The organism is Microvirga solisilvae (assembly GCF_022808595.1).
GTDB lineage: Bacteria > Pseudomonadota > Alphaproteobacteria > Rhizobiales > Beijerinckiaceae > Microvirga > Microvirga solisilvae.
Genome location: NZ_JAKUCN010000010.1, coordinates 1 through 57,671 on the forward strand (window position 1 = coordinate 1; position 57,671 = coordinate 57,671).

Annotated in this window: 47 protein-coding genes and 1 pseudogene; 32 read left to right on the forward strand and 16 right to left on the reverse strand. The window is 62.2% G+C overall.

All coding sequences use genetic code 11. The features are described from left to right. The 3 genes and pseudogenes from MJ639_RS16530 to MJ639_RS16540 form a co-directional block, all read left to right on the forward strand. Nucleotides 1-248: pseudogene (locus tag MJ639_RS16530) on the forward strand (histidine kinase); the annotation flags it as partial. A 149-nt stretch (nt 249-397) separates the two neighbouring features. Further along, nucleotides 398-1,798 carry a PAS domain-containing protein gene (locus tag MJ639_RS16535; protein WP_243375164.1) on the forward strand — a complete coding sequence of 467 codons (1,401 nt, stop codon included), beginning with the start codon at nt 398-400 and terminating at the stop codon, nt 1,796-1,798. 9 nt (nt 1,799-1,807) lie between these two features. Then, on the forward strand, nt 1,808-2,362 hold the full coding sequence (locus tag MJ639_RS16540; protein WP_243375166.1) for a hydrolase: 555 nt from the start codon (nt 1,808-1,810) through the stop codon (nt 2,360-2,362). Here the strand turns inward: MJ639_RS16540 and MJ639_RS16545 are convergent. Then, complete coding sequence (locus tag MJ639_RS16545) at nt 2,355-3,368, reverse strand: hypothetical protein (RefSeq protein WP_243375171.1); 1,014 nt, start codon at nt 3,366-3,368, stop codon at nt 2,355-2,357. The two genes, MJ639_RS16540 and MJ639_RS16545, sit on opposite strands and share 8 nt — an antisense overlap. A gap of 176 nt (nt 3,369-3,544) precedes the next feature. Here MJ639_RS16545 and MJ639_RS16550 point away from each other — a divergent pair, with 176 nt between their 5' ends. Next, nucleotides 3,545-4,144, forward strand: coding sequence for a superoxide dismutase (locus MJ639_RS16550; protein WP_243375173.1), 600 nt, complete (start codon nt 3,545-3,547; stop codon nt 4,142-4,144). Between the two features lie 46 nt (nt 4,145-4,190). Here MJ639_RS16550 and MJ639_RS16555 read toward each other — a convergent pair whose 3' ends face one another. Continuing rightward, nucleotides 4,191-5,045 carry a ChbG/HpnK family deacetylase gene (locus tag MJ639_RS16555; protein WP_243375176.1) on the reverse strand — a complete coding sequence of 285 codons (855 nt, stop codon included), beginning with the start codon at nt 5,043-5,045 and terminating at the stop codon, nt 4,191-4,193. A 194-nt stretch (nt 5,046-5,239) separates the two neighbouring features. On the opposite strand from MJ639_RS16555, the gene MJ639_RS16560 reads away from it, so the two are divergent. Together MJ639_RS16560 and murJ are read left to right on the forward strand one after the other, a co-directional pair. After that, nucleotides 5,240-6,226 (forward strand): glycosyltransferase family 2 protein, encoded by a 987-nt coding sequence (locus MJ639_RS16560; RefSeq protein ID WP_243375179.1) that lies wholly within the window; start codon nt 5,240-5,242, stop codon nt 6,224-6,226. 5 nt (nt 6,227-6,231) lie between these two features. After that, nucleotides 6,232-7,758 (forward strand): murein biosynthesis integral membrane protein MurJ, encoded by a 1,527-nt coding sequence (gene murJ, locus MJ639_RS16565; RefSeq protein ID WP_243375183.1) that lies wholly within the window; start codon nt 6,232-6,234, stop codon nt 7,756-7,758. Between the two features lie 3 nt (nt 7,759-7,761). Here the strand turns inward: murJ and MJ639_RS16570 are convergent, their stop codons facing one another. After that, complete coding sequence (locus MJ639_RS16570) at nt 7,762-8,481, reverse strand: DUF1194 domain-containing protein (protein ID WP_243375185.1); 720 nt, start codon at nt 8,479-8,481, stop codon at nt 7,762-7,764. An 88-nt stretch (nt 8,482-8,569) separates the two neighbouring features. Further along, nucleotides 8,570-9,445, reverse strand: coding sequence for a branched-chain amino acid aminotransferase (locus MJ639_RS16575; RefSeq protein WP_243375188.1), 876 nt, complete (start codon nt 9,443-9,445; stop codon nt 8,570-8,572). A 156-nt stretch (nt 9,446-9,601) separates the two neighbouring features. Between MJ639_RS16575 and MJ639_RS16580 the strand changes: the two genes are divergently transcribed. Further along, complete coding sequence (locus MJ639_RS16580; RefSeq protein WP_243375190.1) at nt 9,602-10,276, forward strand: haloacid dehalogenase type II; 675 nt, start codon at nt 9,602-9,604, stop codon at nt 10,274-10,276. Between the two features lie 157 nt (nt 10,277-10,433). Here MJ639_RS16580 and MJ639_RS16585 read toward each other — a convergent pair whose 3' ends face one another. The 3 genes from MJ639_RS16585 to MJ639_RS16595 form a co-directional block, all read right to left on the reverse strand. Further along, nucleotides 10,434-10,787 carry an endonuclease domain-containing protein gene (locus MJ639_RS16585; RefSeq protein ID WP_243375193.1) on the reverse strand — a complete coding sequence of 118 codons (354 nt, stop codon included), beginning with the start codon at nt 10,785-10,787 and terminating at the stop codon, nt 10,434-10,436. 38 nt (nt 10,788-10,825) lie between these two features. Then, nucleotides 10,826-12,208, reverse strand: a complete 1,383-nt coding sequence (locus tag MJ639_RS16590; RefSeq protein ID WP_243375195.1) for a dipeptidase — start codon at nt 12,206-12,208, stop codon at nt 10,826-10,828. 164 nt (nt 12,209-12,372) lie between these two features. Then, nucleotides 12,373-14,394 (reverse strand): PQQ-dependent sugar dehydrogenase, encoded by a 2,022-nt coding sequence (locus MJ639_RS16595; protein WP_243375198.1) that lies wholly within the window; start codon nt 14,392-14,394, stop codon nt 12,373-12,375. Nucleotides 14,395-14,766: 372 nt separating this feature from the next. Between MJ639_RS16595 and MJ639_RS16600 the strand changes: the two genes are divergently transcribed. Next, on the forward strand, nt 14,767-15,402 hold the full coding sequence (locus MJ639_RS16600; protein ID WP_243375201.1) for a LysE family translocator: 636 nt from the start codon (nt 14,767-14,769) through the stop codon (nt 15,400-15,402). A 27-nt stretch (nt 15,403-15,429) separates the two neighbouring features. Here MJ639_RS16600 and MJ639_RS16605 read toward each other — a convergent pair whose 3' ends face one another. Next, nucleotides 15,430-16,971: a helicase HerA-like domain-containing protein gene (locus tag MJ639_RS16605; RefSeq protein ID WP_243375202.1), complete on the reverse strand. Its 1,542-nt coding sequence runs from the start codon at nt 16,969-16,971 to the stop codon at nt 15,430-15,432. A 189-nt stretch (nt 16,972-17,160) separates the two neighbouring features. Here MJ639_RS16605 and MJ639_RS16610 point away from each other — a divergent pair, with 189 nt between their 5' ends. From MJ639_RS16610 to scpA, 5 genes are all read left to right on the forward strand, one after another. Then, complete coding sequence (locus MJ639_RS16610) at nt 17,161-17,544, forward strand: DUF2267 domain-containing protein (protein ID WP_243375206.1); 384 nt, start codon at nt 17,161-17,163, stop codon at nt 17,542-17,544. A 214-nt stretch (nt 17,545-17,758) separates the two neighbouring features. Continuing rightward, nucleotides 17,759-19,618 (forward strand): methylmalonyl-CoA mutase subunit beta, encoded by a 1,860-nt coding sequence (locus MJ639_RS16615; RefSeq protein WP_243375208.1) that lies wholly within the window; start codon nt 17,759-17,761, stop codon nt 19,616-19,618. A 219-nt stretch (nt 19,619-19,837) separates the two neighbouring features. Further along, entirely contained in the window at nt 19,838-20,206 is a 369-nt protein-coding gene (locus MJ639_RS16620; protein ID WP_243375211.1) for a hypothetical protein, read from the forward strand. A gap of 83 nt (nt 20,207-20,289) precedes the next feature. Further along, nucleotides 20,290-20,844, forward strand: coding sequence for a hypothetical protein (locus MJ639_RS16625; RefSeq protein ID WP_243375213.1), 555 nt, complete (start codon nt 20,290-20,292; stop codon nt 20,842-20,844). A gap of 80 nt (nt 20,845-20,924) precedes the next feature. Further along, on the forward strand, nt 20,925-23,093 hold the full coding sequence (gene scpA, locus MJ639_RS16630) for a methylmalonyl-CoA mutase (protein ID WP_243375215.1): 2,169 nt from the start codon (nt 20,925-20,927) through the stop codon (nt 23,091-23,093). Nucleotides 23,094-23,099: 6 nt separating this feature from the next. Here scpA and MJ639_RS16635 read toward each other — a convergent pair whose 3' ends face one another. Together MJ639_RS16635 and MJ639_RS16640 are read right to left on the reverse strand one after the other, a co-directional pair. Further along, the gene (locus tag MJ639_RS16635) at nt 23,100-24,689 is read right to left on the reverse strand and encodes an adenylate/guanylate cyclase domain-containing protein (protein ID WP_243375218.1); all 1,590 of its coding nucleotides are present in this window, start codon (nt 24,687-24,689) and stop codon (nt 23,100-23,102) included. 154 nt (nt 24,690-24,843) lie between these two features. Further along, on the reverse strand, nt 24,844-25,821 hold the full coding sequence (locus MJ639_RS16640) for an alpha/beta hydrolase (protein WP_243375219.1): 978 nt from the start codon (nt 25,819-25,821) through the stop codon (nt 24,844-24,846). 143 nt (nt 25,822-25,964) lie between these two features. Here MJ639_RS16640 and MJ639_RS16645 point away from each other — a divergent pair, with 143 nt between their 5' ends. The 3 genes from MJ639_RS16645 (at nt 25,965) to MJ639_RS16655 (ending at nt 29,981) form a co-directional block, all read left to right on the forward strand. Then, nucleotides 25,965-26,753 (forward strand): DUF3750 domain-containing protein, encoded by a 789-nt coding sequence (locus tag MJ639_RS16645; RefSeq protein WP_423790814.1) that lies wholly within the window; start codon nt 25,965-25,967, stop codon nt 26,751-26,753. 32 nt (nt 26,754-26,785) lie between these two features. After that, nucleotides 26,786-27,772: a methylmalonyl Co-A mutase-associated GTPase MeaB gene (gene meaB / locus MJ639_RS16650; protein ID WP_243375220.1), complete on the forward strand. Its 987-nt coding sequence runs from the start codon at nt 26,786-26,788 to the stop codon at nt 27,770-27,772. A 139-nt stretch (nt 27,773-27,911) separates the two neighbouring features. After that, nucleotides 27,912-29,981, forward strand: a complete 2,070-nt coding sequence (locus MJ639_RS16655; RefSeq protein WP_243375222.1) for a calcium-binding protein — start codon at nt 27,912-27,914, stop codon at nt 29,979-29,981. Between the two features lie 79 nt (nt 29,982-30,060). Here MJ639_RS16655 and MJ639_RS16660 read toward each other — a convergent pair whose 3' ends face one another. Beyond that, the gene (locus MJ639_RS16660; protein WP_243375223.1) at nt 30,061-31,068 is read right to left on the reverse strand and encodes an asparaginase; all 1,008 of its coding nucleotides are present in this window, start codon (nt 31,066-31,068) and stop codon (nt 30,061-30,063) included. A 158-nt stretch (nt 31,069-31,226) separates the two neighbouring features. Between MJ639_RS16660 and MJ639_RS16665 the strand changes: the two genes are divergently transcribed. The 3 genes from MJ639_RS16665 (at nt 31,227) to MJ639_RS16675 (ending at nt 33,212) form a co-directional block, all read left to right on the forward strand. After that, the gene (locus MJ639_RS16665) at nt 31,227-32,531 is read left to right on the forward strand and encodes a UDP-glucose dehydrogenase family protein (protein WP_243375225.1); all 1,305 of its coding nucleotides are present in this window, start codon (nt 31,227-31,229) and stop codon (nt 32,529-32,531) included. A gap of 94 nt (nt 32,532-32,625) precedes the next feature. Next, nucleotides 32,626-32,862, forward strand: coding sequence for an Lrp/AsnC ligand binding domain-containing protein (locus MJ639_RS16670; RefSeq protein ID WP_047189580.1), 237 nt, complete (start codon nt 32,626-32,628; stop codon nt 32,860-32,862). 29 nt (nt 32,863-32,891) lie between these two features. After that, the gene (locus MJ639_RS16675; protein WP_243375227.1) at nt 32,892-33,212 is read left to right on the forward strand and encodes a hypothetical protein; all 321 of its coding nucleotides are present in this window, start codon (nt 32,892-32,894) and stop codon (nt 33,210-33,212) included. A 43-nt stretch (nt 33,213-33,255) separates the two neighbouring features. Here MJ639_RS16675 and MJ639_RS16680 read toward each other — a convergent pair whose 3' ends face one another. From MJ639_RS16680 to MJ639_RS16690, 3 genes are all read right to left on the reverse strand, one after another. Continuing rightward, on the reverse strand, nt 33,256-34,344 hold the full coding sequence (locus tag MJ639_RS16680; RefSeq protein ID WP_243375230.1) for a transglycosylase SLT domain-containing protein: 1,089 nt from the start codon (nt 34,342-34,344) through the stop codon (nt 33,256-33,258). Between the two features lie 176 nt (nt 34,345-34,520). Then, a complete protein-coding gene (locus tag MJ639_RS16685; RefSeq protein ID WP_243375233.1) occupies nt 34,521-34,964 on the reverse strand; it encodes a Crp/Fnr family transcriptional regulator in 444 nt (147 codons plus the stop codon). Beyond that, nucleotides 34,961-37,555, reverse strand: a complete 2,595-nt coding sequence (locus MJ639_RS16690) for an ABC transporter ATP-binding protein (protein ID WP_243375236.1) — start codon at nt 37,553-37,555, stop codon at nt 34,961-34,963. Before MJ639_RS16690 ends, MJ639_RS16685 begins: the two co-directional genes overlap by 4 nt. A 267-nt stretch (nt 37,556-37,822) precedes the next feature. Here MJ639_RS16690 and MJ639_RS16695 point away from each other — a divergent pair, with 267 nt between their 5' ends. Genes MJ639_RS16695 through MJ639_RS16735 form a run of 9 tightly spaced genes read left to right on the forward strand, consistent with a single transcriptional unit; the run spans nt 37,823 to nt 49,799 of the window. Further along, nucleotides 37,823-39,100, forward strand: coding sequence for a glycosyltransferase family protein (locus tag MJ639_RS16695; protein WP_423790815.1), 1,278 nt, complete (start codon nt 37,823-37,825; stop codon nt 39,098-39,100). Between the two features lie 9 nt (nt 39,101-39,109). Then, on the forward strand, nt 39,110-40,381 hold the full coding sequence (locus MJ639_RS16700; protein WP_243375238.1) for a glycosyltransferase: 1,272 nt from the start codon (nt 39,110-39,112) through the stop codon (nt 40,379-40,381). Beyond that, nucleotides 40,378-41,520 carry a glycosyltransferase family 4 protein gene (locus MJ639_RS16705; RefSeq protein ID WP_243375242.1) on the forward strand — a complete coding sequence of 381 codons (1,143 nt, stop codon included), beginning with the start codon at nt 40,378-40,380 and terminating at the stop codon, nt 41,518-41,520. The genes MJ639_RS16700 and MJ639_RS16705 overlap by 4 nt, the downstream gene beginning before the upstream one ends. After that, the gene (locus MJ639_RS16710; RefSeq protein ID WP_243375245.1) at nt 41,502-43,439 is read left to right on the forward strand and encodes a glycosyltransferase; all 1,938 of its coding nucleotides are present in this window, start codon (nt 41,502-41,504) and stop codon (nt 43,437-43,439) included. Before MJ639_RS16705 ends, MJ639_RS16710 begins: the two co-directional genes overlap by 19 nt. Before the next feature lie 22 nt (nt 43,440-43,461). Next, complete coding sequence (locus MJ639_RS16715) at nt 43,462-45,327, forward strand: ABC transporter ATP-binding protein (RefSeq protein WP_243375248.1); 1,866 nt, start codon at nt 43,462-43,464, stop codon at nt 45,325-45,327. 14 nt (nt 45,328-45,341) lie between these two features. Continuing rightward, nucleotides 45,342-47,225 carry an ABC transporter substrate-binding protein gene (locus tag MJ639_RS16720; protein ID WP_243375251.1) on the forward strand — a complete coding sequence of 628 codons (1,884 nt, stop codon included), beginning with the start codon at nt 45,342-45,344 and terminating at the stop codon, nt 47,223-47,225. Continuing rightward, nucleotides 47,222-48,241, forward strand: a complete 1,020-nt coding sequence (locus tag MJ639_RS16725) for an ABC transporter permease (protein ID WP_243375254.1) — start codon at nt 47,222-47,224, stop codon at nt 48,239-48,241. Before MJ639_RS16720 ends, MJ639_RS16725 begins: the two co-directional genes overlap by 4 nt. Next, the gene (locus MJ639_RS16730) at nt 48,238-49,398 is read left to right on the forward strand and encodes an ABC transporter permease (protein ID WP_243375256.1); all 1,161 of its coding nucleotides are present in this window, start codon (nt 48,238-48,240) and stop codon (nt 49,396-49,398) included. Before MJ639_RS16725 ends, MJ639_RS16730 begins: the two co-directional genes overlap by 4 nt. An 11-nt stretch (nt 49,399-49,409) precedes the next feature. Continuing rightward, a complete protein-coding gene (locus tag MJ639_RS16735; RefSeq protein ID WP_243375259.1) occupies nt 49,410-49,799 on the forward strand; it encodes a VOC family protein in 390 nt (129 codons plus the stop codon). A gap of 75 nt (nt 49,800-49,874) precedes the next feature. On the opposite strand, the gene MJ639_RS16740 is transcribed toward MJ639_RS16735, so the two are convergent. After that, nucleotides 49,875-51,365, reverse strand: coding sequence for a DEAD/DEAH box helicase (locus tag MJ639_RS16740; protein ID WP_243375263.1), 1,491 nt, complete (start codon nt 51,363-51,365; stop codon nt 49,875-49,877). A gap of 828 nt (nt 51,366-52,193) precedes the next feature. Between MJ639_RS16740 and MJ639_RS16745 the strand changes: the two genes are divergently transcribed. From MJ639_RS16745 to glpK, 4 genes are read left to right on the forward strand one after another with little or no spacing between them, the layout of a single operon-like run. After that, on the forward strand, nt 52,194-52,829 hold the full coding sequence (locus tag MJ639_RS16745) for an HAD family hydrolase (RefSeq protein ID WP_243375265.1): 636 nt from the start codon (nt 52,194-52,196) through the stop codon (nt 52,827-52,829). A 20-nt stretch (nt 52,830-52,849) separates the two neighbouring features. Continuing rightward, complete coding sequence (locus tag MJ639_RS16750) at nt 52,850-54,082, forward strand: MFS transporter (protein ID WP_243375267.1); 1,233 nt, start codon at nt 52,850-52,852, stop codon at nt 54,080-54,082. 54 nt (nt 54,083-54,136) lie between these two features. After that, nucleotides 54,137-55,657 carry a glycerol-3-phosphate dehydrogenase gene (locus MJ639_RS16755; RefSeq protein ID WP_243375269.1) on the forward strand — a complete coding sequence of 507 codons (1,521 nt, stop codon included), beginning with the start codon at nt 54,137-54,139 and terminating at the stop codon, nt 55,655-55,657. 18 nt (nt 55,658-55,675) lie between these two features. Next, nucleotides 55,676-57,172: a glycerol kinase GlpK gene (gene glpK / locus MJ639_RS16760; RefSeq protein WP_243375272.1), complete on the forward strand. Its 1,497-nt coding sequence runs from the start codon at nt 55,676-55,678 to the stop codon at nt 57,170-57,172. Nucleotides 57,173-57,213: 41 nt separating this feature from the next. On the opposite strand, the gene MJ639_RS16765 is transcribed toward glpK, so the two are convergent. Beyond that, complete coding sequence (locus MJ639_RS16765) at nt 57,214-57,636, reverse strand: HIT family protein (protein WP_243375275.1); 423 nt, start codon at nt 57,634-57,636, stop codon at nt 57,214-57,216. Nucleotides 57,637-57,671 lie beyond the last annotated feature (35 nt).

Consider the following 57,671-nt stretch of genomic DNA (forward strand, 5'->3'; position numbering starts at 1 on the left):
AGGTGGAGGTGCGCTGGCACATTGCGCCGGGCGGGGAGCAGCCGATGCTGCATTTTTCCTGGATGGAGCATGGCGGTCCGCGGGTGACGGCGCCGGCGCGGCAGGGCTTTGGTTCGCGGCTGCTGCAGCGGGTTCTGACCACGCAGCTCCAGGCCCAGGTGAACATGGAGTTCCAGGAGCATGGGCTGCATTTCTCGATGCTCATGCCGCTCCAGGGCAGCCCGCCCCTCTTCAATCCTGACAAATAAGGCCGCCTTCCCTTGAGGACCAATAGTATTGGCTCATGCTCGAAGAGAGTTCACCTTGAGACGGCAAGCTATCTTCCCAAAAAGATACAAGGTGACGGGAGATCGGAAATACCTTAGGGATCAGCAATGCATCCTTAAGAGCACTAACAATGACGAATGCAGCTGGGGCAACTACTCTGCGAGGCAGCGATCTTTCGCAACCTGCGGATGATAATCTTATTTCCGACACGGCGCTTTTCTTGAGCAACGGCAAGCTCCGGATGGCGCTGGACATTGGTAGGCTTGGAGCATGGGAGCAGGATCTCACGACCGGTGAGATCATCGGCAACGAAGCCTTCAAAGCCATGTTCGGCTTGTCGCTGGATACCTCCCTGACCAGGGATACGCTCAAGGGCATGATCCACCCGAACGATGTCGAGCGTGTGGAGCAGGCGATTGCTTTTTCTCTGCGCACGAAAACGGACTTCCAGGTGGAGCATCGTGTGCTCCGCGCCGACGGGCGCATCGGCAGCGTGCACGTCAGAGGCTGCGCCCTTTATGACAGGAGCAACAAGCCTGTTCGGCTTCTGGGGGTCACTCAGGACATCGCCGAACGTGAGAAAGCAAAAGAGGAATCCAGACGGGTGCAGCACCGACAGGAATTCCTGTCGAGGTTGAACGAGCAGATCGGGAGTCTGGATGATCCCTACGCGATCATGGAAGCATCGGCGCGCAGCCTTGCCCAATTCCTGAAGATCGACAACGCCGGCTATGGCGAGATTTTCGAAGACAGGGACTTGGTCGTAGTAGAACGGGAATGGTCCAAAGGCCTCTTCAGCAATGATGGGCGGATCGAGAGAATAAGTGAGATCGGCGAGCCGGTGTTCGGGCCTTTGCGACAGGGGCAGGCCATTTTCACAGAGGACGTGCTCAACGATCCGTGGGTCCGCGACGACCCCGAAAAGGTGGCTCTATATAAGAGTGCCAATGTGAGAACCATTCTCACCGCACCCCTCCTCAAGAACGGTAAGCTCGTCTCGGTCTATTACGTGAGTTCAGGCCAAGTTCGGCCCTGGCCTGTCGATGATATCTCGCTGGTTCAGGATGTTGCGGATCGCACATGGATGGCTGTCGAGAAAGCGCGCGCCCAGATCCGTGCCCGCGAAGCGGAAGAGCGTTTGCAAAAGGCGACGAATTCCTTCCCCGCCATCATCTGGACCATCGATGCCGATCTGCGCCTGACCTATGTGAGCGAAGGCTGGAATACGTTTCTCGGTCGCCCACTGGATCAGGCATCCATGTCCGAATGGAAGGCCCTTGTGCATCCGGACGATCTGACCGATGCTCTGAAGATTGAGGCGTTCCATCGGCAGCGCCGCTCCAGCATCACGGCTGAAATCCGCTGCCGTTCGAACGATGGCACTTATCGCTGGCATCTGGTGCGGGCCGTTCCTCATATCGATGAGCACGGTGCATTCAAGGGGTGGCATGGCACGACCCTCGACATTCACGACTACAAGCTGGCGAAGGAAGATGACGGCCGAGTCTTGGGCCTCCGTCAGACGGGATGAGGAAACATCATGCTCCTGAGCGCAAAGCGATCGCACCTGCTTGTCGTTGATATCCAAGCCAGGCTCACGCCGGCCATTCACGACGGCGATAATGTGCTCAGGAACGTGAAGATTCTTCTGCAGGCGGCGTCTCGCCTTGGCGTGCCCGTGACGGTCACGGAGCAATATCCCAACGGTCTTGGACCGACGGTCGAAGCCGTGACGGAGCTTCTCCCCTCCGACGCACTCGTTCTTCCGAAGACGAGCTTCTCCGCTGCCGGCGACGCGGCAACCGCGGAACGTGTTGCGTCGCTACGCGGCGAAGGCCGCGATCAGCTCGTAATCTGTGGCGCCGAGGCGCATGTCTGCGTGCTTCAGAGCGCGCTCGGATTCAGGAATCAAGGACTCGAGGTGGCCGTGGTCGCTGATGCGGTCTCAAGCCGCTCGCCTCACAGCGTGAGCGCGGCATGTGCCCGCCTGCTCCATGCAGGCTGCCACTGGGTCACGACGGAGATGACGGTATTCGAATGGATGGAGAGGGCAGCGACGGACGATTTCCGGGCCCTCTCTCCCCTGCTCAAGTAGCGGATGTTCCGCCCTCGCCACCCGAGGCGATGAAGGCCTTGAGTTCGTCGAGGGACTTGAAGTGGAAGAGGCCTCCGGGGGTCTGCGCCTCGATGGAGCCGTCCGAGAACATCACATAGGTGTTGTCGCCCGAATTGTAGGTGCCGATGACGGTTGCGCCAGCGCCAGGGCGCTGCTCTTCCGCAATGCTCTCCTCGCGTGCCGGCTCTTCGGGAGCAACGGATTCCAATTCGGCAGCGGCCAACTCGGGCTCAGGCCCGCGCACGGGCTCAAGTTCCGGCTCAGGCTCCGGCTCGATGATCGGTGCGGGTTCGGGCAGCGGCGCAAGAATATCGTCGCGGTCGAGATTGTCCCGGCGCTCTTCTTCTACATCGTCCAGCCTGGGCTCGTCGGCGAAAAGAGAGTTCTCCGGCTCCGAACCGCGAGATTCCACGTACGTTTCCCGCAGACGCTCCGCGAGCAGGAAGTCGGGAACCTTGCTCTCGATGTCGTCCTCTTCATCCTCGCGGTGCTCTGGTTCGTCGGAAGCAGCCCTCGGCGGGAACGGCAGGAAGGGATCGCTGATCCTCGGCATCTCGGGCTCGTCGCCCGGCTCGAGGCTTTCATCGGCAGGCTCGCGCCGCTCGATATCGACGAGGGACGGCATGTCGACGGGCTTGTCCTGCGTCTTTTGCTGGGCCTTATCCTCGCCGCGGCCGAACATACGACCGCCGAGCAGACCGCCTGCGAGAGCCGCCATGGACAGACCAGTCGAGGATTGGGGAGCCTCCTCTCGAACCTCTTCATCGAAGCCGAATTGAAGGCGCGCCAGTTCGGCCTGAATCCCTGAAAGCTTCGACACCGCCGCCGTGATCCCGAGCAGGACCGCGCCGCAGGCCGCGCTGAAGCTTCCTGCGAGCACCATGGTCCAGCCACGTTCTATCAGAACGATGTCCCAGCCAAAGAATGCAGCCAGTAATCCACCTAAGATCATCGCAGAAGCGAGGGCCAAAAGGGCGATGATCATGCCGTCTCCATCATACGCAAACCAAGATTTTCAAAGGCAAAGCTATGCTTCTATAGGCCAAAGGCAACCTCATGGAAAGATTGGGCAGAAAAAAGTCCGCCCCCGGGCCGTTGCTCTTGAGCCGGGGGAGCTTTAACTAACGCATCACAGGTCGCTCAAAATCCAAGGAGACGCCGATGTCATTCACCCTGCCCGAACTGCCCTACGCCTATGATGCCCTCCAGCCCTACATGTCGAAGGAAACCTTGGAGTTTCATCACGACAAGCATCATGCGGCCTACGTGAATACCGGCAACAACCTGCTGAAAGGCACGGAATTCGAAGGCAAGAGCGTCGAGGAGGTCGTGAAGGGCTCCTACGGCAAGAACCAGGCTCTCTTCAACAATGCCGGACAGCATTACAATCACATCCACTTCTGGATGTGGATGAAGCCCAATGGCGGCGGCGCGCTTCCCGGCAAGCTCGAGAAGAAGATCGTCGAGGACATCGGCTCCGTCGACAAGTTCAAGGAAGACTTCATCCAGGCCGGTGTCGGCCAGTTCGGCTCCGGCTGGGCCTGGCTCGCCGTGAAGGACGGCAAGCTCACGATCATGAAGACGCCGAACGGCGAGAACCCGCTGGTTCACGGTGCACAGCCGATCCTCGGCTGCGACGTGTGGGAGCATTCCTACTACATCGACTACCGCAACCGCCGTCCCGATTACCTCAAGGCCTTCCTCGAAAACCTGGTGAACTGGGAGCACGTGGAAGAGATGTTCGAAGCCGCCACGAAGTAAGCCGGCTTTCGACATTAAGTGACACGGGCCTCTTCGGAGGCCCGTTTTATTTTGCCTGGGCGAGACCTGGAACGAGCCTGATCCCCCGCTCCTCCAGCATCGCCGCGAACGCATCAGACTTCAGATAGTCCAGCTCCGCCACACGGCTCTCGACAGCGGGGTCAAGGCTCCGCAACTCGTCGTCCACATAGCCGGGATGGCACATGACGAGGGGTGCGGATCCCAGGTGCGAGAAGGCCACGTCGAAGATGCGACCCGCAGACACCGAGAGGTCGAAGGGAGCAAAGCCCGAAAAGCCCTTGTTCACGGCAAAGCCCGCAGCCTGCGCCTCGCGGGCGAAGCCCCGCGCGAAACCCTTGACGAGCAAGGCCTTCCCTCGCCCGATGGGACGGCGCAGGATGGAGAACACGCTCTCGGCAGGGTCCCGCAGCCACAGGCGTCCCGCATAGCCTCTCTCCCGCAGCACCTGGAACAAGGCGGCTCTGACCGCCGGCAGCACATGTACATGCTGATGGCCGTCGATGAAGGATGGCGCCTCGCCGAAAGCGCCCTCGAAGGCGTCGAGCTGGCGGGCGATCTCGCCCGCGATCTCGGCCTGATCCAGCCGCCCCTTGAGGGACATACCCAGGAGCGCCTCCAGGAGCGGGAATTGTCCCGCCGGGGCGAGCCTTGCCATCGCGCCCAAGGGCGATCCTGTCGTGAGATTGAGATGCAGGCCGATGCTTATCCGCCCTTTCAGGGGCGTCAGAGCGGCCGCATTCCTTTGCCAGCCGGGCATATTGGTCATGGCGCCCGTGGCCGACAGGCGACCCATTTCCGCCAGCTCTACGATGCCTCGGCTCACGCTATCGCTAAGGCCGTAATCGTCGGCGCAAAGAATGACGTTGCGGGAGGCTAGCATGGATTTTCCCTAAATCGGCTTTGCCGCACCCTAAGGCATGATCCCGAAAAGTGGGAACCGGTTTTCGGATGAGATCATGCGGCAATAGGAGGCCGGCCCAACACGCCACATTCTAACGTGAAATTGAACTTAGGCCCTTGAGGAAAGGCGCAAACTCGGCTCTTGATGCGACCGAACATCAGGGGTTTCAAGCCGTGGCGTCGCCAAAGATCAGCGTCATCATTCCCGTCCACAACGAGAGCGCCAATATCGGGCCGCTCTGCGAGCGCCTGTTCCCGGTGCTGGAGAAGATCGGCCTGAGCTGGGAAGTGGTGTTCGTGGATGATGGAAGTCGAGACAACACGCTCGATGTCATTCGCGCCACGGCTCAACGCGAGGCGCGGGTCGGCGCGGTTTCCTTCAGCCGCAACTTCGGCAAGGAGATCGCCATCGCAGCTGGCCTCGATCATGCGCGGGGCGATGCGGTAGTGATCATGGATGCGGACCTGCAGCATCCGCCCGAGATGATCGAAGCCTTCGTGGAGCGCTGGCAGGCGGGCTACGATATGGTCTACGGCCAGCGCACCGACCGCTCGGACGAGACTCGCACCAAGCGCGGTTTCGCGCATCTGTTCTACCGCCTCTTCGCGCGCTTCGGCGAAATCAGCCTGCCCGAAGGCGCGGGCGATTTTCGTCTCATAGACCGCAAAGGTGTCGAAGTGCTGCGCACGCTCGGCGAAAAGGCGCGCTTCTCGAAAGGGCTTTATGCCTGGATCGGCTTCAAGGGCACGGGCGTGCCCTTCGTGGTGGAGGAGCGCCAGTTCGGTACGTCGAAATGGAGCTTCAGAAAGCTCTTCCGTTTCGCCTTCGATGGCATTGCAGCTTTTTCCACGGTCCCCTTAAGGATCTGGACCTATCTCGGTTTCCTGATCTCGTTCCTCTCGATTGCGACCGCAATCTACTTCATGATCAGAACGATTCTGTTCGGCACCGACCTGCCCGGCTTCCCGAGCCTCATCGTGTCGATCATGTTCTTCTCCGGCATCCAGCTCATGTCGCTCGGCATCATCGGTGAATATGTGGGACGCATCTTCGCGGAGGTGAAGCGCAGGCCGCTCTATGTGGTGGCGGAACGCATCGGCGGTGCGGCAGAAGTCTCGTCCCACCTCGTTCCCGATAACTACATGCTGCGTCAGGCCTAAGACCGATGTTCAAGAAGATCCTTTCCGTCGGCGGCTGGACGCTTGTTTCGCGTCTTACAGGCTTCATCCGCGATGTGGTGATCGCTGCCGTGATGGGCGTCGGCCCGATTGCAGACGCCTTCTTCGTCGCCTTCCGCATCCCGAACCATTTCCGCGCCATCTTCGGTGAGGGGGCCTTCAACAACGCTTTCCTACCTACCTATGCTCAGGTGCTCGAAGCCGATGGAGAGAAGGCCGCAAAATCCTTTGCGAGCCGCATCACCACGCTGATGCTGATCGTGCAGATCGCACTTCTGATCGGCGCGTTCTTCGCCATGCCGGGCGTCGTGCGGCTGCTGGCTCCCGGCTTCGCGGACGATCCGGCGAAATTCGATCTCGCGGTCTCGCTGACGCGGATCACATTTCCCTATCTCCTCTTGATCACCATCGTCACGATCTACTCGGCGGTCCTGAACGCGCACGACAAGTTCTGGGCCGCAGCAGCCGCGCCCGTTCTTCTGAACGTGTCGATGATCGCAGCGCTTGCGGTGACGTTCCTGTTTCCCAATGCAGGCTACGCGGCAGCCTGGGGCGTCACCGCCGCAGGCATTTTCGAATTGCTGCTGGTCTGGTCGTCGGCGCGCAGCCTGAATGCGTCTCCCAGCCTCGAGAAGCCGCGCAGCGACATGGCCATGAAGCGCTTCTTCAAGGCTCTCGGCCCTGCCATCATCGGCTCCGCCGGTGTTCAGCTCGCGATCTTCGCGGACACGATCATCGCCTCCTTCCTACCCACGGGCGCGGTTTCCTCGCTCTATTACGCAGACCGTCTCTATCAACTCCCCCTAGGCGTGATCGGCATTGCAGCAGGCACCGTGCTGCTGCCGGAAATGAGCCGCCGCATCGCCGCGGGCGACGAGGCGGGTGCCTATGCCGCGCAGAACCGAACCGTAGGTCTGACGCTCGCTCTCGCCGCGCCTTTCTTCGTGGCGTTTCTGGCGATGCCGGACCTGATCATGACCGCGCTCTTCCAGCGCGGCGCCTTCGATGCACAGGCCGCGCAGCGCGCAGGCGCGGTTCTCGCTGCTTACGGTCTGGGCCTTCCTGCAGCGGTTCTCATCCGTTCCGCGGTTTCGAGCTTCTATGCGCGCTCCGACACCACGACGCCGCTCATTGCCTCCCTCACGGCGGTCGGCGTGAACATCGTTGTGAAGCTCCTGCTGATGGACACTTACGGCGTCGTCGGTCTTGCTCTCGGCACGGCCATCGGCGTGTGGGTGAACCTGATCCTGCTCTTCGTGCTCGCCTATCGGCGCGGATGGACGGCACTGAGCCGCTCGCTCGGCAAGACCTGCCTCGCCATCGCGGCAGCAAGCATCCTGTTGGCTGCTTTCGCGTTGTTCGCCCCAACGCCTCTGGCGCAATGGATCGCCCTCCTCCCGATCTGGCGGAGCGAAATCCTGCTGGGTGTGCTCGGAGTTCTGGGCGCAGCGATTTATGGCGGCGCGCTGCTCATCGGCATGAAGGCCATCAGCGTCAGGCTCGCGCGGCGCTGACCTCTAGCGCGCCGCGTGGCGCGTCGCGCCTCCGGTGCCTGCGATCTCCGTCAGAAGCTTGCGCCGTGCGGCGACCGCAAAGGGCTGCGTCTCGTCAGCGATCTCCACGAACGAGCCCGGACCGCCGATCACGTTCTGCGAATAATAATCCTCGAGCGGCATGCCGCCCGGACCGCCGGGCCTTCCGCTGCCGGGGCGGCGGATCGCGAGCGCGTTGATCGTAAAACCCTTCGCCAGGGCATCCGCGCGTGCGCTCTCGATGGAGCGTCCACCCATATTCGGCCCGTCGCCCGACACATCGATCACCTTACGCGTGCCGTCATGCGTATTCTGCTCCACGAGCCGCACGGAGAAATCGATGGCGTTGGAGATGGAGTTGTAACCGCTCGCCCCGCGCGGGGCGCTCATGAGCTTGTCGGCGAAAATCTTCGCGCTCGCCTCGTCACGGATCACGTGCCAATCGACGATGAGTACTTGCGAGCTAGGTCCACCCCATTCCATATAGGCCACCGCGATGGCCCCCACGGCACCATCCTTGATCCCGTTCAGCACTTCAGCGCTCATCATCGCATCGGCCCAGCCCTTGCGCTGCAGACGAAGCTCGTCGTTGTCGATGGAGCCCGAACCGTCGGCGGCGAAGACGAGTTCGAGATCGACGCTTTCCGCGTGGGCGGAAGCCGTCAGCAGGCCGAGGGTGAAGAGGCTGTTCAGGATCAGGCGCATCGGGGGCTCCGCAAAGGACACCATGCGCATCTAGGGCAGCAAAAAACCGGGACCTCTCGGCCCCGGTTCACAAGTCCTTGAAAGAGCCTTACGCCGCCTTGGTGACGGGCTGCGAATGGGCATAGGCCCAGTAGAGCTCGCGGGCGCGGCGATAGAACGGGCCGGGCTGGAGATCGCGACTGTCGATGCGCAGCACCGGCATCACCTTGGAATAATTGCCCGAGATGAAAATCTCGTCGGCGGCCGCGAAATCCTCATAGCGCAACGTGCCTTCGACCACCTGCACGCCATCGTCGCGCAAAAGCTGGATCACGCGCTGGCGGGTGATGCCATTGAGGAAGGTGCCATTCGGGAACGGCGTATAGACCACGCCGTCCTTCGCCATGAACACATTGGACGTGCCGGTCTCGGCCACGTTGCCCAGCGCATCGCAGACGAGTGCGTTGTCGAAGCCCTTCTCCTTCGCCTCGCGGATCACGCGGGCGTTGTTGGGATAGAGCGCGCCGGCCTTGGAATCGGTCGGCATGGATTCAAGCGTCGGGCGGCGGAAGCTCGACTTCATCACGGACAACCCGCCCGGCACCGGCATCGGCGCCTCGAAGAGCGAGAGGCAGAACTGGGTCGATTCCGGATCGGGCGCGATGGTGGCGAGACCCTCGGCCTCGCCCCAATACATGGGCTTCACGTAAAGCGCCGTACCGGGAGCGAATTTCTTTACGCCCTCACGCACCAGATCGACGATAGCCTTGGGATCCATGGTGGGCTTGAGGCCGATGGTGAGGGCCGAACGGTTCACGCGGGTGCAGTGCAGGTCCATGTCGGGCATCACGTTCTCGAACACACGCGCGCCGTCGAAAACGGAGGAACCCAGCCAGGAAACATGGGAGCGCGGTCCGATGAGCGGCGGATTGCCCTCATGCCATGCGCCGTTGAACCAGTTCCAGGTTTGCGAATACCAAGCCACTTGCCTTCATCCTTTGGGTCAGAATACCTGCCCTATCGAATCCCTTTAAGGGACATCCGTCAATTGGTCATGCCGCCTGGACAAGATAAAGTCTTGTGATGGGATGCATGAAAGGGGATGATTGATCCTTTCATTCCTGGTCCAGGAGCCACTGCGTTGCCCACCCTCATTCCGGCCAACACGAAGGCCGTCGTCTTCGACGCCTACGGAACATTGTTCGATGTGCATTCGGCCGTGGCCCGCCATGCGGCGCAGGTCGGGCCGGAGGCGACAAGGCTGTCGGAGATCTGGCGCGCCAAGCAGCTTGAATATTCCTGGGTGCTTTCCCTCGCGGGCCGGTACGAGTCGTTCTGGTCGCTCACGGAGAAGGCGCTCGACTTCGCCTTCGCCCGCTGCTCCACGGCGGATTACTCCGTCCGCCCTCTCCTACTCGATGCCTATCGCGGGCTCGACGCCTATCCCGAAGTGCGCATCACCCTGCAGGCGCTGCGCTCGAGAGGCCTGCGCACGGCGATCCTGTCCAACGGCGATCCCGCGATGCTCAGCGCCTCCGTCTCTGCCGCCGATCTCGGCAGCGTGCTCGACGCGGTTCTTTCCGTCGATGCGGCGAAAATTTTCAAGACCAGCCCAGACGCCTATCAGCTGGCGCTGGAAGAGTTGTCGTTGAACGTGGATGAGATCGTCTTCGTCTCCTCCAATCGCTGGGACGTGGCGGGCGCCGCCGTGTTCGGCTTCACGCCGGTTTGGGTCAACCGGCTCGGCATGCCGGACGAATACACCGACATCCCGCCGCACGCGGTCATCGATACGCTGTATGGGCTGGTGCAGTGATCCACCCAGCGTCTTGTGGGCGCAGCCCCACCTCTCCCCGGTGGGGAGAGGTCGAGCGCAGCGAGGGTGAGGGGGCGAGACCTTTCCGGATAAGGCTGTAACCCCTCACCCGGACCTAACGGTCCGACCTCTCCCTCAAGGAGAGGTGAAGGACGCGCTATACATGAGTGCGTATTTCCAACTCTGCCAGAACCGTTTCTAAGACACCTTCGATGTTGCCGTAGATGTCTGCATTCTGCAGGCGTAGGACGTGATAGCCACAGGCTTCGAGAACACCTGTCCGTTCATTGTCCCATGCAATTTCTTGCGGCAGAGAGTGAGTTGCTCCGTCAATTTCAATCACCAGTCTGGCGTCCAGACACACCAGATCGACGATGTACTTGTCGATTTGGTGTTGGCGGCGAAATTTCCAACGTGCCAATTTGCGATTGCGTAATGCATACCAAAGCACAGCCTCCGCATTAGTCTGCTCCTTACGGAGCTGCCGGGCTCTTTGGATGAACCGTTGCATGTCCTTCACCGGAGAGAGCCATCATTGGTTTGCCTTGCCTACTTCGCGAGTGCGGCGAGGATGCGCACCCAGGAACGCATGCCCTTGTGGAAGCTCTTGAGATCGTATTTCTCGTTCGGCGAATGGATGCGGTCGTCGTCGAGACCGAAGCCGACGAAGAGCGTGTTGAGGCCGAGGATGCGCTTGAAGTCGCCGCCGACCGGGATCGAGCCGCCCGATCCGATCACGATGGTATCCTTCTTCCACTCGTCATAGAGCGCGGACTTCGCCACCGTCAGCGCCGGGAAATCATGCGGCAGCGAGACGGCGCGCGTGCCCTTGTGGCGAATGAACTCCACCGAGCAATCGGCGGGGATGCGCTCACGCACGAAGGCTTCGAAATTGTCCGCGATCTTGGCCGGGTCCTGATCGCCCACGAGGCGGAACGAAATCTTGCAGCTCGCCTGCGCGGCGATGACGGTCTTCGTGCCCTCGCCCGTATAGCCGCCGATGATGCCGTTCACGTCGCAGGTGGGGCGCGACTGGATCTGCTCGATGAGCATGCGGCCCTTCTCGCCGGCGGAATGCTTCAGTCCGATCTCGCCGAGGAAGGCCTCCTCCGTAAGGTTCAGGCTCCTCCACTGGTCGAGAACCTGCGAGGGCGTCTCATGCACGCCATCGTAGAAGCCCGGAATCGTGATGCGGCCGTTCGCATCGTGAATGTCGGCGATGATCTTCGACAGCACGTGGATCGGGTTGCGCGCAGCGCCGCCGAACATGCCGGAATGCAGATCGCGATCCGCGCAGCGCACGATCACTTCCTCATAGACCATGCCGCGCAGAGACGAGTTGATGGCAGGCGTGTCCTGATCCCACAGGCCCGTATCGCAGACGAGCGCCACATCGGCCTTCAGCTCGTCCTTGTTGGCCTCGATGAATTCGGGCAGGAACTTGGAGCCGTCCTCCTCCGCACCCTCGACCAGGAAGGTGATATTGATCGGAAGCGTGCCCGTCACCGCCTTCCAGGCGCGGCAGGCTTCCACGAAGGTCATCACCTGGCCCTTGTCGTCGGAGGAGCCGCGGGCGCTGATCGCCTTGCGTCCATCGGGCAGCGTGATGATGCGCGGCTCGAAGGGAGGCGTCTCCCACAATTCCAGCGGATCGACCGGCTGCACGTCGTAATGGCCATAGAACAGCACATGGGGCTTCGCCTCACCCTTGGCGTGGCCAACCACGGCGGGATGCCCACCCGTCTCGCGCAATGATGCCTCGATCCCGATGCTCTTCAGATCGTCCACGAGCCACTGACCGGCCTTGCGGCAATCGTCCTTGTAGGCCGGATCGGTGGAGATCGAAGGCATCTTCAGCCACTGGAACAGGCGCTCCAGGGAGGCATCGAGATCGGCATCGATCTTGGAGAGAACTTGGTCGAGCTGGGACATGGCGTTTCTTTTGGTTGTGGAATCTATCCGATTGCGCGGCAAAGTGCTCCTAAGACGGACGTACCGCAAGAGGCTCGGGCCATAAATCCCATCTCGAAGAGCACGACCGGCGGAGTTTTCCGCCGGCCGCTTGGGAAGAAATCCAATAAAATGCCGGTGCAAGGCTACAGGTCGAACCACCCGGCCTGCATGCTGTGGACCCCTTCAAGGCGGATAACGCCCTCTGCGGCACTGTCTGCATCGGTGTTGAGCAGGATGATCGTCTGCCCACCGCTCACCTCATAGCGAACCTGCGCGGCAGCCGTGAACGCGGCCGTGCCGATGAAGGCGAAAGCCTGCCCTCCGGACCTCCCCGTATTGGCATCGATATCGGAGATATCGAGTCGATCGCCGCCCGCTCCATTGAAGTCGAGCACCACATCGGCGGCGCTGAGCGTTGGGCTTGTTTCGGAGATATCATCCCAGATGAAGATGTCAGCTCCGCCTCCGCCGAGCATGACGTCAGTCCCTATGCCGCCCTCGATGTGGTCGGCGTCAAGGCCTCCCTCCAATCGGTCATTACCCTCCTCACCACGCAGGTCGTCTTCTCCAGCGCCGCCGATGAGCGTATCGTTGCCGTTGAGGCCCTTGATCAGATCATCGCCTCCGAGTCCCGACAGGATATTGCCCGCCGCGTTACCTGAGATTCGATTGTCATGGTTGTTGCCGGTGAAGTTGATCGCCGTCGTTCCGGATGTATTCTTGGTCCACAGAACCTCGACATGCATGGCATCGGTCAGCGTGTAGCTGACGGAAGAGCGAATAGTGTCGGTTCCCTCGGCGATGCCTTCCACAATCACATCCGCGGCGTTGTCGATAATGTACCGATCATCGCCCTGACCGCCGATCATGGTGTCGACGCCGGTTCCGCCATCGATGGTATCGTTGCCTGCACCGCCATAGACCATGTCGTCGCCGCCACGCGCGTTGATGGTGTCTCCTTGATCGATGCTCCCGCCGGGGGATGCCTGAGGATTGAGCCGGAAGATCTCGCCATCGTAATCGACGACATAGAGATTGCCGAGAGAATCCTCTCCGAAAGAGGTCGGACGATTGATGGCTCCCGCATCGACGCCGACGCTATGCTGCGTCACCTTCCAGGTGCCGGTGGAATCGTCGAGCGTCCAGATACGGCCTGTGGCGTAGTCACCGAAAACGTAATGCCCTTGGAGAGCTTCGTTTTCACCGCGATAGACATACCCGCCCGTGATGGAGCGTCCTTCGGTTCGTCCATAAAAATGGATAGGCTGCGTATAGTCCGGATGATCATCTGGATCGAAACCGCCCTCCGTTCCAGGCCAGCCGTAATTGGCTCCGGCACGACCGATATTGACCTCCTCAGCTGTGCTCTCGCCGACATCGGCGATATAAAGCTCATTCGTCAAACGATCGAAGCTGACGCGCCAGGGATTGCGCAATCCCGCAGCGTAGATTCCCGTCCCCGTCGCATCGCCGGCAATGCCGTCGATATGGCTTGGATTATCATCAGGCAGCGCATAATTCCGATTGGGATCGCTAGGGAACGCATCCCTCGACACATCAAGACGCAGGATCTTTCCCATGGGATTGGAAAGATCCTGCGCGTTCGCAGAGCGTGTACCATCTCCGACTGCCACATAGAGATAGCCGTCCGGCCCGAATCCTATCCACCCGCCACGATGACGTTCCGTACCGGCCGCGAAGTCGATCGTTTTGATCAGCTTTGCGCTTGCCGGGTCCACTTCGAGAGAGCCGCTCATCGTGGAGTACTGACGGATCTCGACGTCTCCCGCCTGATTGCTCATGTAGACGTAGACTTTTCGATTGGCTGCATAATTCGGATCGAACGCAAAGCCGAGCAAACCCTGCTCGCCCGAAGTGCTGACCTGGCTCGACACATCGAGGAAGGCTTTGCTTTGCACCTGCCCTGTCGTCAGATCGACAACCCGGATTTGCCCTGTCTTCTGAACAACGAAGAGCTGGTTGGGATCTGTCGGAGAAGACGTGGTGAACAAGGCCTGCGATAGGCCCGAGGCAACGCGGGAGGCCGTCAGCGATACTGTTTGGCTTGGCCCATCGGGATCAAAGCCATAGATCGTTTCTGCGGCATCGGTGCCTGTTAGAGTATCGGCGTCATTGCTTCCTTTGATGATGACCCGGTCAACCATGGAAACCTCCTGGATATAGGAATCAACATCATTACGTTTCGCAATGTGATAATGCTCGTCAAATGCCCTTAATGGTTAGATTATAAAGATACTTTTGCCATAATTGCCGGGTATTTTCCCAATGCGGCGGATTTTACTCCAAGGCCGTATCAGTCTGTTCAACGTCCCGCGCGCGATGTGATGAACTTCATATCGTCCACAAGTCACGACCGACATTACGGCAATCATCATCCGCAGCGATCTTGGAGAGAGCTGGGACATGGCGTTATATTGCTTCGCAGGCGATGAATCAGGTCAAAAGAAATATCGAGCCTGTTCTCAAATAACACTCAGCCAATTTCCTACTGTTGACGGCTTCGGGATCAGCAAGTCATGAGCGCATTCTATCTGTATCTGCCCGGCATTCTTCTGGCGTACTCAGCCTTCATCCTGGCAACCCTCAGCCCCGGCCCGGCGCTCATGGCGACGATCGGCACCTCCATGGGTGCAGGCAGAAAGGCGGGAATAATGCTCGGCCTCGGCGTGGTCACGGGATCAATGTCCTGGGCGCTCCTGGCCGCGGCAGGCCTCTCGGCTCTGCTCACCGCCTATGCCGAGGCCGTGAACGTTCTCAAGATCGCGGGAGGGCTCTATCTGCTTTGGCTCGCGTACAAAGCCTTCCGCTCCGCGGCTTCAACGCGCGACCTCCTGACGCAAACTCCCGACAGCCCCTCACGAAGCGCCACAAGCTATTATTTGCGCGGCTGGGCCATCCACATGACCAATCCAAAAGCGATCTTCGCCTGGATCGCAATCATTTCCCTTGGGCTTCAACCCGGCGCACCCTTCTGGGTGGCGGCCGCCATCATCACCGGCACAGGCCTGTTCGCACTCGTTTTCTATTGCCTTTGCGCAATCGCGTTTTCCACGCAGCCGATGATCCGCGCCTATGGAAAGGCGCGGCGCTGGATCGACGGAGTCCTCGGCGTCTTCTTTACCTTCGCGGCATATAAACTTCTCAGCCGCTGAAGCGCTTCAACAGGCAGACAGCATCTTTTAGCGCTTCAACAGTCCACCCAGAGTCCCACGCACGATGGCGCGGCCGATGGAGCCGCCCTGGCGGCCGCCGATGGACTTACCGATCTCGGCGGCGATATTGCCCACCGTCTGGTTGACCACCGTGCGCGTGACCTCTCGTGCCACCTTCTGGCCTACCGTCATTGAGCCTTTGCGCTGCGTACCACCGGCGCCGAAGAGACCGCCCAGCATGTCGAGAATGCCGCCCCCGCCTTCCGCGGCCTTAGCATCGGCAGCAGCCTTCTCGGCGCGCTTCGCCAGCATCTCGTAAGCGGATTCAGGATCGATGGGCTGGTCGTATTTCCCCTTCATGGGGCTCGCGTTCAGGATCCGCTGGCGCTCCGACAATTCGATGGGACCGACCTGGGCCATGGGCGGCGCGATGAGCGTGCGCTCTACCATGGAGGGCGAGCCCTTGCCTTCGAGCGTTGAAACCAACGCTTCGCCGACACCGAGCTCGGTGATCGCCTTCTCCGTGTCGAAGGCCGGGTTCTGCCGGAAGGTTTGCGCCGCGACGCGCACCGCCTTCTGCTCGCGCGGCGTATAGGCGCGCAGAGCATGCTGCACGCGGTTGCCGAGCTGCGCGAGCACGCTCTCGGGCACATCGACCGGGTTCTGCGTGATGAAGTAAACGCCCACGCCCTTCGAGCGGATGAGGCGCACCACGCGCTCCACTGTCTCGACGAGCGCCTTCGGCGCATCGTTGAACAAGAGATGCGCCTCGTCGAAGAAGAAGACGAGCTTCGGCTGGTCGAGATCGCCCACTTCCGGCAGCTCCTCGAACAATTCGGACATGAGCCAAAGCAGGAAAGTGGCGTAGAGGCGCGGATTGCTCATGAGCTTGTCCGCGGCCAGGATGTTGACGACGCCGCGCCCGTCGCGGTCGGTCCGCATCAGGTCCTTGATGTCGAGGGCAGGCTCGCCGAGAAACTCGTCACCCTGCTGGTTTTCGAGAACGAGCAGCTGACGCTGGATCGTGCCGATGGTCGCCTTCGACACATTGCCGTAAGTGGTGGTGAGTTCGCTCGCATTGTCGGAGATGAGCTGCAGCAGCGCGCGCAGGTCCTTCAAGTCGAGCAGCAGCAATCCCTGCTCGTCCGCGATGCGGAAGGCGATGTTGAGCACGCCCTCCTGCGTATCATTGAGATCGAGCAGGCGCGACAGCAGCAGCGGCCCCATCTCGGAGATCGTGGCGCGCACGCGGTGCCCCTGCTCGCCGAAGATGTCCCAGAACACGACCGGGAATTGATCCGGCTTGTATTCGATGCCGATGTCCTTCGCGCGTTTGACGAGCGGCTCCTTGGCATTGCCGGGGGCAGCAAGCCCCGAGAGATCGCCTTTGATGTCGGCGGCGAAGACCGGAACGCCCGCGTTGGAAAAACCTTCCGCCAGCACCTGCAATGAAACTGTCTTGCCTGTGCCCGTGGCGCCCGTCACGAGGCCGTGGCGATTGGCAAGCCGCAAGTCCAGATATTCAGGCTTGGTGCTTTTGCCGATGAAGATCTTGCCGTCCTCGAGCATCGCGTCTCTCTCCATAACTCTTTCAAGGATCTTAGAAGACCTGTTGCCAGTTTCCACTCCGGAGCATCGCCTATGAGGGGATATGCACTTCTGAAGCCTGTCCCCTACCTTAAGACTTTTCGTTTGAGCTTTCGTGACTAAATAGTTTACAGCTAAACCATCAAAACGGCTACGCTTTAGGAGAATCGTATGGAAGAGCTTATCGCCCGCGTCACACAGAAGACGGGCCTCGACGCCGCCACGGCCCGCAAGGCTATTGGCCTCATCCTCGGCTACCTGCAGAAGGAAGGCCCCCAGGCCGAGGTGACCAAGCTTATCGAAGCCCTCCCCGGCGCTCAGGACGCCATCAGCGAGGGACAGTCCGGCGGCGGTGGCGGCGGTCTCATGGGCATGATGGGCTCGATGGGCGGCGGCGTGATGGCTCTCGGCGGCCAGCTCATGGGCATCGGCGTCTCCATGGGCCAGATGCAGCCGCTGGGCAAGGAACTCTTCGCCTATGGCCGCGAGAAGGCCGGCGAGGATACGATGGGCGCCATTATGGGCTCCATCCCCGGCCTGTCGCAGTTCGTTTAAGATTATTGAAAACGTCATCCCGGGGCTGCGGAGCAGAACCCGGGATCGCAAGACGAGAATAGCGCCTTATCCAGCACGCGATCCCGGATCTTCGCTACGCCGCGTCCGGGATGACCATCTCTCAGGGGCCCATCCTTTAAGGGCATTCCCTCTCCCCCTTTCACCCGGTATGGTCCGGCGCAATTCACGTTGCCTCATCCAGTCGGGGACACCCATGGACGATCTTTCTCTTGCCGCCGATTTCCCGCAAGCCACCCGCGAGCAATGGCTCAAGCTGGTGGAGGGCGTGCTGAAGGGAGCGGATTTCACCAAGAAGCTCGTGGGCCGCACCCATGACGGCATCGAGATTCAGCCGCTTTATCCGAAGGCCGAAGGCGCCGCGCGGATCGCCCGCGAGGAAGCCGGGCGCTGGCGCGTCTCGCAGCGGGTAGACCATCCCGATCCGGCCAAGGCCAACGAGCTTGCGTTGATCGATCTTGAGAACGGCGCGGACGCGCTGACGCTTGTCACGCGCAAGGCTCCCGCCGCCCGCGGCTTCGGTGTCCGCGTGGACAATGTGGATGATCTCGACAAGGCCTTGTCGGGCGTGATGCTCGACCTCATCCATCTGCGCCTCGATGCGGGCGGCAATGGCCGCGTCGTGGCAGAGCAGTTGATCGAGCTGGCGGAAAAGCGCGGCCACAAGCTCGCCGACCTGTCCCTCGATCTCGGCATGGATCCCATCGGTGGGCTTGCCTCTCTCGGCATTCTTTCCGTTGAGTGGAGCGAAGTCTCGGCCCGTATGGGCGCGATGCTGAAGAGCCTGACCGAGAAAGGCTTCAACGGCCGCGCCTTCATGGCGGATGGACGCCCCTATCACGAAGCCGGCGCGAGCGAGGCGCAGGAGCTTGCCGCCGTGCTCGCCACGGGCGTGAGCTATCTGCGCGCTCTCGAAGCGCAGGGTCATTCCCTCGATGCCGCACGCAACGCGCTGTCATTCCTGCTGGTGGCGGATGCGGACGAGTTCCTGACGGTCGCGAAATTCCGTGCGCTACGCCGCCTCTGGGCGCAAGTCGAACAGGCTTGCGGCCTTGAACCGAAACCCATTCGCCTGCATGCGGAAACCGCGTGGCGCATGACCACGAAACGTGATCCGTGGGTGAACATGCTGCGTGCGACGGTCGCCACCTTCTCCGCCGGCATCGGTGGCGCTGATGCGATCACAGTTCTGCCCTTCACCGCGGCGCTCGGCCTGCCCGATGCTTTCGCCCGTCGCGTGGCGCGCAACACGCAACACATCCTTCTCGAAGAATCCAATCTCTGGCGTGTGGCCGATCCGGCCGCAGGCGCAGGCGGTTTCGAAGCGCTGACCGATGCGCTCTGCGAGAAGGCGTGGAGCCTTTTCCAGGAGATCGAGCGCGAAGGCGGCATCATCGAGTGCCTGAAAGCAGGTACTCTCCAAAACCGCATCGCAACCGTGCGCGCACAGCGCGAGAAGGCTATCGCGACCCGCAAGGAGCCGATCACCGGCACGAGCGAGTTTCCGAACATTCATGAAGCCGACGTCACGGTTCTGATGCCGCCTGCTGCTCCCGCAAGCGAAGATGCAGGCGCAGCCGCTGTGTCGATCACTCCCCTGCCCTCCATCCGCAATGCGGAAGCCTTCGAGCGCCTGCGTGATCTATCGGATGCTTATCATGCGAAGACCGGCGCGCGCCCGAAAGTGTTCCTCGCCAATCTCGGCCCCATCTCGGCCTTCACGGCCCGCGCGACATTCGCCAAGAATTTCTTCGAGGCTGGCGGCATCGAAGCCGTGATGAATGACGGCTTCTCCGACAACGAAAAGCTCAAGCAGGCTTTCATCGAGAGCAAAGCCAAGCTTTCCTGCATCTGCTCGTCAGATGAGATTTATGAAAGCCACGCCATCGATGCCGCAAAAACCCTGCGCGATGCGGGATCGCCCCCCATCTATCTGGCAGGCCGTCCGGGTGAACGCGAAGAACAGCTCATCGGTGTCGGAATCACAACTTACATCTTTGCCGGGTGCGACACCATCAAGGTTCTGAGCGAGGCCTTGGAGAAAGCCTGCGCCTGAACGGAAAGTCGGTTTCCGACACATGCCAATCAGGCATGCTCGCCGGTCCGGGCCACCTGAGCGCGCGGCCTATAAGTGGGTCTCGAATATTCTTATATTCTTAGCCGTCGTATCCCCGATGCGGCGGTTTCTTGCTGTCTGGCTTGTGATGTGCGCACCAGGAACTCGCTTTTGAGCCTCACGTTATCCAGCCTCCCTTGGAGGGTATGGAGTTTTGTGATGCGAGTGATGTCCTGGCTCGGCGCGATGGCGGTAGCAGCCGCCTTTCTTGCGCCTTCAGCCCAAGCACAAACCAATAAATTCGACGGCACCTGGAGCGTGGAAGTCGTCACCGAAAAGGGCGATTGCGATCGCGCCTATCGCTATTCGGTGATCGTGCAGAACGGCCGCGCCCGCTATGGCGGGACTGAGCGGTTCGATGTGAACGGCCAGGTTCGACCGAACGGCTCCGTCTCGGCCAGCATCTCGCGTGGACAGGACCGCGCCAATGTCTCGGGCCAGCTCGTCGGAGCCACGGGTCGCGGCACGTGGACGACAGCGGGCGGGCGCTCCTGCTCCGGCTATTGGAACGCCGAGAAGCGGGGCTGACGCAGGCCGCGGAAGCGTATTGCCTTTCCGCGTTGTGAAATTACATTACGCGCCAGTTTCCTCATTGAAAGACTGGCGCGGCCATGACCTCGTTCGACATTCTCATCCGCGCCTATCTTGTTGCCCTGGCCTTTCCGATTCTGGCGTTTGTGCTGAGAGGGCGGCTGGGCTTTATCTCGTTGCTGGTGCTCTGGGCGCTCGGAGCTGCTGTCATCCTTCCCTATTACCTTTACAGCTACTTCACTTCAGGGCCGGAGGTGAGCGGAGAACTCATCGTCTCCTGGACGCTCGAGTCCCTTGTCACCTATCTGTACGGCGCCGCTTTCTCGGGCATCCTGCTCGTTCCTGCATCCAGCAGGCGCCATGACCGCCTCAATGTGGGCTGGGTCATGCTGGCAGGCTTCTTCCCCAGCCTGCTGATCAGCCCGTTCGGCTATATGGTCTGGGCTCTTGCGGAGGCTTTCTCCTCCGAGGCGACCTTCGCGGATACGAGCACGTTCGAGCTTTATCTGGGCTCCTACATGTTCGTCTTCGTCAGCCCCTATCCCTGGGGCACGGCTTTGCTCGTGACGGCGGCCAGCGCCGCCAGCGTCTTCATCGTGAGGAAATTCTTCAATCCACGCCGCAAGGACGATTGAAACAGCAGGTTCGCAAGGGCGGTCAATAGAACTATATGCAAGTTGAGCGACCTTGGATTTGCTGAGAATATGCTGGCGTCATGACACATATCCCGGATTTCGCGAGCCTCCCGTGGGCAGGCTCCTCCCATGCCTCGTCCGCCCCGCAGCCCGGCAGTGAACCCTGGCTCACGCCGGAAGGCATTGCCGTGAAGGGAGCCTATGGCCCCGAGGACCGCGCCGGGATCGACTTCCTCGACACGCTTCCGGGTGTTGCGCCTTACTTACGCGGCCCCTACCCCACCATGTACGTGAACCAGCCCTGGACCGTTCGCCAATATGCGGGCTTCTCCACGGCTGAGGATTCCAACGCCTTCTATCGCCGCAATCTCGCAGCCGGCCAGAAAGGCCTGTCGGTCGCCTTCGATCTCGCCACCCATCGCGGCTACGATTCCGATCATCCGCGCGTGGCGGGCGATGTGGGCATGGCGGGTGTGGCCATCGACTCCATCTACGACATGCGCACGCTGTTTGCCGGCATCCCGCTCGATCAGATGAGCGTGTCGATGACCATGAACGGCGCGGTGCTCCCCATTCTCGCGCTCTACATCGTGGCGGCGGAAGAACAGGGCGTTCCGGCATCGAAGCTCTCGGGCACGATCCAGAACGACATTCTCAAAGAATTCATGGTGCGCAACACCTATATCTACCCGCCGAAAGGGTCGATGCGCATCATCTCGGACATCTTCGCCTACACCTCCGCGAACATGCCGAAGTTCAACTCCATCTCGATTTCCGGCTACCACATGCAGGAAGCCGGAGCGACGCAGGATCTCGAACTCGCCTACACGCTCGCCGACGGCGTGGAATATATCCGCGCCGGCATTGCCGCAGGTTTGACCGTGGATCAGTTCGCGCCGCGCCTCTCGTTCTTCTGGGCGATCGGCATGAACTTCTTCATGGAAGTGGCCAAGATGCGCGCCGCGCGCCTCCTCTGGGCAAAGCTCGTGAAGGGCTTCAACCCGCAGAGTGAGAAATCGCTGCCGTTGCGCACGCACTCGCAGACCTCCGGCTGGTCGCTCACCGCGCAGGACGTATTCAACAACGTGATGCGCACCTGCGTCGAGGCCATGGCGGCAACGCAAGGGCACACGCAATCGTTGCACACCAACGCCCTCGACGAGGCGCTGGCGCTGCCCACCGATTTTTCCGCACGCATCGCGCGCAACACGCAGCTCTTCCTGCAGCAGGAAAGCGGCACCACGCGCATCATCGATCCGTGGGGCGGCTCCTATTACGTCGAGCGCCTGACGAAGGAACTCGCGGAAAAAGCCTGGGGACACATTCAAGAGGTGGAAGCGCTCGGCGGCATGGCGAAGGCCATCGAGGCGGGCATTCCAAAACTGAAGATCGAGGAAGCCGCCGCCCGCACGCAGGCGCGCATCGATTCAGGTCACCAGAAGATCATCGGCGTGAACGCCTTCAAGCCCACGGACGAAGCCTCCATCGACATCCTGAAGGTGGACAACGCTTCCGTGCGCGCGCAGCAGATCGAGAAGCTGAAGCGGCTGCGCGCCGAGCGCAACCAGGCGGATGTGGACGCCGCCATCGATGCGCTCGCGAAAGGCGCTTCAAGCGGCCAGGGCAATCTGCTCGATCTCGCCGTAAAGGCCGCTCGTGCGAAGGCGACGGTCGGTGAAATTTCGGACGCGCTCGAAAAGGTCTGGGGCCGTCACCGCGCCGAGATCAAGGCCATCTCGGGCGTCTACAAGCGGGAGGTCGGCATGGGATCGCCAGTGCTGGAAAAGGTGCGCCAGCTCGTCGAGCAGTTCGAGCATGACGACGGCCGCCGCCCGCGCATCCTCGTCGCCAAGATGGGTCAGGACGGACACGACCGCGGCCAGAAGGTGATCGCTTCCGCCTTCGCCGATCTCGGCTTCGACGTGGATATTGGCCCCCTTTTCGCCACCCCGGCGGAAGCCGCACGCCAGGCCATCGAGAACGACGTGCACATCATCGGCGTGTCGTCGCTTGCCGCAGGCCACCTGACGCTCGTGCCTGAACTGAAAGCCGAACTCGGCAAGTTCAACCGCGAAGACATCATGATCGTCGTCGGCGGCGTGATCCCGCCGCAGGATTTCGACGCGCTCACTCAAGCAGGCGCCTCCGCGATCTTCCCGCCGGGCACGGTGATCGCCGATGCTGCGGTCAACCTGATCGAGGAGCTGAACCGCCGCCTGGGCTACGGACCGAAGCAGGCTGCGGAATAATCCGCCTCAGCTCGCCTTCGCCGTTGGAGCCGATCCCTCCAAAGCCGCCAGCGCCTCGGAGAGACGCCGCCTCGCGCGCTCGATCTCATTCTGCTTGATCGCATCGAGATCGAGGAACAGGTCGAGGCCGGTCACGTGCTCGATGATGACCTGCGGCCTTTGCGCGAGTTCGCCCAACAGGCCCTCGACCGCATAGGGCACGACCTCGCGCTTGATGCCTTTCATCATGATGGGTTCGAGCGGCCTTGCCCGCACCATGTCGCGCACGAGCGCATAGGTCTCGTAGCTCAGGCAGATCCCGCCCGGCTCCGCAATGACCTGCAGACGCGCGGCAAGGTTCGCCTCCGCTCCGATGATCGTATAGGCCATGCGGTCGTCGCTGCCGAAATTGCCCACATTGCAGAAGCCCGTATTGATGCCCATCCGCACCTGCATGGGCATTTCGATGCCGCGCTTGTGCCATCTGGCGTTCAGGTGATCCATGTGCTGCTGCATGTCGACGGCCATGCGCAGGCATGCGCGCGCATCCTCCTCCACACCCCTGGTCTCAGGATCACCGAAGAAGATGAGGATCGCGTCGCCGAAGAATTTGTCGATGGTCGCGCCATGCCGAAGCGCGATCTCCGACATCTCGGTGAAGTAGTCGTTCAAGAGCTCCGTCAGATCCTCCGGCTGAAGCCTCTCCGAGATGGCGGTGAAATCCTTGATGTCGGAAAAGAAGATCGTGAGCTTCTTGCGCTCGGTGGCGATCGCCACATCCTTCTGCCCGCTGAAGATGCTCTTGTAGACCTGCGGCGATAGATATTTCGCGAGCTTCATCGAAATACCCGCGAGAAAATCGTTCGCGTCGGTCAACTCCTGGTTCATGCCGTTGATGAGCCGCGCCTGACGTTTCTGCAGGATGATGATGGCAAGACCCGCGAGCGAAGCGAGGATGAGATACGACAGCGAGTACTTGAATGAGAACATGTTTGCGAAGATCGGTTGCGTCACCGAGACTTCCTGAATGCCGCGCACGTCTCCGACCTTCCAATCTGTCTTGGGACTCTCGGGATGCGTGTTGTGGCAGCTCACGCAGACCGGCCCCATGATGACGGGAGCGGCTGTCCTCACGCTCTGATTCAGCAGAGAACCCGATACATCCACGATCCGCTGATCGGGATGGGCCCGCAAGCTCTCGATCGCCTTGCGCTCGAAATCGTCGAGCTGATGCGGCGGGCGGCCCTTGAAGGTCATGTCGGACACGAAGCGATACTTGGCCGATCCGTCATGAGCGCTGATGCGCTGGCCGAGTTCGATGGAGAGCGTCGCGGGAATGGGGATCGCGCCCTTCACGTCCCGGTAATTGTGGGTAACGGTGACCGGGCCATCCGCATCCAGCACGCGCGCCACTACATCGCTGCCGTAGAAACCTCGCATGTCATCGACGATGCGGCTGATTTCGCTCGCCTGCATCCGCAATGTGCGCTCGGAGAGAATGCGCAGGTCGAGCCACACGGCAAGCGGCAGCCCGAGAAGACCGAGCACGACGGCCGCGATCAACAAGGGCCCTATGAGCCGTTGCGAATAAGAATGACGCTCACCCAGGATAGCCATGGATCGGCCTCATCGTGGAACGAGGAGACCTGATCTTTTGCCTTTGAGGCTAAAGGATCAACCCTTTCCTGGGGTAAAAACGACATGTTGAAGAGCTGCATACCCGGCAATGTGACCTGCATCACATTGCAGCGGCCAAGCTGTCGGCTCGCGATCAGCGCGCCCGCTCGATGGCGCGTTTTACCACCTGCTGCACTTCCGGGTTCGACAGGAAGAGATCGTGGTTGATGATGCCGCCGCCGAACTCGGACGCATCGGCCACGCGAACGCCCAACGCCTCCAGCCTCTCGCGATCCGCAGCACCGGCGCGGACAATGCCGCCAGCCAAGCGGCTCGACACGGCGAGCGCGCGATCATTCGTCGAGCTAATCACGGTGATCTTCTTCGCGTCGGTTCCCAGCCGCTCCAGGCCGCGCGCGAAAAGATCGATGTCGATGTCGGGGGCGGCCAGCACCACCGCGCCGATGCGCTCCATGGCGCTCTCGCCGCCGGAAGCGCGCAGCATGCGTAGCGTCTCCAGCGTCAGCAGCGTGCCCATGCTGTGCGCCACGATATTGATGCGCCCGCCGCTCGGCGTCTTGGCGATGGCGGTGAGCAGATCCTCCAGCGAGTCACGCGACCACATGGCGGCCTCGCGGTCGGCCACGTAGCTGAAGGTCGAAGCGGCGGAGGGCCATGTGAAGAGGCCCGTCGCACCTGGAAATTGGATGCCCTGCGAGAGATTGATGGTGGACGTCGCCGCCGTCTGGAAGCTCTCGCGATAGCCGTGAATATAGAGCAGCAGATCGCGTCCGAAGGCGGCCTGTGCGAAAGCCTGCGCCGCATTGGAGCGGTTCACGCCCTCGACCTTGGCGATGCTCCAGCCCGAACCGCCGATCAGGGATTCCGAGGGTGGTGTGAGGCGCGCTTCCGCATAGACGAGATCAGGCGAACGCTCGCCGCTGAACCAGGGCTTCTTCGGCGGATCGCCCACGGGCAGGCGGGTGGTCGCGACCAGCAGCTTCGGGTCCTTCTCCAGGCCGGGGGGAGGCGCGGAAAGCGGGCTCATCAGGGCATTATCGTCGCCCATGCACCCGGAAAGGGTGATTGCGGCAAGGCAGGCGATGATGAGGCGAGAAAGGGACAGCTGCATGAGGCCGGAGATCTGAACGAGGGAGGGGGTAATGCTGTGTTGCCCCCGATCATGGCATGCGCAAGGCAAAGCCGGGCGATGCCCCCATTCCTTCCCATTCACGGTAAAGCATTGGTGAACGAGGGGCGGCAACCCGCGCCTTGATGGAAGGCCTTCATCCTCATACCTTCGCCGTGATGGCTTTTCTTTCCCGTATTCTCCTCTTCATCATCGGATTGTTCATCCTGCCCCTTGGCGCCCACGCCCTCTGGTGGACCCTGCGGGAGGATGTCGCGCCCAATTGGCGCTCCGCCGACTGGTCGAGCGCCAAGCTTCTGAAACCGCCCTCCGAGGTTCCTCAGGCGGTCGTGGCGGTCTATGCGGCCCGGGTCGGCCGCTGGCGCGGCATCGTCGCCCACCATACCTGGATCGTGGTGAAGGAAGCCGGAGCCGGGCAATATACCCGCTACGACAAGGTCGGCTGGGGCAGCCCGGTGCGCACCAACGGCTGGGCGCCCGATGGGCGCTGGTTCGGCAATGCACCGCATCCCGTCGTGGTGATCGAGGGCGACGCGGCGGAGCGCCTGATCCCGCAGATCCGCAAGGCCGTCGCGAGCTATCCTTACGCGTCCTACGGCGCCTACAACGCCTGGCCGGGCCCCAACTCCAACACCTTCGTCGCCCATGTCCTGCGCTCCGTGCCGGAGCTGAACGCGGCCCTGCCGCCCACGGCCCTCGGCAAGGACTGGCGGCCCCTGCAGGACATCGTCGGCCTGACGCCGAGCCGCACCGGCATCCAGATCTCGCTCGCAGGCTATGCGGGCCTCGCGCTCGGCTGGGTCGAGGGCGTCGAGATCGATTTCATGGGGCTCGTCGCCGGAATCGACATCCGCCGCCCGGCCCTGAAGATTCCTGCCTGGGGACGGATCGGGATGGACCCGATCACGTGGTGAAAGCCTGATCCGAATAGGGTAAGGCTATTCCCATGACTGGGGGCTCCCACAGGAAAACGGATGTGACGGCCGAGGCCGTGGCGGCGGGTGACCGTGCCGCGCTCGCGCGCGCCATCACGCTCATGGAATCCCGCCGCGCCGATCATCGCGAGAAGGCCCGCTCGCTGCTTCAGGAGCTGATGCCCCGTACCGGCAAGGCCGTGCGCATCGGCATCACCGGCGTTCCTGGCGTCGGCAAGTCCACCACCATCGACACGCTGGGCTCCATGCTCACGGAGAAGGGCCACAAGGTCGCCGTGCTCGCCGTCGATCCCAGCTCCACCCGCACGGGCGGCGCGATCCTCGGCGACAAGACCCGCATGGCGCGATTGTCATCCGACACGAACGCCTTCATCCGTCCTTCCCCCTCCTCCGGCACCCTCGGCGGCGTCGCTGCCAAGACCCGCGAGACGATGCTGCTGTGCGAGGCCGCCGGCTTCGACGTGATCCTCGTGGAGACGGTGGGCGTCGGGCAGTCGGAAACGGCCGTGGCCGATCTCACGGACTTTTTCCTCGTGCTCATGCTCCCCGGCGCGGGCGACGAATTGCAGGGCATCAAGAAGGGCATTCTTGAGCTTGCAGACATGATCGCGGTCAACAAGGCCGACGATGCGGGCGTGAAGGCCAAGGCCGCCGCCGCCGAATACCAGGCCGCCCTTCACATCCTCAGTCCCGCCTCCCCCACCTGGACGCCGCCGGTGCTGACGGTTTCGGGACTGACCGGCCACGGGCTCGACGAATTGTGGGCAAAGGTGCTCGACCATCGCAAGCGCCTGGAAGCCACCGGGGAGCTTGCTGCGAAGCGGCGGGCCCAAGACACGAAATGGATGTGGGCCCTCGTCAACGAGCGCCTGCACGAGCGGCTCACCCATGATCCGGCGCTGAAGAAGCGCGTGCCGGAAATCGAGAAGGCGATTGCGAATGGCAGCCTGTCCCCCGACGCCGGAGCAAGCGAGATCGTGAGCCTGCTGAACCTCTAGCGCAGCCCTCGTGGCTTGCAATTTAGCAAGCTGCCTATGGGCAAGCGCCTGATTGCTCTTGCCAGCGCTCCCTTCACATTGCCATAAAACGATACGTTATAAAGTAAGTCGCTAAGGGCGACTCATTGGGGGCATTGCGATGGTTTTACCGGTTCTCTGGGGCGAGTTTCTGCTCAACACGACGAAGCAAGGCGTGCAGACGGAAGTGCAGCTGCACGCCCTCGACAACGGCAAGTTCATGGCCGTCTGGCAGGATGTGGTGCCTGCCCATCACGTGTTGCCGGGTGACGACGCATCCGCATCCACAAAGATTTATGCACAGCGCTTCTATTCGGGCGCCGTTTCCCAGGGTGACCCTGTCCAAGTCAACACCACCACGAGCGGCACCCATTCGGCTCCGGTCGTGCAGGCGCTCGAGAACGGCAACTTCCTCTATGTGTGGGAACACCGGGAGATGATCGCGGGGGTCGAGACGTTCTCGATCCGGGCACGCATTCTCAAGGCCGACGGCACACCGGTCGATGCGAATGGCGACCTCGAAGGCGGTACCGACGATTTCGTCGTCGCCTCCAGCATCACCGGCCCGTTGACGATGCCCCAGGTCAGCCTCGCTGCGGGTGGCCGCTTCGTCGTGACCTATACGGCTCAGAACGGCACTGCTTCGGGCGATCCGTCCGTGCCCACCGATCATGACGTGAAGGCTGTGATCTTCAATGCGGATTACACGAAGTCCGACAAGGATATCCAGACCGGCACCGGATCGCAGACGAACACCTCCGTCATCACCCTGAAGGATGGCAATCTCGTCTCCATCTACAACGATATCGGCTCGACCGAAGGCGACACCACGGAACGGGTCTCCATCAAGATCATGTCCCTGGCAGCCGATGGGACGCTGGGCATGGTGAGAACCATTCCTCTGCCCACAAACATCAAGGAAGGCACGCGTCCCCACGCAGTTGCTCTCAAGGACGGACGCTTCGTCGTCACCTGGACCGTCGACCAGGGCGACGCCGATGCTGACGGCATCAGTGACGGTCTCAACGTGATGGCGCAGGTCTTCGAGGCCAATGGCGATCCGGCCAGCACCAAGCCTATTCTCGTCAACACGGTCACCACGCGCGATCAAACGAGCCCGAGCGTCACGGCGCTGGAGCAAGGTGGTTTCGCCATCACCTATCTCGACGGCAGCGAAGCGGGTGCCCGCAAGGTGAAGGTGGCGATTTTCAACGAGAACCAGACGCGCGTCGTGGCGGATATCGTTGTCAGCCGTGACTTCTCGGAAGGCGAGCGAACAGCGCCGAAGGTCGTCGAGCTGACGGATGGCCGTCTGATCATTGCCTGGAATGAAAACGTTCCAGGCCGCACCGATGATGCGGACGGCATCCGCGGTCAGGTCATCGATGCCCGCTTCAAGCCGATCAAGCTCTCCGGCACCGACGACAGCGATCAGGTGATCGGTACCGGCTACAACGACACGCTCAGCGGCGGTGCTTACGGTCACGACCATATTCTCGGTCGCGACGGAAACGACATTCTCTATGGCGGCTCGGGCACGGGTCTCGGCAATGATACGCTCGATGGCGGCAAAGGCGCCGACAGGATGGCCGGCGGCGTCGGCAACGATGTCTATGTCGTCGACAACGCGAAGGATGTGATCATCGAAACATCCACCGGCGGCACGGGCGATCTGATCAACACCTATGTGAGCTTCGCGCTGTCGAACTATGTCGAGAAGCTCACCGCCCTTGGCACAAGCGCCATCAACCTGACGGGCAACACGCTCTCTAACACGATCACCGGCAATGCGGCCGCCAACAAAATCAATGGCGGCGCCGGCAACGACATAATCTACGGCGGCCTCGGGAACGATTTGCTGACGGGGAGCACCGGCAAAGACTATTTTGTCTTCAATACGACGCGCAACGCCAAGTCCAATGTCGACACCATCACCGACTTCAGCGTGAAGGACGACACGATCCGCCTCGAGAACTCAATCTTCACGCGCCTGACCAAGACAGGGACGCTCAACAAGGCGTTCTTCAAGGTCGCCACCAAGGCCGGGGATAAGAACGACTACATCCTCTACAACAAGTCGAAGGGCCTGCTGTCTTACGATGCCGATGGCTCGGGCAAAGGGGCCGCCGTCCTCTTCGCAAAGGTGAAGCCGGGCCTCGCGCTCACTTATGCGGACTTCCAGATCATCTAAGACGCCTGCACCCCGATCAATGAAAAAGGGCCGGAGAGATGATCTCCGGCCCTTTTTCAATTCATCAATGCGTAAAAACTTATCCGAGCAATTCGGGGGCGAGGCGAATGCCTCCGACCTCGATACCGTTCCAATTCTTGAACACGGGCTGCGCCAGCACCTCGACCGCTGCTCTCTCCTCGTCGCTGAGCGGCAGGAAGCGCAGGACGAGACCGGCCATCATCGCTTCTGCGGCGCGGGCATTGCCGTCATCCGCCTTGAGGGCGATGCCGTATCCGAGTTCGGGGAAGGTCGCGCAATAGACGCCCTCGGCGCCGACCTTCACGAAGGCGCGCTCCTTGAGAACCTCCATGAGCTTCGTATCGAAGCGCCCTGTCCCGGCCACCATGAAGGGATGGGCCGCCACCGCCTTGCGGATGCGCTCGGCCGCTGCCTTTGCATCGGCGGAAAGACCGCTGCCGGTGCCGAACCGGGCAAAGCCGAAGGCAAGGGAGGGCAGTCGGATGGCATAGGTCGGGATGGAGCAGCCGTCGATGCCGCTCTTGTCCGGGGTATGGCAGGCGCCCGTCACGTCCTCCAGGGACTCACGCACCATGCGCTGCACCGGATGGTCGGCGCTCACATAGCCCTTCGGGTCCTCGCCCGTGCTGCAGGCGAGGCAGATGAAGCCCGCATGCTTGCCGGAGCAGTTATTGTGCAGGGCGTTCGGCTGGCCACCCTGAGCGGCCAGATCCCGGTTCGCCGCCTCGCCCATGGGCCAATGGGCGCCGCATTCCAGGCAGCCCGCATCCTGGCCCGCCTTGGCCAGCATGGATGCGGCCACGCGCACATGCTCGGGCTCCCCCGAATGGGAGGCGCAGGCCAGCGCGATCTCTTCGTCAGTCAGGCCGTATTTGTCGGCAGCACCGCTCTGGATCAGCGGCAGGGCCTGCAGGGCCTTGACCGCGGAGCGCGGGAACACGCGTCGATCCACGTCTCCTAAGGAGAGGACCGTGGCGCCGTCCGCATCCACCACCGATACGCTGCCCCGATGGCGCGATTCGACTAGGCGCCCGCGGGAGACCTCGACAAGAAAAGGGTTATCCATGAATGCCCCGTTTGAGAACGGCGGTCTTTTGAGCGCCCTTTGGCCGGATGTCAAAGGGGTTATTGTTGCAGGGGGCAGCAAACCCTTTTGGGGGGTCGGCTTGCGGTCAAATCGCTGGCGCTCTAAACCCTCCGTCTTGAACCAAAGGGGAGATCCTGATGCGCATTGCGATGATCGGGTCGGGTTATGTAGGACTGGTTTCCGGAGCCTGCTTCGCGGATTTCGGCCACGACGTCTGCTGCGTGGACAAGGACCCGCGCAAGATCGAAGCCCTCAATCGCGGTGAGATCCCCATCTTCGAGCCCGGCCTCGCCGAGCTCGTTGCCAAGAACGTGCGCGAAGGGCGCCTGACCTTCACCACCACCCTGCCCGAGGCTGTCAGGAGCGCGGAGGCCGTGTTCATCGCGGTCGGTACCCCCTCCCGGCGCGGCGACGGCCATGCGGACCTTTCTTATGTCTATCAGGCCTCCCGCGAGATCGCCGAGGCCATGGACGGCTATACGGTGGTGGTCACGAAATCCACGGTTCCGGTGGGCACCGGCGACGATGTGGAGCGGATCATCCGCGAAACACGCCCCGATGCGGAATTCGCCGTGGTCTCGAACCCGGAATTCCTGCGTGAGGGCGCGGCCATCACCGACTTCAAGAGGCCCGACCGCATCGTGATCGGCACCGACGATCCGCGCGCCCAGGGCGTGATGAACGATATTTATCGCCCGCTCTATCTCAATCACTCGCCGGTGCTCGCCATGTCCCGGCGCACGGCGGAGCTGACGAAGTACGCAGCGAATGCCTTCCTCGCCACCAAGATCACCTTCATCAACGAGATCGCCGATCTCTGCGAGCATGTGGGGGCGAACGTGCAGGACGTGGCTCGCGGCATCGGCCTCGACAACCGCATCGGCGCCAAGTTCCTCCATGCCGGTCCCGGCTATGGCGGCTCCTGCTTCCCGAAAGATACGCTGGCGCTGATCAAGACCGCGCAGGATTTCGAAGCGCCCATGCGCATCGTGGAAACGGTGGCGGCGGTGAACAGCCAACGCAAGCGCGCCATGGGCCGCAAGGTCATCACGGCCTGCGGCGGCTCCGTGCGCGGCAAGACCATCGCCGTGCTGGGTCTCACCTTCAAGCCCAATACCGACGACATGCGCGACGCCCCTTCCCTCGACGTCATCACGGCCCTGCAGGATGCGGGCGCCCAGGTGCGCGCCTATGATCCGGAAGGAATGGAAGCAGCGAGCGGAATGCTGACGGGCGTGGAATATGCGCGCGATCCTTACGATTGCGCACGCGGTGCGGATGCGATGGTGATCGTGACCGAATGGGATATCTTCCGCGCGCTCGACCTCAAGCGCCTGAAGGCAACTCTCGCGGAGCCCGTCGTGGTTGACTTGCGCAACGTCTATCGCCCCGACGAGATGCGCCGCAACGGCTTCACCTATGTGAGCATCGGACGGCCGTAAGGCATCGCAGCAAAGGACTGTTCAGCACACGCCATCCCGTGGCATACGTTCGCTGAACTCATATTTGCTGAAGTCACGTCTTCCGGAGCGTCCCATGCAGACCTTCTTCGTCGAGATCAAATGCAAGCTCGGCAAGACCTATGCCGTCGCCAACGCCCTCGCCGACCGCGAGATCGCGTCCGAGATCTACTCGACCGCCGGCAATTACGACATTCTGGCCAAGTTCCACGTGGATGACGGCGTCGATATCGGCCACTTCATCGCCGAGAACGTGCAGTCGATCCCCGAGATCGCCGACACGCACACGATCATCACGTTCAAGGCGTTCTGACCAGCGCCGCGCCAAATGAGATTTACGTCATGGAATTGATGATCAGTCGTGCGCTGAGCTGGCTTCATGCACCCCGCTCCTGGGCCATCGGCTTGCTTGCGATGATTTTAGGGCCGCCCTTAGCATGCATCGCGGTGATCGTTTTCATCTATGAGGCCCAGCTCTTTCCAGTGGGCAGGCTGGCCATGTGGGTTCCCACGGGAGTCGGAATAGCTGCTTGCCAGCTGCTCCCAACTCGGCACGTGCTCACGCGGATCGCTGTCGCAGTACCATATGCTTTTCTGGTGTATATGACGATCATCTATTTCGGCTTTATAGCCGTCTGCGCCCTATACAGCGATTGTGTATAATGACATCAAGGGGCCTACCGCTCTTCAAAGCCTCGCATTCTGATTAGCGCGTCACCGCGCTCGTTTCCGTCACCTCGCTCGCCGGACGCGTGATCTCGGCGAGATAGGGACCGATGCCCTCGTAGCGGTCGAGACGGCGGACGATCTTCGAGTCGATCTTGTTGTAGAGCTCGGCCACCGTGACCGGGCGGCGCTTGCGGCCCTTGCCTTCCATGAAGAGACCGGCATTGGCCCTTGCCGCTGCCGGGAAGAGCTTCGAGGCCTTCATGTTCGGATCCTGGTCGAGCGTTTCGAGGAAGCGCACGGCGCTCTTCGCGCCGAGGAAATGCGCGAGGTAGAGTTCGGCTTCCGCCAACTCGCGCTCGCCCTGTGCGATCAGAGCACGCTCCACGTCCTTGATCAGCTCACCGGCCATCAGGGCTGAGAAATACGGATCGGTGCGCAGGTTCATGACCCATTCTCGATCCTTGTCGCTCACCACCGGATCGCCATTGACGAAGCGGATGGCCTCCGCTGCTGCGGTGAAGCCGTAATCGGCGGCGTGCATCGCGACGATCTCGAGCCAGGTGCGGTCGATGAACTGGAACAGGCCCTCCGCGGAAGAGGTCGGCGCCTTGGCTTCGGGTGAGAGGCTCGATTCCACGTCAGCCAGCGTCATCATGTAAACCGGGTCGACGCCCGTCACATGCGCCGCCTTGAGGATGGAGTGAACCAGCCAGCGCGGGATGTTGCGCCCGTTGAAGGGGATGATCTCGTCCGGGTTGCCGGAAGCCTCCGGGAGCGTTTCCACATGCTCCTGCTTCTTCTTACGCTGCTTGGTGAGGGAGAAGGCGCCGTCGATGATCGCCTGGAAAAGACCCGGCTGCTTGCCGAGTTCAGGGACATAAGCGACGGAAGCCACCACCGGATTGGCCACCACAAGCGGCTTTGCGGTCGCCTCCCGGTTGGCTTCGATCAGGGCTGTCGGCAGGGTGGCGACGGCGGCTGGACCCGCCGTCACCCCCTGAAGTCCGGCCAACAGGCCCAAAGCAAGGGTCACACGAACCGCTTGGCGGCGGCGACGGACGCCTCGACGAGTATCCGCAACAGGTTGCGGCACGGCGCACAGCAGCGTTCTTGCATTACTCGGCATCACACTTGTTCCCGCGAGGTCCGGTTTAGGGTCCGAACCACCCCTTATGTGTCATTCTGGGACAAGAGGTGACGGGTAGTTGTGTCGAGAATCGGTCAGCTTGACCGTAAGAATGTGTTTTTCAGGCCTTCCGGTAGGCGTTTTCCCCGGGAAAATCCCCCTAAAAACCCTGAGATTTAGGAAGATTGCGCCACAAGTTGCGCGTTCGTGCGTTCCAGGCGCTGCGCCAATTCGCGCATCACTGCCAGGGACATTTGCGGAAATTGGGCCAACAATTCCAGGAAAACGCGCTTGTCGATGCGAAGCGCCGTGGTCGGTTCCGCCGCCGTGATCGTCGCAGAACGGGGGCTATCGGACAAAATGCCCATCTCCCCAAGCAGGGAGTTGCCGGCGAGCTGCGCCACCTGAATCTCGCCGTTCGGCGTATTCAGGAGCACGCTGGCCTTGCCGTCGAGAAGGACATAGGCCGCATCCGAGGGGTCGCCCTGGGAGAAGAAGCGCTGTCCGGCGGCGAACTGAACCCGCTCGCTGGTGAACGCCAGAAGCTTCAGCCTGGCCGGGTCGATATCCCGGAACATGGGCACCTGCCTCAGGGACTGAACCTCGGTTTCAAGGGTCATGCCACCTCTCCTGTTATGCTTCGGGCGGGCTCCGCCTCAGGTTTTCTTGTACGTCCCTGCGGGTCGGCCGTCTTTTCCGCGACGATACGACCATCGCTAAAGCGCATCTGAACATCGAAAGCCGCCGCCTGTCGATCATTGGGCAGCACCATGAACAGGCTTTGTTGATCGAGAAGCTCGATCAGGGCCTGAAGGATTTTCTGGGCGCGCTCCTCGTCGAAGGGGGCAAGCGCCCCATCGATGACCAGGATATCGGGGCGCTTCACGAGGCAGCGCACCAGATTGACGCTGGCGCGCTCCTGCGGCGAGAGGAGCCGGCCTGCGGTTCCCACCTCGTGGTCGAGGCCGATCCGTTCCACATCCTCCAGGAGGTCGAACTCCCGGATGACCGCCGCGACCGCCTCGGCAACCCGGTGCCGGGCATCCGCGACCTGATAATTCACGCGGCCGAAGAGCAGGTTGTCCCGCAACGGCGCCGCTGCGCAGATCCTGTCGGGATCTAAGAACTCCACGCCGTTTGCGCCGGCTTTCTCAAGCGTCTCGCGCACGAAGCTGCGCGCCTCGACGATCCGCTCTTTAAGGCCATCGTCGAGCAATCCCAGGCGGTGCTTGGCTTCGATATAGGCCAATGGCAGGGAGATGAGGCGCGTGCGCTCCTCTCGTCTCAGGTCCTGTGCGCCCTTCGCCCTACGGCGCAGGATGGCCTGGAATTCAGGCAATTCCTCCGCCCCGATGAAGGAGAACTGCGCGAAGAGCGAATGACCGGGGGGCAGGCCCTGGAAGATTTCGGTCATGGTCTCCGCGATCTGCAAGCCCATCTCCGCGAGCACATCCGTGAGCCCTGCCTTGTCGATGGCCTCGCGGAAAAGAGGATTCTCCGCGAGATTGCGCCCCCTGAAATCGTCCGAGATCGCAACGCCGAACAAAAGGTTCTCGGCAATGCTGGCCTGATCGTTGTAGCGGTCGATATCGAACGGCGCGACGAGATCCGCCATGCCGTTGGCCTGAAAGTTCTCCCGCAGGCGGCAGCGTGCCTCGACCAGACGCTCGGCGAGCGCGGCATGGCGCTCCGGATCGATCCAGCCCGCGAGGCCGAAGAGGTAGATGGCCTCTCCCATCTCCACCCGCTCCAGAAGGTCCACGAGCACGCGGTCGAGTTCCTGCTCGTCCTTCAGGCCCAGCCGCCCGTAATCGATCCATTGGTCGGCGATGCTCTCGAAGGGGTTGCCCGTTCTTGCGGCCTCGGCGATCCGGCGCGCGTTCTCGCGCCGGTCTTCCTCGGTTCTACCCAAAGGCTTGAGGCGCAGGCCGTAAACGAGATTGTCGCGGATGCTGCCGGGGAAAAGAATGGGATCGACGCCGGCATAGGCGATCCGCCGGCCGGTGATGGAAGCGGGAAGCTGCGCCAGATTGTTATCCCCGATCGCGACATCTCCGGAATAGCCAGATACGCGACGGGCCAGCACGCGCGCCATCAGGCTGGCAGCGGGCCCGCCATTGGAGATCAGCGCCACCTTCGCCGGCAGATCGAGAGCAAAGGATGCATTCTCGACGACGAGGTCACCGTGAGGCCCGCTGAGGCTGAGGCCTTCGGCAGCAAGCTTTCCGGTGAGCCGGATGTCGTCCGCATCCACCTTGGAATCGATCATCGGCCCCAGCCGCTCTTCCGCGAAATGCTGCGTGACCTGATCGTATTTCACCTGCACGTCCAGGCGCTGCTGATCCCAATCGATCAGCTCCTTCAACGGCGGCGGCAATTCGCGATAGGCGCTGATGACGGCAACCAGCTGGCCGATGTCGAGCGTGCCGCGAAGCGCGAAATAACCGCCGACTGCGTAGAACAGGAACGGCGTGACCTGGGACAGGAAATTGTTGAGGAATTTGACCGCGAATTTCCGATTGTAGATTTTCAGACGGATCGAGAAGAGGCTGAAGAGACGGTTGCCGATCTCCGCCCTCTCCCACGCATAGGCGTTGTGCACATGCACGACCTCGATGCCGTCGAGCACTTCGCCGATGCGGCCCGCAAGCTCGCGCGATGCCAGCTGCCGTTCCTTGCCGAGGCGCAGGAGTTCACGGCGCAGGCGGGGAATGATCGTGAACTGAACCGCGATGACGCCAAGCGCCATGAGGCCCAGCCACACATTCTGCACCATGATGAAGAACAAGGCCGTGGACGCCTGAAGCCCGAGCAAGGCGGGCGTGATGAAGGCATCGCCGATGAAGCCGCCGATGGGCTCGACTTCGTCCTTGATGATGGTGGCGGTCTCGGATGACTTGATCGTGCGCAGGGCTTCCGGCGTGAAGCGCAGCACCATGGCGAAGAGATCGAAGCGCATGCGCCTCAACATGCGTTCGCCGAGGACGCCCTTGGCGATGTTGACCCAGTATTTGAAGCCGTTGTTCACGACCACGAAGAACAGGAAGAGGCACGAGAGCCCGATGAGCAGGCCGACGCGGCCCAACTGGAAACCCTCGAAGATCTGAACCGAACCGCCGCCGAGCCATTGAGGCCAGTCGAAACCCAATTGGAGGAAGGGTGCCGTAACGTTCCCATCCTTAAAGGCCTCGCCCTGGATGGCCTGGTTCACGATCTGGCGAGGGAGGTCGAGAGAAATAAAGTAAAAAGGCTGAGACAGCAGCACCACGAAACATATGAAGAGCTGGTCCCGCTTCGAGTGGTTCCATATGTATCTGAAGAGGCTCTTTTCCATTGACGTAAAGTTACACCTTTAAACCTTGGAAGGAACCTCTTCCCCATTTCGACCGCCGCCTTATCTGATCGGTTGGGGTTTTAAAAGAGGTAGAGACGGAGGCTGCATCGTCAACCGATGCGCCTCCTGCCAGGGGGCACCCGCATGGCGGATTTGGTCACCAGCCTGATGAATAATGCCGGCTCTTATGTGGCGCACCATGGACGCCCACAGGGGCCCCGCGTGCTCATCTACAGCCACGACACGTTCGGGCTCGGGCATCTGCGCCGATCCCGGGCCATCGCCAATGCCATCGTCGGCGAGCGGCCGGACGCCTCGGTCGTCATCATCTCGGGCTCGCCCGTGATCGGCAATTTCGAGTTCGGCAGCGGTGTCGACTACATCCGCATCCCCGGCGTCACGAAGCTGCCGGACGGCGATTACCGCAGCCTCAACCTCAATGTGGAGCTGGACGAGGCCGTGGGCCTGCGCCAGGCGCTGATCCTCCAGACAGCGAAGGCTTTCCAGCCGGACGTGTTCATCGTGGACAAGGAGCCCGCAGGCTTCCGGGGCGAGGTCCTGCCCGCCCTCGACTACCTGCAGGCCGCAGGCTGCCACCTCGTGCTCGGCATCCGCGACGTCCTGGACGAGGCAGCCCTCCTCGTGCCCGAATGGGAGCGCAAGGGGGCGAAAGAGGCGCTCGTCCGCTATTACGACGAGATCTGGGTCTACGGGCTCAAGGACGTCTACCAGCCCCTCCAGGCCCTCGGCCTGCCGCCGGAGGTGAACGAGCGCGTCACCTATACCGGCTATCTGCGCCGGGAGGTGCCGCCCACGCCGACGCTGACGAAATATCCGAAGATCACGAAGCAGCCCTTCATCCTCGTCACCACCGGCGGCGGGGGCGACGGCGACGATCTCATCGATTGGGTGATCTCGGCCTACGAGGCCGATGCGACGCTGGAACAGCCGTCCCTGATCGTCTTCGGGCCCTTCATCGACCGCGACAAGCGCCGCGCCTTCATGGAGCGCATCGCGCAGCATCCGAAGCTCGATGCGATCTCCTTCGACACCAAGATCGAAAGGCTGATGCGCAAGGCGGATGCCGTCGTGGCCATGGGCGGCTACAACACGTTCTGCGAGGTGCTTTCCTTCGACAAGCGCACGCTCATCGTGCCGCGCACCAAGCCGAGGCTCGAGCAGCATATCCGCGCCGTCGAGGCCGAGCGCCTCGGCCTCGTCAGCATGCTGAGCGACTACAACCAGCCGCGCACGCCGGAGCGCATGGCGCAGGCGCTGCGCGCCTTGTCCACGCAGCCACGTCCCTCACAGGTGACCATTCCAGGCCTGCTCGATGGGCTTGACCGGATTCAGGAGCGGCTTAAGGCTCTCAGCGAGCCCGCCATCCCGTTCACGCCAGCCTATCGTCAGGCGGCCGAGTAAAACTCACCCATGCTCCCTCAAGCCACAGCCCAGCGGATCGCCGTCGTCGTGAAAGGCTATCCGCGCCTCTCCGAAACGTTCATCGCACAGGAAATCCTCGCCCTCGAAGCACGCGGCCTCGATCTCGAAATCTGGTCACTCCGCCATCCCACGGAGCGCGCCGTGCATCCCATGAACAAGAAGATCAAGGCGCGCGTCACCTATCTGCCGGAATATCTCTACGAAGAACCGCTGCGTGTTCTGAAGGGCCTGTTCTGGTGCCTGGGGCAGAAGGGTTTTAGCGCGACGTTCAAGGCCTTCTGGCGTGATCTCAAGCGCGACTTCACCGCCAACCGCGTGCGCCGTCTGGGCCAGGCTTTCGCCATGGCGCGCGAATTGCCGGCGGAGGTGAAGCATCTGCACGTGCATTATCTCCACACGCCGGGATCTGTCGTTCGCTACGCGGCTCTTCTCACCGGACGCACCTGGAGCTTCTCGGCCCATGCGAAGGATATCTGGACGACGCCTGATTGGGAGAAGCGCGAGAAGATGCAGGAAGCGCTCTGGGGCGTGACCTGCACCGCGCATGGTGCGGAAAACCTGCAGGCCTTGTCCGCACCCGGTCGCGTAAACCTCGTCTATCACGGCCTCGACCTGTCGCGTTTTCCCGCCCCGCCCGAAAAGCGCCCGATGCGCGACGGCAGTGACCCGATGGATCCGGTGCGCATCGTCTCGGTGGGGCGTGCGGTGGCGAAGAAAGGTTACGGCGATCTCATCCAGGCGCTCGCATCGTTGCCGGTCGATCTGCATTGGCGCTTCGCGCATGTGGGCGGCGGCGAGTTGCTGAGCAGCCTGAAGAAACAGGCGCAGCAGGCCGGCATCGGCGACAAGGTCGCCTTCCTCGGCGCGAAAGCCCAACCCGACATCATCGCGCTCTTGCGCGAAGCCGATGTTTTCGTGCTGCCGTCCAAGAGAGCCGCATCCGGCGATCAGGATGGTTTGCCGAATGTGATCATGGAAGCCGCAAGTCAAAGCCTTGCCGCCGTCGCCACGGATTTCGCGGGCATTCCAGAATTCATTCGCAGCGGCGTCGAGGGCGTTCTCGTTTCGCCCGGCGATTGGGAGGCTTTGTCGAACGCGCTCAATCTCATCGCGCGCGAGCCCGAACGGCGGAAGAGCATGGGCGAGGCAGCCTATCGCCGCCTGCGCCAGGACTTCTCCATGGATGGAGGCATCGACAAGCTGGAAGCGCGCTTTCGCGCGCTTGTCGGCCTCCCGTTGAAAGAACCGGAGCCGGTGTGAGCGCAAAGCAGCCTGTCGCGTTCTATGCCCCCTTGAAGAGCCCGAACCATCCTCTTCCTTCGGGCGATCGCACCATGGCGCGCTTGCTCATGAAAGCGCTCGACACTGCCGGCTTCGCACCGCATCTCGCCAGCGAGATCCGCACCTTCGACAGGCACGGCGACAGGCGTGTCCAGGAAAACCTGAAACAGCAATCCTTCGCGGAAGCCTCCCGCCTCATCGCGCATTACCGCGCGCTGCCGGAGGAGCAGCAACCGGCGCTCTGGTTCACCTACCACGTCTATTACAAAGCGCCCGACTGGATCGGTCCTCTCGTCAGTAAGGCCCTGAACATTCCCTACGTGATCGCGGAAGGATCGCGCGCAGCCAAGCGCGCACACGGTCCATGGGCGTTCGCTCACGAAGGGGCGGAAGAAGCGCTCGATCAGGCCGATGCGATCTTCGTGATGACGGCCAAGGACCGGAAGGCGCTGGAAGCGTCGCGACCGCCTCATCAAGCCCTCATCGACCTGCCGCCCTTCATCGATGCGCAGGAATGGCCCGAGCCCGTTTCCCGGCGCAATCAGGACGCACCGAAGCTCCTGACCGTTGCGATGATGCGGGAAGGCGACAAGCTCGCTTCCTATCGCATCCTTAGCCAGGCGCTTGACCGGATCACAGACCTGTCATGGTCGCTCGATATCGTCGGCGACGGCGAGGCGAAGGCGGAGGTGGAGCGCTTTTTCTCGCCGCTCGGCAATCGCGTGCGCTTTGCAGGAAAGATCGAACGGAAAGCGGATCTGGCGGCCTATTACGAAGGAGCCGATCTTTTCGTCTGGCCCGCTGTGAACGAGGCCTATGGCATGGTGCTTCTGGAAGCCCAGTTCTTCGGCTGCCCTGTTCTGGCCGGCGATTTCGGCGGCGTGGCGAGCGTGGTGAAGCATGGCCAAACGGGAATGCTTACCGCGCCGGGCGATGCTGAGGCTTTCGCTCAAGCATTACGCAGATGCCTCAAGGACCGTGAGGAGCTTCGACGCTTGGGCCTGGAAGCAAAGCGCTTCATCGGCGAGGAACGCCTCCTGGACCGGGCCGCTGAACGCCTGCATTATGCCTTGTCGTCCCTCACATTGTCACGAGGAGCATGGGCTTGCGCGTTCTGATCGCCGTCACCCACCTTCTCGGCGCAGGTCATCTCACGCGGGCAGCGGCGTTGGCGCGCGCCTTTGCGCAGGCAGGCCATGAGACGACGCTGGTGTCGGGCGGCAGCGCAGCGAAACCTCAAGGTCTCGACCGCCTCACCTTCGTGCAATTGCCGCCCGTGCGCACCATCGGCACGGACTTCAAGACGCTGCTCGATGAGGATGGCCGCCCGGTCGACAATTTCCGCTTGGCGCATCGCAGAATCCTTCTGCTCGATACTTTGAGAGCGGCGCGCCCGGACATCGTCATCACCGAGCTTTTTCCTTTCGGCCGCCGTGTGCTCGCGGACGAGTTCATGATGCTGATCGCGGACGCTCGCCGCATGAATCCGCGTCCCCGCACTCTCTGCTCCATCCGCGATATCCTCGCATTGCCGAAGCCCGAGCGCATCGAGGAAGCGCATGCGCGCCTCGTCGAGAATTACGACGGCATCCTCGTACACGGCGATCCGGCCATCGTGCCGCTGGAGGCCACGTGGCCCGTCGACGAGCGCATCCGCCCGCTCATCCGCTACACGGGATATGTGGACGAAAATCCGGAGCCCATGCAGCCCGGAGAACGCAAAGGCATTCTCGTTTCCGGCGGATCGAGTACTGCCAGCCTGCCGCTCTATCGCGCAGCCATCGCCGCCGCGCGCGAGATGGCCGACAAACAATGGCGCATCCTGGTCGGGCGCGGCGTCGAGGAGGCGGCGTTCCAAGAGCTCAAAGCCAATGCGCCCGCGCATGCCTTGGTCGAGCGTGCGCGGCCGGATTTCCGCAGCCTTCTGGCGCAAGCTGAACTCTCCATCAGCCAGGCCGGCTACAACACGGCGGTCGATCTTCTGCGCAGCAACGTCAAATCGGTTCTCGTACCCTTCGAGGCAGGCCATGAGACCGAGCAGCGCCTGCGGGCGGAACGGCTGAAAGCTCTCGGCCTCGCCGAGATCGTGTTTGAGGAAACGCTATCACCTCAGACTCTCGCTGATGCCGTGCGGCGCGGCCTCTCGCACGCATCGGTGACGTTGCCACCCGTCTCGCTCGACGGCGCGCGCGAAAGCGTCTCCATTGCGGAAAGCCTGCTCCTCGCCCGCCCTGCCCTCCAACGCTCCTTCGACTGGTCGCCGGTGAAGCAGGCGCTGGAGCGGGCGAAGGACAATGATTGCCCGGTCGGGCTGTGGTGGCGGGACGACGATGCGGTGGCCGATACGCCCCAGCTTGATCGCCTGCTGTCGTTGGTGAGCCGCGCGAAAGCCGGGATCGCACTCGCCGTCATCCCCCGCAAGATCGAACCCTCGCTCGGCATGCGGCTCAAGGGAGAGCATACGGCCTTTGCCCTGGTCCACGGCTGGGCCCATGGCAATCACGCTCCCCTCGATCAGAAAAAGGCGGAGTTCGGAGCGCACAGGCGCATCGATGTGATGGCGCGGGAAGCGGAGCGCGGCTTGCATCTGGCGAGGGAGAGGCTTGGGTCTCGGCTGCTTCCGGTCTTTGTCCCGCCCTGGAACCGGATCTCCCCCCAACTGGCGCAGCACCTGCCAGGCGCAGGATTCATCGGGCTCTCGACCTTCAATGACCGCAAGGCGGCCTCGCCTGCTCCAGGCCTTCTGCAGGTCAACACGCATATCGACCCCATCGACTGGCGCGGCACGCGAAGCCTGGCCGATCCGGCTCTTCTCATCGACAGCTTGGCCTCTGCCATCGACCGGCGGATCAAGGGCGAGGCCGACAGGGACGAGCCCATCGGGCTTCTGACCCATCACCTGGTTCATGACGAGGCCATCTGGTCCTTCTGCGAGCAACTCTTGATGCAGCTTGCCCTTTTGGAGGTTCCTCTTCTGCGCCCCGACGAAGCGTTCTTAAGCGAGGCAGGATCACAGCCGAGGCTTGATGCGTTATGATGAAGATCTGATGGAGACATTGATGGAAGCGCCTCTCCTGTCGATCCGTCAGCTGACGGTCGATTTCCATACCGATACCGGGGATTTCCGGGCGGTCGATGGCCTGTCCTTCGATATTCCGAAGGGCAGGACGGTAGCGCTTGTCGGCGAATCCGGATCGGGCAAGTCGGTTACGGCGCAGGCCATTCTCCAGATCCTGTCGAAGAAGGCGCGGATCACCAGCGGCTCCATCATCTTCAACGATCCGACCCTGCAGGCGCCGGTCGACATCGCCGCCCTCAAGCCCGAGGGCGAGGCCATGCACCAGCTCCGGGGCGGGCGCATCGCCATGATCTTCCAGGAGCCGATGACCTCGCTCTCGCCGCTCCACACCATCGGCGACCAGATTTCGGAAGCGCTCCTCATCCATGCCGATGTGAGCAAGGCCGAGGCCCTCAGGCGCACCATGGAAGTGCTGGCCCGCGTGGGCTTTCCGGACCCGAAAAGGGCGCTGCGCAACTATCCCTTCGAGTTGTCCGGCGGCCTTCGCCAGCGCGCCATGATCGCCATGGCCCTGATCACGCGGCCCTCTCTTCTCATCGCGGACGAGCCCACCACGGCTCTCGACGTGACGACACAGGCCCAGATCCTCGATCTCATCAAGGAGCTTCAGGCCGAGACCGGCATGTCCGTGCTGCTCATCACGCACGATCTCGGCGTGGTGGCCAATGTCGCCGACGACGTGGTGGTGATGTATCGCGGCCGCGTTATGGAGGCGGGCTCGCGCGAGGATATCTTCCGCAATCCGCAGCATGATTATTTGAAGGCCCTCATCCGCGCCGTGCCGCGTTTCGCCATGGCGGAGAACGAGCGGCTGACGCCGATCCGCGAGGTCAAAAGCGCAACCCTCTCCCGCGTCCATGCTCCCACGCGCACCGAGCCTCAAGGGCCCATTCTGAAGGCCGAGGGCCTGACGAAGTGCTTCACGCTCCGCTCGCGCCGCTTCTTCGGCAAGCCGCGCATGATCCGTGCCGTGAACGAGGTCGATCTCGCATTGCCCGTGGGCAAGACTCTTGGCCTCGTCGGCGAATCCGGCTGCGGCAAGACCACCGTCTCGAAGATGATCATGCGCGCGCTCGCCCCCGATGCGGGCCGCGTGCTGTTCGACGACGGCACGGGACCGAAGGACGTGCATCGCCTCGAAGGCGACGATCTGACCGCCTATCGCCGCTCGGTGCAGTTCATCTTCCAGGACCCGTTCTCGTCGCTCAATCCGCGCATGACGGTCTACGAGCTTCTTACCGAGCCGCTTCGCATCCACGATATCGGCACGCCGGACGAGCGCTATCATCGGGTGAAACAACTGCTCGACATGGTGGGCCTCGACCAACGTTCGCTACGCCGCTATCCGCATTCCTTCTCGGGTGGACAGCGCCAGCGCCTCGGCATCGCACGGGCGCTCGCGCTGGAACCGCGCGTGCTCTTGTGCGACGAGCCCGTATCGGCTCTCGACGTCTCGGTGCAGGCGCAGGTTCTGAACCTCTTGAAGGATCTGCAATCGGCCCTCGGCCTGTCCTATCTCTTCGTGTCGCACAATCTCGCGGTGGTCGATTACATCGCCGACACCATCGCCGTGATGTGCCGGGGATACATCGTGGAGGAAGCGCCAAAATCCTCGCTCTTCCGCAACCCGGTTCATCCCTACACGCAGGCGCTGCTCGCCGCCGTGCCGGATCCGGATATCGACCGGCCTCTCGATTTCGCGAAGCTGCGGGCGGACCGCTTCTCCAATCCTTCCGAATGGCCAGAGCCTTTCCGCATCCCTGACGGCGAGTTCGGCATGATGCGGGAAATCGAGCCCGGCCACAAAGTCCGCTTCGGGCGGGCAATAGCGCAGGAGGCAGCATGATGATGAGGCTTCGAATGAAATCCCTGGTCCTCGCATTCAGCCTTCTCGCCCTGCCGGCAGCAGCGCAGGATCTGCAGGAAACGCCCTTCTTCAAGGATCATGCGAAGAAGCTTCCACCGATCGCAGAGCGCGTCCCGTCGACTCCCCTCGTGGTCGAGGCGGCGGGCCAGCAGGGCGGCGAGGTCGTCACTCTCGTGCCGCGCGCCCGCGACATCCGTTACATCTCGACTTATTCCTACACGCGCCTCATCGGCTACGACAGAAACCTCCAGCTTCAGCCCGACCTGCTCGAAAAATTCGACAATCAGGACGATCAGGTTTTCACCTTCACGCTCCGTGCAGGCCATCGCTGGTCGGACGGCACGCCGTTCACGGCCGAGGATTTCCGCTACTATTGGGAAGACATGGCGCTCAACAAGGACCTCTCTCCCGCAGGTCCTCCCGAGTTCATGCTGGTGGACGGAAAGCCGCCGCGCGTCGAGATCATTGACGAGCGCACCATTCGCTATTCGTGGGACAAGCCGAACCCGCGCTTCCTGCCGCAGCTTGCAGGGCCGCTCGATCCGGCGATCTACCGGGCCTCGAAATACCTCAAGCAGTTTCATGCGAAATACGCGGACAAGGCCGCGCTCGAAGAGCAGGCGAAGAAGCAGAAGCTGAAATCCTGGGCAGCCCTTCACAACCGCATGGACGACATGAAGGAGCAGACGAACCCCGACCTGCCGGCCCTCACGCCCTGGCGCGTGACGAACGCAGCGCCCGCCAACCGCTTCGTGTTCGAGCGTAATCCGTACTACCACCGCATCGACAAGCAGGGACACCAGCTTCCCTATCTCGACCGCATCGTCATGGACGTGGCCAATAGCGGCCTTTTCGCCGCCAAGGCGAATGCGGGCGAAACGGACATCCTGTTCCGCGGCCTTTCCATGAGCGACATTCCGGTGCTGAAGGAGGGCGAGAAGATCCACGGCTACAAGACGCTGATCTGGCCCTATGCGCGCGGCACCGAATTGGCGCTCTATCCCAACCTCAATGCGGTCGATCCCGTCTGGCGTCAGCTCAACCGCGATGTCCGCTTCCGCCGCGCCCTGTCGCTCGGCATCGACCGCAACACCTTGAACAATGCCCTGCTCTTCGGCCTCGGCACGGAAGGCAACAACACCGTTGTGCCTGAAAGCCCCCTCTTCTCGGAAGAGTTCCGCGACCTGAATGCGCAATACGATCCCGCAGAGGCCTCGCGCCTTCTCGACGAGATCGGTCTCACGAAGCGCAATGGCGCGGGCTTCCGCCTGCTGCCGGATGGACGCGAGCTCGAGATCATCGTGGAGACGGATGGCGAGAGCAGTCTCGTGGTGGATGGGCTGACCCTGATCGGCGAATTCTGGCGCGAGATCGGCGTGCGGCTCTTCGTGAAGCCGCAGGACCGCACGGTCATGCGCAACCGCGCCTTCTCCGGACTGACGATCATGGTTGCCGCTCCCGGCTTCGACAACGCCGTTCCCACCGCCATCATGCCGCCGACGGAATTCGCGCCCATGCGACAGGACAACTACGCCTGGCCGAAATGGGGACAGTACATCGAGACCAAGGGCATGAACGGTGAGGCCATCGACCTGCCCGAGGCGAAGCGCCTTTCCGAGCTTTACGATGCATGGATGGCGACGGGCGACGAGGCGGCTCAGACGCAGGTCTGGAAGGAAATGCTGCGCAACCATGCCGAGAACCAATGGGTGATCGGCACCGTGGCAGGCGCGCTGCAGCCTATCGTCGTCCGCAACGGCCTGCAGGGCCTGCCCGCGAAAGCGCTCTATTCCTGGGAGCCCACGGCCATGCTCGGCATCTACCGCATCGATGAGGTGCATTGGAACAAGGCCGCAGGCAAAGAGGCAAGCCGATGATCCGCTTTCTGTTGCGTCGCCTCGTCACCATGGCCGTGACCTTGCTCATCATCTCGGCCCTGGTCTTCTTCATCATCAAGCTTCCGCCGGGCGACTACCTTTCGAACCTGATCTTCGAGCTGCGGGCGCAGAACGACAACGCGTCCATCGCCAAGGCGGAATTCCTGATGAAGCAATACGCGCTCGACAGGCCCGCCTGGGAGCAGTACCTGATCTGGCTCGGCGTGATGCCCGGCCCCAACGGCTTCTCCGGCCTGCTTCAGGGCGATTGGGGATGGTCGTTCGAATACGACAAGCCGGTGGTGGACGTGGTGGGCGATGCCTTGTGGCTGACGCTTCTCGTCAATCTCGCCGCCGTGATCTTCATCCACATCGTCGCGATCCCCATCGCGATCTATTCGGCGACGCGGCAATATTCTCTCGGCGATTATTTCGCGACCTTCATCGGCTATATCGGCCTTGCGACACCGAGCTTTCTGCTCGCGCTCATCCTGCTCTATTACCTGAACCGGTGGTTCGGCATTTCCATCGGTGGTCTCTACGACGCGCAATATGCAGGCGAGCCGTGGACATGGCCGAAGATCCAGTCCTTCCTGGCGCATCTCATCGTGCCGACCATCGTGATCGGATTGGCGGGAACAGCCGCCATGATCCGACGCATGCGCGCGAACCTGCTCGATGAACTCGGCAAGCAGTATTACGTGACGGCGAAGGCCAAGGGCCTCGGGCCGACCAAGGCGCTTCTGAAATATCCCTTCCGCATGTCATTGAACCCGTTCATCGCGGATATCGGCAACCTTCTGCCGCATCTGGTCTCCGGATCGGTGCTGGTCTCGCTGGTGCTGAGCCTGCCGACCGTGGGCCCGATCCTGCTCGGCGCGCTGAAGAACCAGGACCAGTTCCTCGCCGGCTTCATTCTGATGTTCGTCGCGGTGCTCACCGTGGTCGGCATGTTGATTTCCGACATCCTCCTGGCCTGGATCGATCCCCGCATCCGCATGGGAGGCGCACGATGAACACGCTGCTGCGCACGGGCCATTACGTCGATCCATCGCCCTTCGATCCGGGCACAACGGAGCCCATCGGAACGGAGAACGAGAACTTCTACCGCGCTTCGTCCTGGCAGCTCATGTGGTGGAAATTCCGCCGCCACAAGGTGGCTCTGGCTGCGGCCTTCGTGCTGCTCGCCTTCTACCTCATGGTGCCCTTCGTCGAGATGATCGCGCCCTACAACCAGACGAAACGGCACGGCGACTTTCTCTATGCGCCGCCGCAGGCGATCCACCTGATGCATGAGGGCCGCTTTGTCGGGCCTTATGTCTATCCCTACAAATTCAGCTTCGATCTCGAAACATTCCGGCGCGTCTATACCGTCGACAGGTCACAGCCGCAGCCGATCCGCTTTTTCTGCCGCGCGGACGATTACGAGTTCTGGGGCATGGTGCGCACGAACGTACATCTGTTCTGCCCGCCTGAGAACGGCACGATGTTCATCCTCGGCACCGACCGGCTCGGACGCGATCTCTTCTCGCGCATCATCTACGGCGCGCGCATCTCGCTCACCATCGGCATCATCGGCATCGCGGTATCCTTCGCGCTGGGCCTGCTATTCGGCGGCCTTGCGGGCTATCTCGGTGGCTGGGTGGATCACGTGATCCAGCGCATGATCGAGATCCTGCGCTCTCTGCCGGAGCTACCCCTATGGCTTGCGCTCTCGGCGGCGCTGCCGGCGAATTGGAGCCCGGTCCTCGTGTTCTTCGGCATCACCATCATTCTCGGCCTGCTCGACTGGCCGGGTTTGGCGCGCGCCGTGCGCTCGAAACTTCTCGCCTTGCGCGAAGAGGATTTCGTGAAGGCGGCCGAACTGATGGGGGCATCCAAGCAACGCATCATTGCGCGCCACCTCATCCCGAACTTCATGAGTCACCTCATCGCCTCCGCAACGCTCTCGATCCCATCGATGATCCTCGGCGAGACCGCCCTCTCCTTCTTGGGCCTCGGCCTTCGCCCGCCCGTCACGAGCTGGGGCGTGCTGCTCAACGAAGCGCAGAATCTCGCTGCCGTGCAGCTGCATCCCTGGCTGCTCTTCCCCATGGTGCCGGTGATCATCGTGGTCCTCGCCTTCAACTTCATGGGCGACGGCTTGCGCGACGCGGCCGATCCTTATCACTGACGGAGAGTGACGTGGCCACCTCAAAACTTGCGACCAAGGATGCCCTTGCAACCGTTCCGGTGAAGGATCTCGCCCGCGCGAGAACTTTCTACGAACAGAAACTCGGCCTCGAACCCATCGAGACCGAGGAGAGCGGTGTGCAGGCCTACCGCGCAGGCTCTTCGACCATCATCGTCTATGAATCGGCTTTTGCAGGTACCAACCAAGCGACCGCTGTCACATGGCCCGTCGGTGATGACCTCGACGCCATCGTCGCCGATCTCAAATCAAAGGGCGTCACCTTCGAGCATTACGACATGCCCGGCACCACGCTCGAAGGCGATATCCATGTCTCGGGCCGCATGCGCGTGACATGGTTCAAGGACCCCGATGGCAACATCATCAATGTCGGGAATTACTGAACGCTTCGCATAATTGAAGCACGCAACAAAAAAGGCGCCCTCTCGGGCGCCTTCTTCATTTCATGTCGTGCTCGATCAGCGACGGCGCGGGCTCTTTTCGAGCCATGCCACCTGAGCGCCATCACCGCGACGTCCTTCCGAGCGCTGTGCGGGCTTGCCCTGTGCGGCGCGCTGAGGCTGCTGCTGGCGCTGGCCCTGTGCGGGCTTCTGGCCTTGCGCGGGACGCTGCTGATTGTTCGCGGACGGATGACCGCCCTGCTGCTGACCAGCACCCGGCTTTCCGCCGCGACCGCGACGACGCTTCGGGCCCTTCTCGGCATTCGGATCGCTGTTGCGCGGCTGGCCGTGGCCCTTGTGGCCACGCGCATGCGGCGCAGGACGACCACGCTGGTGCTCGCGACGCTCGGCAGGCTCAGGAGCAGCGGAAGCAGCAGGCAGGCCTTCCGGCAGCGGCATGACCGGCACCTTCAGGCGCGTCAGCTTCTCGATGTCCTTCAGGTACGCCTTTTCCTCGTCGTTGCAGAACGAGATCGCGAGACCCGTCGCACCGGCGCGAGCCGTGCGGCCGATGCGGTGGACGTAGGATTCCGGCACGTTCGGCAGGTCGTAGTTGATGACGTGGGTCACGCCTTCAACGTCGATGCCGCGCGCGGCGATATCGGTGGCGACGAGCACGCGGCACGAGCCGTCACGGAAGCCGGCAAGCGCACGCTCGCGCTGCGGCTGCGACTTGTTGCCGTGAATGGCGGCCCCCGAGATGCCGGCCTTGTCGAGGCCGCGCACGACCTTGTCTGCGCCATGCTTGGTGCGGGTGAAAACGAGCACGCGGTCGATGCTCGGATCGCGCAAAAGCGTTTCGAGCAGCACCTGCTTGCGGTTCGTCTGCACGAAGATCACGCTCTGCTCCACGCGCTCGGCGGTGGTGGCGACGGGTGTCACCGCCACATGCGCCGGATCGCGCAGGAACGAATCCGCGAGCGTCGAAATCGTCTTCGGCATGGTGGCCGAGAAGAACAGGCTCTGACGCTCCTTCGGCAGCAGCGTCACGATGCGCCTCAGCGCATGGATGAAGCCGAGATCGAGCATCTGGTCGGCTTCGTCGAGAACGAGGATCTCGATGTCGCGGAGCGACAGCGCCTTACGATCCACGAGATCGATGAGACGGCCCGGCGTAGCGACGAGAACGTCGACGCCGTTCGCCAGCGCCTTCTCCTGGCGGGAGATGGTAACGCCGCCGAACACCACTTCCGTGGTGAGACGCAGGTTGCGGCCATAGGCCTTGAAGCTGTCGGCGATCTGGCCGGACAATTCACGGGTCGGGCTCAGCACGAGAACGCGCGGGCTCTTGTGCTTGCGCGGCTTCGGGTTCGCGTTGAGGCGATGCAGGATCGGCAGCGCGAAGGCAGCGGTCTTGCCGGTGCCGGTCTGCGCGATGCCGCACACGTCGCGGCCTTCCATGGCATAGGGAATGGTCTGGGCCTGGATCGGCGTGGGCTTCTCATAGCCCTCAGCGGACAAGGCCTTCAGGATCGGCTGGGCCAATCCGAAATCGGTAAAGAGTGTCAAAGTGTATCTTTCGAACGGATGCGGTGAGCCGCAAAGCTGGTTCGGCTTGTTTGTAAAGCTAAGGCGCTTCAGGGCTCTCAAGGCGACAACCCGCGTGATGGGGTCGTCGTATGGGTCAAGCGATTGAAGAAGGGGACCGGGCTTTCGCTTAGATGCGAATTTCCGTCACGCAGTCCCGCTCAAGCGGCTCTCAAGGAGCGCTGACGCCGTACGGGTCATATGAGGGTTGCGTGGCGTAATGTCAATGAAAACCGCTTGGGCTGAGGGCGCGTTCGCCTGTGGCAGTCATCCCGGGGCTGCGGAGCAGAACCCGGGATCGTTGGCAGAATAAGGCACCCTTCTCGTCAAGCGATCCCGGCTCGCCTGCGCCGTCCGGGATGACGCCATACGAGGTATGTTCCGCTTTTGTTCTTGACTTTGGTCCTAAGCTGGGCTATATGTGTTGGTGTCCTGGCTCGATGAGGGGCGCGCTCGCGAGGCGTCGTGATCGATGGAGCCGGGAACGGTCCTGGTTCGGTCTCGCAAGCCGGCCCGGGAGGCCCATCGTTGCAAGACACGATGAACGCCTAAAAGAACCGTACGCGAGGGGCCGTCAGGTTCTTCACACATTCCATAGCGAACCGGACGACCTCTCGCGTCTCCCTCACCCCATACCTCGGGCGATCCACGCCGCGAGGTCACTCCCCCATGCCTTTGCCCGCTCTTTGACAATAAATCCGCCATCCCTGTGCCGGCTAAAGACCTAGCCGCCGACCTCAAGGCCTGACATAAAGGGCCGCACGACACGAAACCCGGACCTGAGCCGGGAATAAGCACATGTGGGACGCCATGCGGGGCAAAGTTTTCCTGTTCGATATGGACGGCACCTTGATCGACTCCACGGAGGTGATCGAGGAGATCTGGCATCGTTGGGCCGCAAGGCACGGGATCGATGGCCATGCCGTCCTCGCCAAGTCGCATGGGCGGCAGGCGATCCAGACCGTCAAGCTCTTCGGCCCTGAAGGCATCGACCTTGAGGCAGAGACGGCCTGGTTCAACGAGCAGGCGGCCCTGGGCACGGACCGCATCAAGCCGGTCACGGGAGCAAAGGAATTCCTTTCCAAATTGGAGCCGCATGAATGGGCCATCGTCACCTCGGCGAACCGCCCCCTCGCGGAAAGTTGGCTGGCCGCCGCAGGCTTGCCGCAGCCCGAGACCTTCATTGCCGCCGAGGACGTGTCGCGCAGCAAGCCCGATCCGGAAGGCTACCGGAAAGCTGCCGAAATCCTGGGCTTCGATCCCACCGACGCCATCGTCTTCGAGGATGCGCAGGCCGGCATGGAAGCCGGACGCGGAGCGGGCGCGAAGGTGGTGGGGATCGGCCCCTCGAACCACCTGGCTCATCTCGCCGATAGCTGGATCGCCGACTTCCGCCAGATCGAGGCATTCAGGGAAGCTTCAGGAGGCTTCAGGCTTCAATTCTAGGAGCCGATTGAAAGGCCATCATGTCCACTCCCGCCCGCATGCCCTGGGCTTTCGTTTCCGCCTTGTCCCTGACCGTGCTGATTTCCTACGGCACGATCTTCTACGCTTTCGCCCTCTTCATCGAGCCGATGAGCCGGGACCTCGGCTGGGGCAAGTCCGAGCTGACAGCGGCCTATTCGCTGGCACTCGGCACCTCCGCCTTCTTCGCCGTTCCCGTGGGGCGGCTGATCGACCTCGGTTATGGCCGCTTGGTCATGACGGGCGGCTCGGTTCTCGCCGCCATCCTCCTGGTGCTCTGGTCGCGGGTCGAGAGCTATCCGCTCTTCGTCCTCATCTGGGCCGCCTTCGGCCTCTCCATGAGCTGCGTCTTCTACGAGCCGGGCTTCGCGGTTCTGGCGCGCAGGCTCGGCTTTCTCACCCGTCGGGGCATCACCTTCATGACCCTGGTCGGGGGCTTCGCCAGCACGCTCTTCATCCCCCTCACCCATCTGCTCATCGAATATCTCGGCTGGCGCGATGCGCTTCTGGTGCTCGCTGCCTTCAACCTCTTCATTTGCGCCGTCGTGCATGCAGTCTTCATTCCGCCGGCCCTGAAGCCGTCGCACCATCATGAGAGCGGAGAGGCCCGCCCTACCCCGGCCAATGCCCGGCGCGTGCTGCTGAAGGCGTCCTTCTGGTGCTTCGTAGCCTGCTCCGTTCTCCAGGGCCTGATCGCTGCGGGATTGCCGATCCATCTGATCCCGCTTCTCACAGAGCAGGGCTTTACTCTCGAGATGGCCGTGGTTGCGTTCTCGATCATCGGCCCGGCCCAGGTGGCAGGGCGGATGACCATGGCGCTCGGCGAGCGTGCCTTCGGTATGAAGGGAACGGGCATCGTGACCCTGGCCCTCGGCGTTCTCGCCTTCGGGCTCCTGCCCCTGCTCCCGCCCGGCTCCTGGCTGGTGGCGGCCTTCGCAATGCTGTTCGGAGCCTCCAACGGCATGATGACCATCGTCCGCGCCCTCCTGCCGCCCGAGCTGTTCGGGCGCGAGAGCTACGGCACGGTCCAGGGCATGATCGCCATGCCCGTCCGCCTGACCACGGCCGCAGCCCCCTTCCTGTTCGGGGCCCTCTGGGCGTGGTGGGGCAGTTACATGTCGGTCATGATCCTGTGCTTAGGCATGTCCTTCTGCGCGCTGGCTTTCTTCCTAGCCGTGCTTTTGTTGCAAAAGGGACGTGAAAACCCCGAAAATTCGCTTGCGTTAGGCGGCTAAAGAACTCATTTGCTCAGGGTCTCAATTGCTTGGTTTTGAAGAAAGACTCGTTCCGTGACGGCAGTAACTGATCTTCTCATCGTTGGCGGCGGCATCAATGGCGCGGGCATCGCGCGCGATGCGGTGGGCCGGGGCCTCTCCGTGGTGCTCTGCGAGCAGGGCGATCTGGCGGGCTACACCTCCTCCGCCTCGACCAAGCTGATCCATGGCGGCCTGCGCTACCTGGAATATTACGAGTTCCGTCTGGTCCGCGAGGCCTTGTTCGAGCGCGAGCGCCTGCTCAATTCCGCGCCGCACATCATCTGGCCGCTGCGCTTCATCCTGCCGCACGAGAAGGGCATCCGCCCGGCCTGGTTCGTACGCCTCGGCCTCTTCCTCTACGACCATCTCGCGCCGCGCAAGAAGCTGCCGGGCACGGAGACGATCAAGCTCACCAAGCACCCGGCCGGCGAAGGCCTGAAGCCCGGCTTCGACACCGCCTTCGTCTATTCCGATTGCTGGGTCGAGGACAGCCGCATGGTGGCGCTGAACGCTCTCGACGCCTTCGAGAAGGGCGCCGACATCCGCGTGCGCACCAAGCTGACGTCCGCCCGCCGCGAAGGCAAGATCTGGGTCGCGACGCTTCAGAACACCGAGACCGGCGAGACGCAGGACGTGCGCGCCAAGGTGATCGTCAATGCGGGCGGCCCCTTCGTGGCCGACGTTCTCAATGCCAAGCTCGGCCTCAACACCACGAAGAACGTGCGCCTCGTGAAGGGCAGCCACATCGTCGTGCCGAAGCTCTTCGACACGGAGCAGGCCTTCATCCTGCAGAACACGGACAAGCGCATCGTGTTCGCGATCCCCTACCAGGAGAAGTTCACGCTTATCGGCACCACCGACATCCCGGTCGAGTCCGTGCCGGACAAGAAGGTGGAGATCAGCGCCGACGAGGTGCAGTACCTCTGCAACATCGTGAACCACTTCTTCAAGAAGCAGGTCACGCCGGCGGAAGTGGTGTGGAGCTACTCGGGCGTGCGCCCGCTCTTCGACGACGGCTCGTCGAACGCCTCCGCCGTGACCCGCGACTACGTGTTCGACATGGACGCGCCGGAAGGACAGGCGCCGGTCCTGTCGATCTTCGGCGGCAAGATCACCACCTTCCGCAAGCTCTCGGAGCACGCGCTCGAAGAGCTGAAGGCCTATTTCCCGGACATGAAAGGCTCTTGGACGGAAGCCGCCAAGATGCCGGGCGGCGACATCATCGACGCTGACTTCGACAAATTCCTCAAGACCGTGCGCCAGCGCTGGGCGTTCCTGCCCGAGCAGATGTCCTACCGTCTGTCGCGCGCCTATGGCACGCGCATCCTGGAACTGCTGGGCGATGCCAAGTCGATGGCCGATCTCGGAGAGGATTTTGGCGCGGGCCTGACGGCTGCGGAGATCAACTATCTCATGCGCCACGAATGGGCGCGCACGGCGGAAGACGTCCTGTGGCGCCGCTCCAAGCTCGGCCTCCACGTTCCGGCTGGCGCTGCGGCCAAGATTGATGCTTACATGGCCACGCAAAAGGCAGCATCGATCGCAGCACAATAAGAACGTCAGGGAGAGATCATGGCCACCTATGTCGGCGCTATCGACCAGGGCACGACGAGCTCGCGCTTCATCGTATTCGACAAGGCGGGCAACATCGTCTCCGTCGGACAGAAAGAGCACGAACAGATCTATCCCAAGCCCGGCTATGTGGAGCACGATCCGCTCGAGATCTGGGCCAACACGCAAAGCGTGATCCAGGACGCGCTGGCGAAGAAGGGCCTGAAGCCTCAGGACCTCGCCGCCATCGGCATCACCAACCAGCGTGAAACCACGCTGATCTGGGACCGTCGCACCGGCAAACCGCTCCACAACGCGCTCGTCTGGCAGGACACCCGCGTCGACGCCATCGTGGACGAGTTCGCGAAGGACGGCGGCCATGATCGCCTTCGTGCCAAGACGGGTCTTCCGCTCGCGAGCTACTTCTCCGGCCTGAAGCTGCGTTGGCTGCTCGACAACGTCCCCGGCGCCCGCGAAAAGGCGGAAGCCGGCGACGTGCTGTTCGGCAATATCGACACCTGGCTCGTCTGGAACCTGACGGGCGGCGTCAACGACGGTTGCCACATCACCGATGTGACCAATGCCAGTCGCACGCAGCTCATGAATCTGGGCACCCTCGATTGGGACGATGAAATCCTTCGTCTCTTCGACATCCCCCGCGCCTGCCTGCCGGCGATCAAGTCGTCGAGCGAGGTCTACGGCATCGCCAAGGGCAATCTGGCGGGAGTGCCGATCGCCGGCATTCTCGGCGACCAGCAGGCAGCCCTCGTCGGCCAGGCCTGCTTCCATCCGGGCGAGGCCAAGAACACCTATGGCACCGGCTGCTTCATGCTCATGAACACCGGCGAGACGCCCTACCCGTCCAAGTGCGGCCTGCTCACGACCATGGGCTACAAGTTCGGCGATGCGAAACCGGTCTATGCACTCGAAGGCTCCATCGCGATCGCAGGCGCTCTCGTGCAATGGATGCGCGACAATCTCGGGATCATCCAGGCAAGCCACAAGATCGAGACCCTGGCGCGCAGCGTCGAGGACAATGGCGGCGTCACCATCGTGCCGGCCTTCTCAGGACTCTATGCGCCACACTGGAACTCTCATGCCCGCGGTCTGATCGGCGGTCTCACGCGCTATGCCACCAAGGCCCACATCGCCCGCGCGGCGCTCGAGGCCACGGCCTTCCAGACCCGCGAAGTGCTGCAGGCCATGGCGAAGGACACTGGCATTGCGGTCAAGGAGCTGCGCACCGATGGCGGCATGGTGGTCAACGAACTGCTCATGCAGTTTCAGGCCGACATTCTCGACGTGCCCGTGGTGCGCCCGAAGGTGATCGAGACGACAGCTCTCGGCGCCGCCTATGCGGCGGGCCTCGCCGTCGGCTTCTGGGCGAACACGGACGAACTCGTGCGCAACTGGTCCATCGACAAGCGCTGGACCCCCGCCATGGAAGCAAGCCGCCGCAGCAGCCTCAACGCGGAATGGGACAAGGCCGTCTCACGCTCCCTCGACTGGGCGGACTAAAAGAAGAAAGGCGGCTCAGGGCCGCCTTTTCTCAATCCCGATCAGACTTTGAAGGCCGCTCGGATCTTCTCGGCGAACCCCGCCAAAGCGTCATTGGGCGCCATCTCGCCCGTATGGGGCTTGAGCGGCACGCCCTCGAAACGCGGAATGACATGGAAATGCAGGTGGAACACCACCTGCCCGCCCGCGCTCTCGTTGAACTGCTGGATCGTGAGACCATCGGCAGAGAACGCATCCTTCGCAGCCCGCGCCACCACCTGAACCGCCTTCGAGAGTTCAGCGAGATCCTCGGGCTTCACATCCAGGATATTGCGGGCCTTCGCCTTGGGGATGACCAGCACATGGCCGTCGCCACGGGGCATGATGTCCATGAAGGCCAGGGCATGCTCGGTCTCATAGACCTTGTGGCACGGCAACTCGCCTTTCAGGATTTTTGCGAACACATTGTTGTCGTCGTAGGTCATTCCGCCCTCTCATGAACATGGCTCGGGGCATTCAT

Coding starts and splice junctions, on each gene's coding strand:
- MJ639_RS16535 (WP_243375164.1), top strand. CDS start 398: ATGACGAATGCAGCTGGGGCAACTACTCTGCGAGGCAGCGATCTTTCG.
- MJ639_RS16540 (WP_243375166.1), top strand. CDS start 1,808: ATGCTCCTGAGCGCAAAGCGATCGCACCTGCTTGTCGTTGATATCCAA.
- MJ639_RS16545 (WP_243375171.1), bottom strand. CDS start 3,368: ATGATCATCGCCCTTTTGGCCCTCGCTTCTGCGATGATCTTAGGTGGA.
- MJ639_RS16550 (WP_243375173.1), top strand. CDS start 3,545: ATGTCATTCACCCTGCCCGAACTGCCCTACGCCTATGATGCCCTCCAG.
- MJ639_RS16555 (WP_243375176.1), bottom strand. CDS start 5,045: ATGCTAGCCTCCCGCAACGTCATTCTTTGCGCCGACGATTACGGCCTT.
- murJ (WP_243375183.1), top strand. CDS start 6,232: ATGTTCAAGAAGATCCTTTCCGTCGGCGGCTGGACGCTTGTTTCGCGT.
- MJ639_RS16570 (WP_243375185.1), bottom strand. CDS start 8,481: ATGCGCCTGATCCTGAACAGCCTCTTCACCCTCGGCCTGCTGACGGCT.
- MJ639_RS16585 (WP_243375193.1), bottom strand. CDS start 10,787: ATGCAACGGTTCATCCAAAGAGCCCGGCAGCTCCGTAAGGAGCAGACT.
- MJ639_RS16590 (WP_243375195.1), bottom strand. CDS start 12,208: ATGTCCCAGCTCGACCAAGTTCTCTCCAAGATCGATGCCGATCTCGAT.
- MJ639_RS16595 (WP_243375198.1), bottom strand. CDS start 14,394: ATGGTTGACCGGGTCATCATCAAAGGAAGCAATGACGCCGATACTCTA.
- MJ639_RS16600 (WP_243375201.1), top strand. CDS start 14,767: ATGAGCGCATTCTATCTGTATCTGCCCGGCATTCTTCTGGCGTACTCA.
- MJ639_RS16605 (WP_243375202.1), bottom strand. CDS start 16,971: ATGCTCGAGGACGGCAAGATCTTCATCGGCAAAAGCACCAAGCCTGAA.
- MJ639_RS16610 (WP_243375206.1), top strand. CDS start 17,161: ATGGAAGAGCTTATCGCCCGCGTCACACAGAAGACGGGCCTCGACGCC.
- MJ639_RS16615 (WP_243375208.1), top strand. CDS start 17,759: ATGGACGATCTTTCTCTTGCCGCCGATTTCCCGCAAGCCACCCGCGAG.
- MJ639_RS16620 (WP_243375211.1), top strand. CDS start 19,838: ATGCGAGTGATGTCCTGGCTCGGCGCGATGGCGGTAGCAGCCGCCTTT.
- MJ639_RS16625 (WP_243375213.1), top strand. CDS start 20,290: ATGACCTCGTTCGACATTCTCATCCGCGCCTATCTTGTTGCCCTGGCC.
- scpA (WP_243375215.1), top strand. CDS start 20,925: ATGACACATATCCCGGATTTCGCGAGCCTCCCGTGGGCAGGCTCCTCC.
- MJ639_RS16635 (WP_243375218.1), bottom strand. CDS start 24,689: ATGGCTATCCTGGGTGAGCGTCATTCTTATTCGCAACGGCTCATAGGG.
- MJ639_RS16640 (WP_243375219.1), bottom strand. CDS start 25,821: ATGCAGCTGTCCCTTTCTCGCCTCATCATCGCCTGCCTTGCCGCAATC.
- MJ639_RS16645 (WP_423790814.1), top strand. CDS start 25,965: ATGGAAGGCCTTCATCCTCATACCTTCGCCGTGATGGCTTTTCTTTCC.
- meaB (WP_243375220.1), top strand. CDS start 26,786: ATGACTGGGGGCTCCCACAGGAAAACGGATGTGACGGCCGAGGCCGTG.
- MJ639_RS16655 (WP_243375222.1), top strand. CDS start 27,912: ATGGTTTTACCGGTTCTCTGGGGCGAGTTTCTGCTCAACACGACGAAG.
- MJ639_RS16660 (WP_243375223.1), bottom strand. CDS start 31,068: ATGGATAACCCTTTTCTTGTCGAGGTCTCCCGCGGGCGCCTAGTCGAA.
- MJ639_RS16665 (WP_243375225.1), top strand. CDS start 31,227: ATGCGCATTGCGATGATCGGGTCGGGTTATGTAGGACTGGTTTCCGGA.
- MJ639_RS16670 (WP_047189580.1), top strand. CDS start 32,626: ATGCAGACCTTCTTCGTCGAGATCAAATGCAAGCTCGGCAAGACCTAT.
- MJ639_RS16675 (WP_243375227.1), top strand. CDS start 32,892: ATGGAATTGATGATCAGTCGTGCGCTGAGCTGGCTTCATGCACCCCGC.
- MJ639_RS16680 (WP_243375230.1), bottom strand. CDS start 34,344: ATGCCGAGTAATGCAAGAACGCTGCTGTGCGCCGTGCCGCAACCTGTT.
- MJ639_RS16685 (WP_243375233.1), bottom strand. CDS start 34,964: ATGACCCTTGAAACCGAGGTTCAGTCCCTGAGGCAGGTGCCCATGTTC.
- MJ639_RS16695 (WP_423790815.1), top strand. CDS start 37,823: ATGGCGGATTTGGTCACCAGCCTGATGAATAATGCCGGCTCTTATGTG.
- MJ639_RS16700 (WP_243375238.1), top strand. CDS start 39,110: ATGCTCCCTCAAGCCACAGCCCAGCGGATCGCCGTCGTCGTGAAAGGC.
- MJ639_RS16710 (WP_243375245.1), top strand. CDS start 41,502: ATGGGCTTGCGCGTTCTGATCGCCGTCACCCACCTTCTCGGCGCAGGT.
- MJ639_RS16715 (WP_243375248.1), top strand. CDS start 43,462: ATGGAAGCGCCTCTCCTGTCGATCCGTCAGCTGACGGTCGATTTCCAT.
- MJ639_RS16720 (WP_243375251.1), top strand. CDS start 45,342: ATGAAATCCCTGGTCCTCGCATTCAGCCTTCTCGCCCTGCCGGCAGCA.
- MJ639_RS16725 (WP_243375254.1), top strand. CDS start 47,222: ATGATCCGCTTTCTGTTGCGTCGCCTCGTCACCATGGCCGTGACCTTG.
- MJ639_RS16730 (WP_243375256.1), top strand. CDS start 48,238: ATGAACACGCTGCTGCGCACGGGCCATTACGTCGATCCATCGCCCTTC.
- MJ639_RS16745 (WP_243375265.1), top strand. CDS start 52,194: ATGCGGGGCAAAGTTTTCCTGTTCGATATGGACGGCACCTTGATCGAC.
- MJ639_RS16750 (WP_243375267.1), top strand. CDS start 52,850: ATGTCCACTCCCGCCCGCATGCCCTGGGCTTTCGTTTCCGCCTTGTCC.
- glpK (WP_243375272.1), top strand. CDS start 55,676: ATGGCCACCTATGTCGGCGCTATCGACCAGGGCACGACGAGCTCGCGC.
- MJ639_RS16765 (WP_243375275.1), bottom strand. CDS start 57,636: ATGACCTACGACGACAACAATGTGTTCGCAAAAATCCTGAAAGGCGAG.